Origin of the sequence: Bradyrhizobium monzae, from assembly GCF_021458635.1 — a bacterium.
GTDB lineage: Bacteria > Pseudomonadota > Alphaproteobacteria > Rhizobiales > Xanthobacteraceae > Bradyrhizobium.
Genome location: NZ_JAIRDQ010000001.1, coordinates 1,798,703 through 1,854,636 on the forward strand (window position 1 = coordinate 1,798,703; position 55,934 = coordinate 1,854,636).

The window sequence follows — 55,934 nt, forward strand, 5'->3', positions numbered from 1 at the left end:
GCCGCAGCTTCCGCCGCAGTCGCGCTTCTACCTGCTCGCCGATATCGGTGTGCCCATCGTTCCCGGCGGCATCTTCGACCAGCGCATCCGCGCCGGGCTGAAGGCTCCCCTGCCCGGCGGTCTCCGTGAATTGCACATGCGCGGCGAACCGGACCGCAGCACGCTGCTGGATCGCTACGCGCTTGCGATCGATCGTTCCCGGCCCTGTGTCGCCATCGAGGGCGCCCGCATCGGCACGGTGCTCGAAAGCTGCCCGCTCATCGAGCGGGCTACGCATTAGGACGTGTACTCATAAAGGCATGCCATGTCGGCTGTCGGCGGCAGACCGGACGCGGGGCTGTGCTTCCCCCGATGTTGCTTGTGACCCAAAGTGGACGTTAGTCGGACCGTGCGGCCGACTCGTCAATTTTCATGATTGGCTGGGCTGCCTTGACCTGCTGGCCGATTCGGTCACGCACGATTCAAATTTTGTTTTTTGACCTTGAGGCAGGCAAATCTCCGCCCGCGTGGTCGTTGCCACGGTGCGCGGCGATGAACATGGCGACGGCCGACCGACAATAGGATTCGATTTCGTTGTCGTCCTCTGCTTTCGCCTGATCGAAGCGTGCGATCATCAGGAGATCGGATCCTTTGAAAAGCGCGGCAAACAAGCGAGCGGACCGGAGAGGATCGGGCACGTTCAAAACCGCCTGCGCGTGCAACTGACGCAACAGGGCCTCGATTTCGGCGATGACATGGGCGGGGCCGGCTTCGAAATGGAGCTTGCTCAACGCGTTTTGACTCGTCTTGTCGGCCATGACCATGGTTTCGAGACTGCGGACGTCTGATCTCAACAGCGTGCGAAGCAGTGATGATCCCACCGCCATGAGTTGATCTTCGACCGTAGCGTCGACGCCTTCAAGAAGAGCCTGTGGTGCAAACAACTGCTGGCAGCCGGCCGCCATGGCCGCGCCGAACAGCGCCTCCTTGTTCTCGAAGTGCCTGTAGATGCTGAGCTTGGATATCTTCGCTCGCTGGGCGACCTTGTCCAACGTCGTCGCTTGAAAACCCAATTCCACAAAGAGTTCGCGCGCGGCGTCGACAATCGTTTGGCCAAGCGCCTCGTTGACGGGCCGGCCGCGCCGGCCCTGGCTGTTTTCGGTCACGATAATTCCAGTACTTGACAGTATCCTAATTCTTGAATTACGATACCATGAAGTATCTGAAATGTGCAAGCCGATGGGTAGGGTGACTTCTTCGATGCAACGACGAGCCCTGCTGCAGTTGGCTGCGCTTTCCACCATCGGCCTCGCCCACGCTCAGGCCACCGCCAAGTCCAACCCGTCTCCCTCCATCCACAACACGGAGCCCATCACCATGGATGACGTCATCATCATCGGCGGCAGCTTTGCCGGTCTCGCCGGCGCCCTGCAGCTCGGCCGTGCCCGCCGCAAGGTCACCGTTCTCGATACCGGCCTGCCGCGCAACCGCTTCGCCGGCCACTCGCATGGCCTGCTCGGTCACGATCACAAGCCGCCGCTGGATATCCTGGCCGAGGCGCGACGGCAGCTGGCGCGTTATCCCACGATCAAGCTGGTCAGTGCCCGGGCCGAAAGTGTCTCCGGCGCCATCGACGATTTCAACGTCCTCACTTCCGACGGCGAAAGCTTTGGGGCGCGGCGCCTGATCCTGAGCTATGGCGTCGCCGACCAGATGCCTGATGTTCCGGGCTACGCCGAAAGCTGGGGCACGTCCATCGTGCCCTGCCCCTATTGCGACGGCTTTGAAGTCGCCGGCCAGCATTGGGGCCTCATCTGGTCCAGCCCGCAGTCGCACAATCAGGTCAGGCTGTTCCACGATTGGACCGACAAGTTGACGCTCTTCGCCGATGGTCACGACATTCCGCCCGATATCCAGGCCGATCTGGCGCGCCGCAGCATACCTGTCGTCGATGGCCGGATCGTCGAGATCGCCCATCACAAGGGCCATATCGCCACCGTCAATGTCGATACCGGCCGCAATGTCGCGGTCGACATCCTGTTCGCCAATCCTCGCAACAAGCCGTCCGCAAGCCTGCATGAATCACTGGGCCTTGCCACCGTGGCTACGCCCGCCGGCATCGTCCTCAAGGTCGACGAGCGCCGTCAAACCAGCACGCCTGGCATCTACGCCGCCGGCGACCTCGTCACGCCCTTCTTGCCCTCGGTCACGCAGGCATCATCGCAGGGCGCGATGGCGGGTATCTTCGCCCAGCAGTCGATGGTGGTTTGAGAGGACCAATGAACAGCTTCGCTGGAAAATGGGCTCTGATCACGGGGGCGTCGAGTGGCCTCGGCCTTGACTTCGCAGATCTGCTGGCTGCGCAGAAAGTCAATCTCGTATTGGCGGCCCGAAGGCGGGAGTCGATGGAAAAGCTTGCCGCCGATCTCCGCCGCAAATACGGGGTGGATGTGCTGGTCGAGGCGATCGATCTTGCCGTGCCGGGCGCGGCCAGCCGCTTGAAAAGCAGTCTCGATGCGAGGTCGGTGACCGTCGACATCTTGCTGAACAATGCCGGATACGGCTTGCACGGCGCTTTGTTGGACACGCCGATCGAGCGCACGACAGACATGATCCAGCTCAACATCACGACGCTCACGGAGCTGACCTACCTGTTCGGCCGTGACATGGCCGCGCGGCGCTCCGGACATATCCTTCTCGTCGCCAGTCTCATGGCCTTCCAAGCCGTTCCCAGCTACGCGGCCTATGCGGCGACCAAGGCATATGTACTCGCCCTTGGTGAGGCCCTGCACGACGAACTCCGTCCGCATGGTGTGGTTGTTACCACTCTGTGCCCGGGGCACACCGCGACGGGCTTCGATGCGGCAGCCGGTGCAGCCACAACGGCATTGCTGCGCCTCCTCACCATGAAGCCACGTCCGGTCGCCGCGAGCGGTATCGCGGCCCTCTCAAAAGGAAGGGCGATGGTGATCGCAGGCCTGACGAACAAGATGGCAGCCTTTTCAAATCGTCTGACGCCGCGATCAATGCAAAGGGCCACGTTGAAAAGAATAGTGGACGGTTAAACTCCAGGGGCGCTGGCGCGTGGAGCTCATCGAACAAGCGGGGGCTCTGAAGGCTGACGATGCACACGGAGCTTCGATCCGGATCTGGTCGTTCCTCTCAAGGAGCAGCGGAGCATGGATCGCTTCATCCCGTTCGCCCTCGCTGCTCGCTGGAGACGATGCACGCTTTGGCATCGGACAGTTTAGAGAACAAGGATATGTCATGGCACAGCACAATGCCGATCGGGTCGCCGGCTGGAATGACCAAAGCGGGGAGCGCTGGGTCGCCCACCAGGCCCGGCTCGACGCCATAGCGGCGGTATTCGGTCAGGCCGCGATTGAAGCCGCCGCGCCCGCGGCGGGCGAGCGCGTGCTGGACGTCGGCTGCGGCGCGGGCGCGTCGAGTCTGGCTCTGGCTGCCCGCGTCGGCGCGGGGGGCCAAGTGCTGGGCGTGGACATATCCGAACCGCTGATCGGCCGAGCGCGCGCGCTTGCGCCAAGGGATGCGCCGGTCCTGTTCCGCTTGGCCGACGCCAGCAGTGCCGAACTGCCCGAGGGTGCGTTCGACATCCTGTTCTCGCGCTTCGGGGTGATGTTCTTCGGCGATCCGACGGGGGCGTTCGCCCATATGCGCCGCGCGCTCAAGCCGGGCGGGCGGGTCGCTTTCGTCTGCTGGCGTGGCGCGGCCGAGAACGATTGGATGCGCCTGCCGATGGGCGCGATCAACGGTATCGTCCCGCCAACGGCGCCGCCCGATCCCGAAGCGCCCGGTCCATTCTCGTTCGGCGACCAGGGGCGGGTGGCTCGCATCCTGACGGCGGCCGGCTTCACCGATATCGCTATCGCGCCCTTCGATGCTTCCGTCCCATTTGGCGAGGGCGCGACGCGGGACGCGGCGATCGACGACGCGGTGAAGATGACGTTCGAGGTCGGCCCGCTGTCGCGCGCGCTTGTTGATCAGCCCGACGAGATCCGCGCCCGCGCCTCGGCCGCGGTTCGTGCCGCCTTCGCGGGCCGCGCCGGCGAGCGGTCGGTGATGATCAACGGCGCGACGTGGGTCGTCACGGCGCGCAATCGCGCAAGCTGATAGAACCTGGTCGAGTTTCTTAATTCGATCGCGTGATTGCGAGCTGCATCGATGCCGCCTCGGCAGCCCGCCAGGCTGCGCAGCGGCCGAGGATCAGGGCGAAGACGATGAGGATCGCGGGGAAGCCCACCGGCTGCCCGAGAAACAGGAAGGTCGCAAGCAGCGCGAAGACGAGAGCCAGCGCCATCACCTCATGGCGCGCGAAACCTTCATCGAGTCCGGCGCGGATGAGGAAGGCTACCGCGATGCCCAGCACGACCAGATCATACATGAAGAGATACGGCGTCGTGAGCAGCGTTGCCGCCGCAAGCATCGCCGCTTTCAGCGCGTAGGGCAGCCTGCTCCGCCACATCGCGACCAGCACGACGGCAATTGCTGCCGTCAACACCCACTGGAAGATCCATCCGAGCTGCTCGGTGCCGCCGACATAACGCACGAACGCGAAGATGCTCTGCATCTTGAACCAGGGTGCCCTGCCTTCGGTGAGGAAGGCCTGCGAGAACATCGGAATCCAGTGGAAGAAGGCCTGCCAGCTTTCGGTCCCGAACGCGAGCCAGGATGCCGCCGCGATCGTCAAAGTGACGATGCCAGCGGTGAAGAGCACCGTCCACTCCGCGGCGGCGATCAGCACCAGCGGAAACAGCAGTCCATATTGGGGTTTGTAGCTCAGCAGGCCCAGGCAGATTCCCGCCAGCACGGGCCGCGTCGGCAGCAGATAAAGCATGCCGCCGATCAGGGACGCGGTGAGGAAACCGTTCTGCCCGACCAGGATGTTGAGGAAGGTGGCGGGAAACCCGATCGCAAGCACCAGGCCCGCATTGCGCCCGATGATCGCGCGCATCACGGCGAGATAAGGCACCATGCTGAACGCGGCCCAACCGATGAAAGCCACCGTATAGGGAAACTGCGCGAGGAAAGACGCGACAAACAGGAAGGGCGGCGGATAGTGCCAGGCGAAATGGCCGACGAAATCCTGCTTGAGCAGCGCAAGCTCGACCTGCTTCTGGATGTCCCAATCCCAGGCCAGCGCGGGATGGCCCTCGAGCGCCAGTTTTCCGGCCGCCCAGACGTTGACGAAGTCGGTCGGGATGCCGCGTCCGTCCGCGTCAAAGATCCACACATGCGTGAGATAGGCCGTCGGAAAATACGCCAGCGTGACGATCGCCAGCACGAAGGAGATGTTGAGGAGAGCCGCGGGGAGTGCGCCGTGACGAGCAACAGCAGTCGGGGCGGACGAAGCTTCGGCCATGCGGCTTCCTTTGACGCAATACGGTAACGCAGATGCGTTCAAGCCATACACCGAGGGACTTGAAGGAGGCTTAAGCCGGATTGTCGAATGCCCCGCGCCGATGTGCGGGCAAAGCAAAAGAGCCCCGTCGGTGACGGGGCTCTCCGCTATTCCGTTGATTGTCCAGCTTACTTGAGGCTGGAGGAGATCGAGCCGAACTTGGCGTTCAGCGTGGTGCCGAGGTTGTTGACGACGGTGATGATCGCCAGCGCGATGCCGGCGGCGATCAGGCCGTATTCGATGGCGGTAGCGCCGGATTCGTCCTTCACGAAACGCGAAACGAGGTTCTTCATAGACTGCTCCAAAGGATACACGTGGCTTCAACTGGTCTGGTCTTTTCGGCTTCCCAGCGCCGCCCGACCATGGAACCCAGAGTAAAGGCAAAGACTTGCGCCGCAGTTAATTCGACTGCGTAAATGCGGAACCGTTTGTACGTATGCGACGATGGTAAATCGAAATTGAAAACAATCGGTTAAATTGCACGGACACAGAGCCGCGCTCTCTCCATTCCCTCCCCCCTTGTGGGGGAGGGCAGGGAGAGGGGTGCCACACGGGGATTCTTTCCATCGTCTCCGTCCCCGGCTCATCATCAACAACTGTCACCTTTTCCTGAGCTACCCCCCTCCCTAGCCCTCCCCCACAAGGGGGGAGGGAACGTCCCTACGTCGGAGCACTGGCCGAGTCCCATCACATCACGTTCTAGCTCCGCCGATTTACGGGAAGTTATGACCGCCATGGTCAAATGCCGCCTGCTCGGCCAATCCGACAAGAACAAGACGAGGCGGCATGTCCCTATCCTTCACCAACAGCATCACGGTGCAGAGCCGCGCGCGAGCGCTGGTGCCGCTGTGTGTCGGCGTGGGCGCCTATCTCTTCTTCCTCTATATCGGCGATACGCTGCTTCAGGACTCCGACTCGTTCTGGCAGATCAAGATCGGGCAGTGGATCCTCGATCACCACGCCCTGCCCACCACCGACTTCTATTCCTTCACGCGTCCCGGCGAGCCGTGGATCTCGACGTCCTGGCTGTCGCAAGTTCTGTTTTCGATCTCCTACACACAATGGGACTGGGCCGGGCCGGTGGTCCTCACCGCGCTCGCGATCGCCGCATCCGCCGCGATCTTCGTCTACCTGTTGGAGGCGCATCTCGAAATTCCGCGCTCGGTGCTGTTCGCGATGCTGGCCGTGCTGCTGTCGCTCCACCACATCCTGGCGCGGCCGCACATGCTGGCGCTGCCGGTGATGATCGCATGGGTCGGCATTCTCATGAATGCCGCCGACCGCAAGGTCGCGCCGTCCTGGGTTTGGCTGCCGCTGATGTCGCTGTGGGCCAACCTTCACGGCGGCTTCGTGCTCGGCCTCGCGCTAATCGGCCCGATGGCGCTGGAGGCAATCTGGACGCTCGATTCCGGCAGGCAGGTCCGGCTGCTCACGCGCTGGTTCCTGTTCGGCGTCGCCGCGATGGCGGCCGCCTGCGTCACGCCCTATGGCTGGCGCACGCTGCTGGGCGCGACCAACATCCTCAATCTTGGCGAACTGCTGTCGGTGATCTCGGAATGGATGCCGGCGAATTTCGCCTCGTTCTCCGCGTTCGAAGCCGCGATCCTCGGCCTCATCGCGATCGGCCTGTTTCGCGGCCTGACGCTGTCGCCGCCGCGCATTGCGCTGATCCTGCTCTTCACCTGGATGGGGCTCACCCATGTCAGGAGCATCGAGGCCTTTGCCTTCCTGGTGCCGCTGGTGCTGGCCAAGCCGCTCGGCGAGCCCTCGCCGCTGCCGCAAACAGACGCACCGGCCGGCGAGAGCTGGGCAGCGCGCTACGTCACCATCACCGGCGCGCTGATGATCGCGGCCGCGGCCTGGACCACGACCTCGATCTACATGTCGCATCATCGCTTCACCTTCACGATGGACCAGACGCCGGTTGCCGCCGTCGATCTGCTCCAGCAGCGCAAGACGCAGCGCATCTTCAACGGCTACCAGTTCGGCGGCTATCTGATCTCGCGCGACGTCCCGGTCTTCGTCGATGGCCGTGCCGAGCTCTATGGCGAGAAGTTCGTGATGGACTTCTTCAAGGCCACCGAGGGCAAGAAGCCCGCACTGCTGCCGCAGCTGCTTGACGAGTACAAGATCGACGCGACGTTGCTGGGGGCCGATACGCCGGGTCCGCAAATCCTGGATCACATCAAGGGCTGGAAGCGGCTCTATGCCGACAACATCGCCGTGATCCACGTGCGGGATGGCGAGCCAGCGGCGGCCGTGCCGGCCAAGCCATGACCATCGCGGCCAGCGGTCCGATCGCGCGAGCCCAGCGCAATCTGGCGCCGCTGTGCATCGCGGCGGCGACCTTTCTGCTGCTGCTGGTGAGCGGCGACGGCCTGCTGCACGATCCGGACACGCTCTGGCAGATCAAGGTCGGCGAGTGGATCCTCGATCATCGCACCGTTCCCTGGACCGACCTCTATTCGTTGACGCGCCAGGGTGACGTCTGGCTCTCGACCTCATGGCTGTCGCAAGTCCTGTTCGCGACCGCCTATTCACATTGGGGTTGGGCCGGGCCCGTGGTGCTGACCGCGGCCGCGATCGCGCTGGCGATGGGATTGCTGCTGACCTTCCTGCAACGGCAACTCGACCTGCCCTATGCGCTGGTGTTCTGCCTGCTGGCGATGACGCTGGCCGCGCCGCATCTGCTGGCCCGTCCCCATGTGCTCGCGCTGCCGGTCATGGTCGCCTGGGCCGGCGCCTTGATGGCCACGGCCGATCGCGGTCGCGCGCCGTCCTTGCTGCTGCTGCCGTTGATGGCGCTGTGGGCCAATCTTCACGGCGGTTTCGTGCTGGGCCTCGCCCTGATTGGCGCAATCGGTCTCGAAGCGCTCTGGCGCGCAGCGCCGCCGCGCCGGCTGGCGCTCGCGATGCGCTGGGCCGCGTTCGGGCTCGGAGCGCTGGCGGCAAGCTGCTGCACGCCCTATGGCCTGGATACGCTGCTCGGTGCGGCCCGCATCCTCAGCCTCGGAAAATCCTTCGCCGTCATCGCCGAATGGCGTCCGGCCGATTTCAGCTCGTTCAACCCGTTCGCGGGCGCGCTGCTCGGACTGCTCGGTCTCGCACTCATGCGTGGGCCGTCGCTATCGCCGCCGCGCGTGCTGCTGATCCTTGCCGCTACCTGGATGGCGCTGGCGCATGTCCGCAGCATCGAGACCTTTGGCGTGCTGGTTCCGCTGGTGCTGGCGCAACCGCTGAGCGGATGGTTCAGGGCCGCGCCGGATGCACCGCGCGGCTTGCGGATGGCTCCCGGCGCCCCGGCGGCACTCGCCGCGGCGGCAATCGTGCTCGCGACCGCAAGCGCGACGGCGACCTTTGCCGCCCGTCACGCCTTTGAATTCTCGACGGTGCAGACGCCGGTTGCGGCGGTCGATGTGCTGACCGAGCGCAAGGCCGCGCGCATCTTCAATTCCTACGGCTATGGCGGCTATCTCATCGTCCGCGATATCAGGCCATTCGTCGATGGCAGGTCCGAGCTCTACGGCGAAAAATTCCTGATGGACTATTTTGCCGCCGAAGATGGCCGCGACGTCGCCGGCCTCTTGCGCATGCTCCACGACAACAGGATCGACGCAACGCTGCTAACGCCGGATTCACCGGCGGCCCAGATGCTGGATCATATCAAGGGCTGGACGCGGGTGTATGGCGACGGCATCGCGGTGATCCACGTGCGCGACAATGCCGAAGGTGCGGCCGCCACGACATCGAAGTGAAGACGCAGCTCCGGGAGAGCCGGTCGTTCCTGTTCGATCACGAGAACAGAAAGGTCCCAATCAGCAGGCCCGCGGCGAAAGCGAGAAGCCCCAAAGTGGAGGCCGAAACGATGCGGACGAGGATGCGAACTTGCTCCTCGTACTCCTCTTCTGCGGTCTTGTGGGACTGAGCCGCCACTGCAACTGCCCTGCCATCGCCCAGATTGGGCAAATGTACGCTCGAAATCATGGCCAACACGAGGCAGCCTAGCCCCGTCGCGATGCCCTGTTCGTGATCCGGCGGCATGCCGCGGATTCACCCGCCACCCAGGTCCTGGACCACTTTATGGGCTGCGAGCGGATATAGGACAATAATATTCCCGTGATTCACGGGCGGGACAGGAGTAAACACGGCGCCATCAATTCCCCGTCTGCAACTCGCCAAAACGCTCCCAGCTCTTGCCGGTGAAGCGCATAAACTGCATCTGGTCGACCGGGACGTGATCGCTCGGGCTGGTGTTGATCTTGATGCCGGGCAACAGCATCGGCAGTTCGAGATCGTGGATCGCATAGGCCTGCTTCAGGATGTTCTCGGTCGACAGATCGTCGCCGCAGGCTTTCAGCACCGCCTCAAGCGCCATCGCGCTGTTGTAGGAATTGACGTAATTGGTGTCGTGCTGGTCGGCCTCCGGCACATATTTCGTCATGAACTCGCGCCAGGCGTTGACGCCGGGATCGTCCTTCCAGGCGGGATCGTCGGGATCTTTCACGTAAGCCGTAGAGAGAATGCCAGTGCCGGCTTCGAGGCCTGCGGGCTCCATCACGGTCGAGATCCAGACCGCGACGTTCGAGAGGAACGTCATCGGGCGCCAGCCGATCTCGAAGGATTTTCGGATCGCCTGGGCCGCAAATTTCGGCGTCGCCGCGATCACGAAGACGTCGGCGCCCGAGGCCTTCAGTTTCACGATCTGGGAATCGATGGTCGGATCCTGGATCTCGTAGGTCGCATTGGTGACGACGGCATCGTATTTCTCGCCGAGCACGTCCTTGAGGCCGGCGAGATAGTCGCGGCCGTAATCGTCATTCTGCGAGATCACGGCGAATTTCGCGTTCGGGTTCCTGGCGAGCGCATGGCGCGCATAGAGCCGCGCCTCGTAGCGGAACGGCGCCTGCACGCCCATCGTCGCCTGCGGATATTGCGCGATGTCGGCGAATTTGGAGGCGCCGGAGCCGATGAAGAGCTGCGGCACGTTCTTGCTCTGGAGATATTTGGCGATCGCGGTGTTATGCGCGGTGCCGATCGACGAGAAGATCAGCGCGACCTCGTCGCTCTCCACCAGCCGGCGGGTCTGCTCGACCGATTTCGGCGGCGCGTAGCTGTCGTCGAGCGAGATCAGATTGACCTTGCGGCCGTTGATGCCGCCCTTGTCGTTGAGCATCTTGAAATAGCCGACCTCGCCCTTGCCGAGTGCGCCGAAGGCGGACACTGGCCCGCTATAGGGCATGGTCTGGCCGATTCTGATCTCGGTGGCGGTGACGCCGCGCATTTCGGCGGCGATGCAAGCGCTGGTCAATGTTGCAAATGAAACGGCGCAAAACGCACCCAATGCCGCCGCAGAGCGCATCGGCTTGCCCTCCCCATTTGTTGGTGCGATCGCCGCACCTTTATTTGAAGGGAGCATGCCATGACATCGGCGCCGACTCCAATCATTATCGGCGGCGATCGCAAGGTGATGCCCGATCGCCCCAACAGGAAGGCGCATCATGCTGTTTCGCAATCTTTTCGCAGCACTCCTCGTGGCGGTTTCGATCGACGCAGCGCATGCGGCACCGCGATGGCTGAACCTGCCGCCGACGCCGACCTTGCCCAAGGCAACGCAGAGCGGCTTCGCGCCCGTCAACGGAATCAAGATCTGGTATGCAACGTTCGGCCGCGGCGAGCCGGTCGTGCTGCTGCATGGCGGCCTCGCCAACGCCAATTACTGGGGCCACCAGGTCCGCGCGCTGCAACGGCATTATCAGGTCATCGTCATGGACAGCCGCGGCCACGGGCGCAGCAGCCGTAATCAGGAGCCGTATGGCTACGACATGATGGCCTCCGACGTGGTCGCCTTGCTCGACCATCTCAAGATCAGGAAGGCCGCGATCGTCGGCTGGAGCGACGGCGCGATCATCGGCCTCGACATTGCGATGAAGCACCCGGAGCGGGTGAGCAGGCTGTTCGCCTTCGCCGCGAATTCGGATCCGTCGGGCGTTGCCGATATCGCGTCGAGCGACGTCTTCAACGCCTACATCGCGCGGGCGGGCGAGGAGTACAAGCGCCTCTCGCCGACGCCCACCGAATACAAGAGCTTCGTCGCGGAGATTACCAAGATGTGGGAGAGCCAGCCGAAATGGACGGCCTCCGATCTCGCAGGCGTCAAGGTCCCGACCTGGATCGTCGACGGCGACCACGACGAGGCGATCAAGCGTGAGAACACCGAGTTCATGGCCGCGAACGTTCCCGGCGCCGGCCTGCTGATCCAGCCGCAGGTCAGTCACTTCTCGTTCCTGCAGGATCCGGAGCAGTTTTCAGACGATTTGCGGCATTTTCTCGGTCGCAGCGGTGCAGCGGCGAAGTGAGAATGTCGCAAGGCAGGCAAAGCGACAGCGTGCCCACCACGTCGATCGCGGATGCCGAGAGATGGTGGGCACGGCGCAAGGCGCCTTTGCCCACGATGAGACAGCCGCTGTTGCGAGCGCGGCGAAGCAATCCAGACTGCCTCCACGGAAAGATCCTGGATTGCTTCGCTGCGCTCGCAATGACGGAGTGCGCGGTAACAGCGCGTATCCCTCTCGTGCCCCGGACGCGCTGCAACGCGCGAGCGTTGCTGCGCAGAGCCGAAGAGGCGCTGCGCTGCGTCCGGGGCACGAGAGGTGAGTTCGAGCCAACAAAAAACGCGGCGTTTCCGCCGCGCTTTTCAATTCGATCTGCCGCTTGCAATCACGCCTGCGGCTGCGGCTCCAGGCCGGGATCCGGATCGGGCCGCGGCCGCGACTTGCCGGCCGGCGGCACGGCGGAGGCGCGCGGCGTGGTCGGCTCCAGCACGGACTCGCGGTTCGGCTTCTTGCCCTTGAGCAGGTCGACGATCTCGTCACCGGAGAGCGTTTCGAACTCGAGCAAGCCCTTGGCCAGCGCCTCGAGGTCACCGTGCTTCTCGGTGAGGATGCGGGTCGCTTCCTTGTAGCCTTCCTCGACCAGACGACGGATCTCGGAGTCGATCTTCTGGACGGTCGCCTCGGAGGCATTCTGCGTCCGCGAGACCGACATGCCGAGGAACACCTCGTCCTGGTTCTCGCCGTAGGAGACGGTGCCGAGTTCTTCCGACAGGCCCCAGCGCGTCACCATCATGCGGGCAAGGCGGGTGGCCTGCTCGATGTCGGAGGCGGCACCGGACGTCACCTTCTCACGGCCGAAGATCAGCTCTTCGGCGACGCGGCCGCCCATCATGATGGCGAGCCGCGAGGTCATCTGCTCCAGGGACATCGACAGCTTGTCGCGCTCGGGGAGCTGCATGACCATGCCGAGGGCACGGCCGCGCGGAATGATGGTCGCCTTGTGGATCGGATCGGTCGCGGGCACGTTGAGGCCGACGATGGCGTGGCCGCCCTCGTGATAGGCCGTCAGCAGCTTCTCTTCCTCGGTCATGACGAGCGACTTGCGCTCGGCGCCCATCATCACCTTGTCCTTGGCTTCCTCGAACTCGGCCTGGGTCACCATGCGCTTGTTACGGCGCGCGGCGGTGAGAGCTGCTTCGTTGACGAGGTTCATCAGGTCGGCTCCGGAGAAGCCCGGTGTGCCGCGCGCGATGGTCTTGAGGTTGATATCCGGTGCCAGGGGCACCTTGCGGACGTGAACCTTGAGGATCTGCTCGCGGCCGACGACGTCCGGATTGGGCACCACGACCTGGCGGTCGAAGCGGCCCGGACGCAGCAGCGCCGGATCGAGCACGTCGGGACGGTTGGTCGCGGCGATCAGGATCACGCCCTCGTTCGCCTCGAAGCCGTCCATCTCGACCAGCAGCTGGTTCAACGTCTGCTCGCGCTCGTCATTGCCGCCGCCGAGACCGGCGCCACGGTGACGACCGACCGCGTCGATTTCGTCGATGAAAATGATGCAGGGCGCGTTCTTCTTGGCCTGCTCGAACATGTCGCGGACGCGGCTGGCGCCGACGCCGACGAACATTTCGACGAAGTCCGAACCGGAGATGGTGAAGAACGGCACGTTGGCTTCACCCGCGACCGCACGCGCGATCAGGGTCTTACCGGTGCCGGGAGGGCCGACCAGCAGCACGCCGCGCGGAATGCGGCCGCCGAGGCGTTGGAATTTGCCGGGGTCGCGCAGGAATTCGACGATCTCCTGCAGGTCCTGCTTGGCTTCGTCGACGCCTGCGACGTCCTCGAAGGTGACGCGGCCATGGGCCTCCGTCAGCATCTTCGCGCGCGACTTGCCAAAGCCCATCGCCTTGCCGGCGCCGCCCTGCATCTGCCGCGACAGGAAGATCCAGACGCCGATCAGCGCGATGAAGGGCAGCCAGGAGACCAGCAGCGAGACGAACCACGGCACGTTGTCGCCGGGCGGCTTCGCGGTGATCTGGACCTTGCTGTCGTACAGGCGCTTCACCAGCGTCGGGTCGTTGGGCGCATAGGTCTGGAAGCTGGAGCCATTGGTGAAGGTGCCGTGGATGTCCGGGCCCTGGATCACGACGTCGCGGACACGGCCCTGGTCAACCTCGCTCAGCAGCTGCGAGAAGGCGATGTCCTGCGAGGAGGCCCGCTGGCCCGGATTCTGGAAGAGCGTGAACAACGCCAACAGCAGCAAAACAATGATGACCCAGAGGGCGAAATTGCGCAGATTGGCGTTCATCGATCTTCCTTCGTGGTCGCGCGGATCGCGGCCTCATCCTTGGGCAGACTAGAGAAAATCCCCAAGGAATCCTCTCGGTTAGACGTATACAATCTAGGTGCCGCCTCGGTCGCTGCCAAGGGAACGAGATGGGACTATTTATCCCATCTTAGAGCGATTCCCGCTGAAATAATGGCATCAAGGCCGGGGTTTCTCATGCCTGGTTAAGGTGTCCTGACCCTCGGTTGAGATGTCCCGACCCTCGATTGAGGTGTCCTGACGGTCTTCGGCGGAAACGGCCGGTGTCATGGTCCGCCCTCATCCGCCTTTCGAGCCCCTTCGACTTCCCTTTTAGCTTCCCTTTTTGACTTCCCTTGGGGACCGCCGGGCCGGCGCAGGCGCGATGTGGATACGCCCCCCGGCAAGGCTGATCAAGGCTCCCGCCAGGGTCTGCTTCAGGATGGCACGGCCCTTTGCGGGCGCACGGGAGCGAGCTGCCACGTCCTGATCACGCATGGACTGATCGAGCGCGGCCAGCAGGGTCTCGACCTTGCCGAGTTCCGCCGGCCCCTCGTGCCCGAGCGCGTCGATGGCCCGCAGCAAGAGCCGCAGCCGGACTTCGTCCGGCAGACTCGCAAAGGCTGCGGCCTCGAAACTGCGAACGCCCGGCTGCGGCGCGTCGCCGCGATCCCGCAAACGCAGGAAGCGCTCGGCGCCGTCGGTCAGCACCTCGACCGCCGCGTTGGCCCGGGCGAGCCGTGCCGACAGCCGCGCCAGCGTGCGGGCATCGCCGCCCTCGGCTGCGAGCTGCGGCAGAAGCGCCCGCAGCCGAGGCCGCGTGAAGGCTGCGTCGCGGTTGGTGGGATCGTCGGTAAAGCCGATTCCAGCCCGCTTCAGGGTCGCGATGAGCTGTGATTTCGGCACGTCGAGCAGCGGGCGCGCCAGCACGAGGCCGTCGCGCGTCGTGAGGCGCGCCATCGCCGAGAGGCCGGCGATGCCGCTGCCGCGGACGAGCCGCATCAACAGGGTCTCGGCCTGGTCGTCGCGGGTATGCGCGGTCAGCACATGGCTCGCGCCGGCGACGCGCGCCGCCTGCGCGAGCAGGCGATAGCGGGCCTCGCGCGCGGCGGCCGGCAATCCCGTTGCCGGCTTTGCACCACGCCACCGCAGGGTCCGATGCGTCAAGCCGAGCTCGGTAGCGAGCCGCTTGACCTCACGCGCCTCGCGCGCCGCCTCCACCCGCAGGCCGTGATCGACGGTGACGACGGTGAGCTCCGGGCCGCGCGCGAGGCCACGCCGCCAGCGCGCCGCGAGCCACATCAATGCGACCGAGTCGGGACCGCCGGACACCGCGAGCACCAGCGCCGGCGCAGCTTTCAGCTCGGCGAAGAGCTGCTTCGCCGCACCTGCGGAGATCGGAGAATTGTCGTCGTCTGACATGACGCAGCAATTTAGCGCAGCGCCATCGGCGTTGTCAGGTTCAAACGCCGCAGATCAGCACTTCACCCGCTTCTGCTCGCGATCCACCGCGGCTTTGACGCCGGCGGAGGCGCGCGGATATTTGCGGCCGACCTCGCCGAAGGCAGCGCAGGCGGCTTCCTTCTCCTTCAGCGCGGCGAGCGACTGGCCGAGCCGCAGCAGCGCATCCGGCGCCTTGGCCGATTTGTCGTACTTGGTGGTGACGGCCAGGAAGGCCTCTGCCGAGTCGCGATATTGCTGGCGCTGGAAATAGCTTTCGCCGAGCCAATATTGCGCGTCGCCGAGCAGCGGATCGCTCGGATATTTCGCCGTAAAATTCTTCATGGTCTGCTCTGCAAGCGCATAGTCCTTGCGCTGCATGTAGCCGATGCCGAGGTCGAACTCGTCGCGCGGCGTCGCCGAGGGCGGCAGGGTCGCGAGAGCCGGACCACCAGCCTGCGCGGGATTACCCTGCTGGGCCGGCGGATAGCCGGGCTGGGCCGGTGCCGCTGCCTGCGGATAGCGGCCGCCATTGTTGGAAAGGTCGAGCGGCTCGCCGGCGCCACGGCCGCCGGGCGCACCGCCTTGAGTCGACATCGGCTGCTGGCCACCACCGAGCGCGCGCGGCGCGCCGGGCGCATTCGGAGTCTGGCTCGGGTCGAACGCATCGCCGCGGCGGCGCGTGCCGGGTGCGCCGGGGCCCGGCTGCTCCTGAACGATCGGCGCGGGCGCAGCGATCTGCGGCTGCTCGTAATTCGGCTGCGCAGCCTGTTGCTGCTGTGGAGGCTGCGGGCGATAGCCAGGGGCAACCTGAGCGGGCGGCACGGCCGCGACGTTGGGCGCTTGGCCGGGAGCCGCGCCTTGCGCGCCGCCCTCGAGCTGCCGGATGCGATCCTCGAGCTGGCGGTTGCGATATTGCAGCTCTTCGTTCTGGCCGGTGAGCTGGCGCAGCTGGTTCTCCAGCCGCTCGATCCGCATCTCAGGGTCGCCGTCGTCCGACTGGGCGAAGACAGGCGAGCACAAAGAGAGCAGCGCGGCGAACGCCACGGTGCCGGTAATTGCCTTGAATTTGGATGACATCTTGCCCTGACGACGGAAACGAAATCTGCGACGGAACATGCGACGCGCCACACTTTGAAAGGCAGTACGCCAAAAATGTGACTGGCACCACGGGGTTTCTGTCACAGATCGCTGAAACGAAACCGGCGCCCGAGAGGGCGCCGGCATAATCGGTTTCCGAAGATGAACGGCGGCTGACTAAATGTCAGGAGCTCGCGTTCAGCACGGTCACAGCGCGACGGTTTTGCGACCAGCAGGAGATGTCGTTACAGACGGCGACCGGGCGCTCCTTGCCGTAGGAGATCGTTCGCATGCGGTTCGCATCGATGCCGCGCGAGGCGAGGAACGATCGGACCGACTGGGCGCGGCGGGCGCCGAGCGCGATGTTGTATTCGCGGGTGCCGCGCTCGTCGGCGTGACCTTCGATGGTGAAGGAGTAGCGCGGATAGGTCTGCAGCCACTGCGCTTGCTTCTCGAGGGTCACGATCGCCTGCGGGGTCAGATCGGTCTGGTCGCTCTCGAAGAACACGCGGTCGCCCACGTTCACCACGAAGTCCTGCTGGCTGCCCGGCGTCGCCGCGCTCGCATTCGCATCCAAGCCAGCGTTCTGCTTTGCGCAGGCGCCCATCGACAATGCGATGGCAACCACCGCGGCCAGCTTCCATCCCTGGAGGATACGCATAGGATATTTCATTCCGGAGCCTCCACGCTCACGTTCGTCCACTGCTGTCCGGTCTACAGGGGGTTGGTTAAGCGAACGTTCCGTCAACCTTGACGGAACCTTGCCTCAGCCGGTCAAATGCCCCCAACCAGCGAAAAGAATCCGGCATGGTTAATGGGTTGTAAATGTGGCGCGAGGGTGAAGGCAAGCGGCGTTAGCCGGCAAAAATGCCGAGCCTGCCGGAATTTTGGGCCTTGTGGGCCGCTCAATGTGGCGACCGGATGGGGAACCAGCGCTAGTCAGGCCAGGGTGGCGGCTGGAGCGCTGAGCGGCGCCCGAACGAGAACCGGCCGCAACACAGCCGGGCGCTGATTATTGCGGTCGAACAGCATTCGTCGTTCAAACGCATTCGAACGCATGATCGGAAAGCGTGTCAGCACCTTCTCCCGAAGGTTCTTGAAATCGGACGCCATCAACGACGTCTTCATCGTATGCCAGCCCGGAAACGCGCGCGGTTCGGCAACAGGCTCATGCAAAAACACGCGGCGGTAAAATGGCTGATGATCGGGGCGCACCATCGCGAGGCCCGTATCGGCATTGAAATATTCGCAAGCCAGATAGGCCAGCCGCAGGGTCAGATAGGGGAGTTCTGGAAGTCGCTTGGCTTTCTCAGGATCGGCGGCAAGTCGAGCTGGATCGACGAAAACCTCACCCCGATCGAGGCGCCTGTGGAGAACATCGCCATACAATTCAGTCGAATAGGACATGCGCCATTCCCGCGTCAGGAGATGGATGCGGACGGAACTGCACAGCTCTCCATCGACGTAAACGCCGAATATCCAGACGTTGGGCGCGTCGTCATAGACATCGCGGACCTGACAAGTTTCTGATGGTAAGATCAGTCCGCCATTCAGATACGCTTTGTAGCGTAGAAGGTAGACGGAATCTCTGTCTTCGGGAGACTCGATCAGCCGGTAGTCGATGCGATCGAACAGCGCTGCCCCGCGTACCGGCGACGGCCTGCGTGGCTCGGCTTCAGACGACATCCGGTACTCCCAAACCTCTAAACAACTTCCGCGAGTACCGAAAGATTAAAGCTTTCTTAACATAATTGCAAAGCTTTAGAGGGGTTAGGGTTAACCTTTTGAGGCCCGCAAAACCACGGGTACAGCCCGGTATCTCTCGTGTGAAGGTCGAGCGTTGGACGAAACTAGGCGAGTGATCGTGAGGAGACGACCATCAAATGGTCCTGCATGCGATTGCCATGCGAAGCATTGAGCAATTGACGGACCCGCACGGCCGGGACCGGACGGCTGAACAGGTAACCCTGTCCTTCGGTGACGGTGCCATCGGCGATGATCAGCTCTAGCTGCTCGCTGGTCTCGATGCCCTCGACCACGACCGCCATGCCGAGGTCTGCCGACAGGCGCGCCACACCGCGCAACAGCGTCAGCGGACGGTCGGTGTCGATGCCCTCGAGGAAGGAACGGTCGATCTTGACCTTCTGCATCGGGAAATTGTGCAGGTAGCTGAGGCTCGAATAACCGGTGCCGAAATCGTCCAGCGAGATGCGCACCCCGAGCGCATGCAGCTGCGACAGGATATCGTGGGTGAGCTGGGTGTTGCGCAGCAGCGAGGATTCGGTGATCTCGATCTCGAGGCGATGCGCCGGCAGGCCCGAGACTTCGAGCGCATAGCGGATCTCGCTCAGCACGTCGCGTTGGTGGAATTGCTGCGGGGAGAAGTTGACGGCGACGCTGACACCCTCCGGCCACTTGATGCATTCCATGCAGGCTCGGCGCAGGATCCAGCGGCCGAGATCGACGATCAGGCCCATGTCCTCGGCGACAGGGATGATGTCGACCGGGGAGACCGTGCCGCGGACCGGATGATTCCAGCGCAGCAAAGCCTCGCAGGTGGTGATCCTGCCGGACTTCAGATTGACGAGCGGCTGGTAGAACAGCTCGAACTCCTCGTTGGCAAGCGCCTTGCGCAGGTCGAGCTCGAGGATGCGGCGGGCTTCGACAATCGCCGCCATCTCGTCGCGAAAGAAGCAGAAGGTGCCGCGGCCGTCGGCCTTGGCGCGGTAAAGCGCCATGTCGGCGTTCTTGAGCAGCGTGTCGGCGCTGACGCCCTCCGGCGGGGTCAGTGCAATGCCGACGCTGGCGCCGATCTCGACCAGATGATTGTCGATGCGGTAGCGCTCGCTCAGGCGCTCGACGATACGGCGAGCGAGGCTCGCGGCATCCTCGGCCGCACTGATGTTCTGCTGGAACACGACGAACTCGTCACCGCCGAAGCGGGCTACGAAATCCTCCGGTCGCAGCATCTCCCGCAGGCGGTTGGCGACCGCACAGAGGAGTTGGTCGCCGGAGGGATGGCCAAGCGTGTCGTTGACCTGCTTGAACTGATCGAGGTCGATGAACAACAGCGCGGAGAGGCGCTCGGCATGATGCGATGCCGCCAGCAGAGATTCGATCTCGTTGCGGAAATGGACGCGGTTGGGAAGCGCGGTCAATTCGTCGTAACGGGCAAGATGGGTGATCTTGGCCTCGGCGTTGCGCCGCTCGGTCACATCCTCGAGCAGCAGCACCGCGCCTCCGTCGGCCATCGGCTGGACGGTCCAGGACAATGATCGGTTTCGTGCTGCGTCAGGATCGATGGTAACGATCTCCTGCGCTTGCGAATTCTCGATCCCGGCGATGATCATCTCGCCGCTCGCAGCGGAGATGGAGCCGGAGCTGACGCACGCGGCCAGGATGTCACGCGCGGTGGTGCCACCCCGAACGAGATCGTCGGGGAGCTCCAACATCTCGCCGAACCGGTGATTCATCACCGCAAGTTGTCTGTCGACGCGGAACATGCACAGACCGTGCGGCATGTTGTTCAAGGCGGTATCGAATTGGCCGGCGAGCGCCGCTTCGCGTTCGCGTGCCACGACCGCGCGCATGAATATTCTGTGCAGGTTGGCCGAGAGCTGCATGATCGCCAGCAGAAACGCGCCGCTGACGAACGCCATCGCGATGTAGTAAGGCGTGCCGCGTACCGCCAAGGCAATCACCGCGGGACCGAACTGAAGCAGGGCCTGCTGATGAAATATTGATGGCCGACCGTAAGCTCTTCCCGCTCCTCCGGCCACGATCCCGGTGGTGACGGACAGAGCAATGAGGTGGACTACGGCGTCATCGTTGCTCAATAAAGCGGTCGAGCACCATGTGCCGATCGCGACGGCTTGAATCAACGCACCGATTCGATAGCGCTTCTGCCACTTGCCGGCTTCTTCGGCCGTGAGGGCCGACTTGCGCGGGTCGAAGCGCCGCAGATCGAACACACGGATCGCGCCTGCAACGACAAGAAACAGGACGCACGCCCAAAGCAGGGTTTGTCCCGTCTTCAGCGCGGTTAGGCCCGCCGCAAAAGCGACGAAGACGATACCCGCGAACAACGGGCCGGACGCTTCGAACAGCGAATCGATCAGCGCCGCCGAAAGATTCGAGGGCTTTTGATCGATCCCGCCTGTCTGGCTTGCGAGCTGCATTTGAGTTTGTACGCGCGTCCTGTTTGCCGCGTAGTTTTACCCAGACCAGATGAAGCCTTTCTGAGGGAACATCGTTAAAGTCGGGTTGTTTTTCGGCAATAGCGAAACTGTTTCCGCTGAAATATCAAGCAACTAGGCAAGGCTTGCCGGGCACAAGGTGAAGGAAAGCTTGCCGCGCGCGCAGAAACCCGAGAAATCGGCGCTTTTTTTTTCGAAAAACATCGCGCGTCACAGGACGCGCGAGGTCTATTGACCTGCGGTCGCCGACAGCAGCGGCGACCACGCCGGATCGGAGGCGAAGCCGGGCGTCGGCACCTTCAGCTCGTTGCGGCCCGAGATGTCGACGGAGAACAGCGACGGTCCGCCATTGCCGCCGGGATCGCGGAAGAACATCAGCACGCGACCGTTCGGCGAGAAGGTCGGGCCCTCATTGTGATAGCCGGAGGTGAGGAGCCGCTCGCCGGAGCCGTCCGGCTTCATGACGCCGATAGAGAACTGCCCACCGCCCTGCCGGGTGAAGGCGATGTAATCGCCGCGCGGCGACCACACCGGTGTCGAATAGGTGGCGTTGTTGTCGTCCTTGGAGAAAGAGATGCGCTGCGCCTGTCCGCCGCCCGCCGCCATCACATAGATCTGCGACCTGCCGCCGCGATCGGACTCGAAGCAGATACGCGTGCCGTCCGGCGAGTAGGACGGAGACGTGTCGATCGCCGGCGTGTCGGTCAGGCGCGTGGTCGAGCGCGAGCGCAAATCCATCACGAACAGGTTGGAATTGCCGCCCTGCTGCAGGCTCATGATGACGCGCTGGCCGTCCGGCGAGAACCTTGGAGCAAAGGTCATGCCGGGGAAGTTGCCGACGATCTCGCGCTGGCCGGTCTCGATGTTGAAGAGATAGACCTTCGGATCGCCCTGCCCGAACTCCATATAGGTGATCTCTTGCGAGTTCGGCGAGAAGCGCGGCGTCAGCACGAGATCGGCGCCGCGGGTCAGATAGCGCACATTGGCGCCATCCTGATCCATCATCGCCAGCCGCTTGACGCGGCGCTCCTTCGGCCCGGACTCGTCGACGAACACGACGCGGCTGTCGAAGTAGCCCTTTTCGCCGGTCATCTGCTCGTAGATCTGGTCGGAGATGATGTGGGCGATGCGGCGCCAATATTCCGGCGAAGTGAAATATTGCTGGCCTGCGAGCTGCTGGCCGGTGACGACGTCCCACAGCCGGAATTCGGCCTTGAGGCGGCCGTCCGGCTGCCGCGTCATGCGGCCGGTGACGAGGGCCTGCGCGTTGAGGGTCTTCCAGTTCTGGAATTGCGGCGCGACGTCGATGTTGCTGATGCGCTCGATGAAAGCGGCCTGGTCGATCGGGGCGAACAGGCCCGAGCGCTTCAGGTTGTTGGTGATGACCTGGGTGACGCCGTTGCTGACATCGCCGTCGGCAGGTGAGCCCGGCACGAAACCGGTGATCGCGATCGGGATCGGACGAAACTCGGTGGGATCGATGCGGAGCCGCCCCTGCTGCTGCGGCTGTTGGGCGAAGGCCTGGCCGCCCCCGAGCAATGCGAGCGTCGACCCGGTCAGGGTCATGAAGCGGCGGCGGTTCATCGATCGAACGTCATTCATCGGAAAATTCTTTTGTTCGGATGTCACAACATGTCTTTCAGGCCGAAAGTCATCGGAATGAGCTTCCAGCTATCGTATTGCTGCTTCGGCAGGAACGAATAGACCTGGCACTGCACGATGGCGCGCTTGGCACTCTCCGCCACCGCCTGGGCGATCGACCGCGACGGTCCTCGCACCGCGACGATGACCGGCTCCGACGCCAGCGATCCGTCGACCCTCATGGGAATGTCGATGTCGGCTTCGTACAGATTGGCGTCCTGTCCGTTATAGGTGGGCGTGAAGCAGCGCTTGACCGCGCCCTGGAACGCACCTTGCCAGGTCGCGACATTGTTGGCGGCTGTCCCGGACGTCGAGCCCAGCGAAGCGGACGCATTCAGTGCTGATCCCGCGAGCTCGTGCCGGGTCGCAGCACGCTTGTCGAGGTCGCGCTGAATCTGCGCGGGGTCGAAGCTACGCTCCTTGGGCTTCGGCTGCTGCTGCGGCTGGACGGCCGCGACCTTCTGCTCCACCGGCTTGGGGGGCGGCTTCTTGGTGTCGAGCTTCTTCTGGAGCTCCGCGATCGGATCTTCCTTGGCCGGGTCAGGCTTCTTCTCCTGCGGCTTCGGCTCGTCCTTGGGCTTGGTCTCCGCGACCGGCTTCGGCGGATCGGGCTTCTTCTCGACCGGCTTTTCGACAGGCTTCGGCGGCGTATCGGGGGTCGAGTTGGTCTTGATCAGCTCCTTCTTCTCGGTGACCTTGCCGACGGCATCTTCCTCGGGCTTGGCCTCGGCGATCTTCTCGACCTTGGGTTTCGGCTCTTCCTTCTTGCCGGTCTTCTGCCCGTTGGTGATCTGCGCGAGCTGGTCGGTGGAGATGATGTCGATCGGCAGCGACTCTTCCGGTGCGATGAAGGCCTTGCTGCTAAAGGTGAGCAGCCCCCATCCAATCACGAGGACGTGGAGGGCAATCGACGCAACCAGTGTCTTGTCGACGTTCACCTTCACCGGCTTAGGACCCCTGATCCGCCTCGGTGACGAGCGCCAGCTTCTTGAAGCCCGCGCCCGACAATTGGCCCATTACCTTGGCCACGGTGCCGTAATCCGCCTTCTTGTCGGCGCGCAGATAGATGCGCTCCTCGAGCCCGCCACGTGCATCCGTGATCGCCTTCAGCTTCGGGATCAGTTCGTTGATCGCGATCTCGGCGTCGTTGATGAACACCTTGCCGTTGATGTCGACCGACATCTGGATCGGCTTCTGGTCATTGGTTTCGAGGCTCTTGGCCTGGGTCTGCGGCAGGTCGAGCGGCACGCCCACGGTCAAGAGCGGCGCCGACACCATGAAGATGATGAGCAGCACCAGCATCACGTCGACCATCGGCGTGACGTTGATTTCGGCCATGACCGGCTTGCGCCGGCCGCGACGGCCGCCGCCTCCGGACGAACTGGCTACGTTCATGCCCATGGCTTGGTGCCCAATCCCGCCTTCACACTATACATGCCGTCCGTCAGCCCCGCTCGTCGATCTGGCGGGACAGAATGGCTGAAAATTCATCAGCAAAGCCCTCGAGCCGCTGCGCCTGCCGGTTCACCTCGGAAGTGAACTTATTGTAGAAAATAGTGGCAGGAATGGCGGCGATAAGGCCGACCGCGGTCGCAAACAGCGCTTCCGCGATGCCGGGCGCGACCACCGCCAGAGAGGTATTTTTCGACGCCGCGATCGACTGGAAGCTCGACATGATGCCCCAGACCGTGCCGAACAGGCCGACGAAGGGGCCGGCGGAGCCGACGGTCGCGAGCACCAGGAGCCGGCGTTCCAGCCGCTCGACCTCGCGGGCGATCGAGACGTTCATGACCTTGTCGATGCGCATCTGCAGGCCCGCGACCGAGCGGGCGTGGCTCTCGAAAGAGCGCTTCCATTCACGCATCGCCGCGACGAAACAGGCCGCCATGGAATGGGTCGGCTTGGCCGAGAGCGTGCGATAAAGTTCCTCGATCGACTCGCCGGACCAGAACGCCTGCTCGAACCGGTCCATGGAACGCCGGGTGCGCGCGTAAAGAAAGATCTTGTCGATCGCGATGGCCCAGACCCAGACCGAGCAGGACAGCAGGCCCAGCATGACGCATTTCACGATCCAGTGAGCCTGCCAGAACAGCGCGATCAGCGACACGTCGGCGGAGGCGGCAACCGGAAGGGCGGACTGAGCCACGTCGGCCGGATTCATCAGAAGTATCCTCTCAAGACGATCGTTTTTTGGCGATCGTTACCTATGTCCCGGCCCGCAAATGGCGTCCGGTTCCCCAACAGCCGCGCTAGCACCGGCACGGCCGGCAAGCCCGCTCAAAGCCTTGTCTTTCTGGGGTGCAGGGGCTTGTCCAAAGCCGCCGCCTGCATTCCCTGCCAAGATGTCAAAACTAAGGGCCTCGACGACAGCTCCGGGCGCGATTGTCCATCATTACCAGAGCCCGGCGATGGTTAATGCTGGGTTACCAGCGACGAATTTGGTCGCGGGAAAGGTAAGCGCAGCAGGCGGTTGGCGGGGATGTTGGATACATGGAGGCTATCGGCCCCGCGCGAGCTGCGTGCCCTCCCTCTTTGGGGCCCTTGCGGGAGCGAGGGCGAGTCAGGGGCTCCCACACGGCACACTTTTTCGGTTGGCGTTCTCGCGGCGCGTTTCGTCCGCGCGGGGCGCACGCCGCATCCGAAATTCGACACAGCTCTATTGTTTTTGTCTGCAACGCGCCCGAGAGTGTCGATGGGCTGCCCGACAACCGATGGTGGTGATCAATGAGCTGCCCGTCATATGGGAGGTCTTCATGGAACAGATTCTGATCAACCTCGTCTCAGGTGCGCTTGGTGGAGTTGGCGCGGGCAAGTCTTCGCCGACATTTGATCTCGGAATGGCTGGAAACGTCATTTCCGGTCTGGTCGGTGGTGGCGTGCTCGGCCAGATCGTGACGATGTTGCTTCCGTCCGTCATGGCCGCAGCGCAATCGGGAAATCTCAGCGTTGGCGGCGTCGTGTCACAGGTTGTCGCCGGTGGCGCCGGCGGGGCGATACTCACCGCGATCATTGGCGCCATCAAGAACAAGGCCTCCGCCTGATCCGTCGGACCGCGAACTACCACTTCTCCTTCGAGGTCCGAACGTCGAGCTCGAACGACCAGGCTCGCTCGGGCTGGCGGTAGAGGAATGCGAAGGCATCGACGATGCCCTCGATGCTGATCAGGCTGTCCTCGCGGCCGGCGGCGTCGGGAAAGCGCGAGAAGATCTTGTCGCCGGCGATCGCGCCGTCGACCACGACATGGCCGACATGGATGCCGTCGGGCGCGTATTCCTTGGCCATGGCCTGCGCCAGCGTGCGCACGCCTGATTTGGCCGAGTTGAACGCGCCGTAGCCGGAGCGTCCGCGGAGCGAGGCGCTGGCGCCGGTGAAGAGCAGCGTGCCGGTCTTCTTCGGCACCATGCGGCGCACCGCTTCGCGGCCGAACAGGAAGCCGCCGAAGCAGACCACGCGCCAGGCATTCTCGAAATAATCGGCGTCCATCTCGATGATCTTTCCCGGCGTGTTGTTGCCGGCGTTGTAGATCGCGAGGTCGAGGTCTTCGCCGCCGGCATCGAACAGGGCGGTGATGTCGCTCTCCCTTGTCGCGTCCGCCACGACAGGCGTGGCCACGCCGCCGGCCTTCGCGATATCATCCACGACCGCCTGCAACGCCGACCGCGTCCGACCCGCGACGATCACCTTGAGCCCCTCGGCTGCAAAACGCTTGCAGAGCTGGGCGCCAAGGCCGCGCTCCGGTCCGACGCCGATCACGATTGCCGTCTTCATTGCACGCTCCGACAAATGAAAGCTGATGATGGATCACGCCGCCGAGGCGGGCTCGGGGCAGTTGGTCAGCCGCGCGGGATTGCCGACCGCGGTGCAGCCGCCGGGCACATCCGATGTCACGACCGTGCCGGCGCCGATTTTCGCAAGATCGCCGATGCTGATATCGCCGAGAATGCTTGCGCCGGCGCCGATATAGACACCGCGCCCGATGCGCGGCGAGCGCGTCGGCAATTCACCGCCGCGGCCGATGCTGACGTTCTGCAGGATCGTCACCTCGTCGCCGATCACGACATTGGCGCCGATCACGATGCCGGTGGCGTGATCGAGATAGACGGACGCGCCGATCTGCGCGGCCGGGTGGATGCTGACCTGCAGGACGTTCGACGCCTCGTTCTGAAACAGCAGCGCCGCATCGCGATGGTCATGACGCCAGAGCCAGTGCGAGACGCGCCAGGCTTGCAGCGCGACATAGCCTTTGAAATGCAGCAACGGCGCCAACAGGTTGGCGATGGCTGGATCGCTGCGCGTGATGGCCTGCAAATCGCGGCCGGCCGCTTCGATCAATTCGGGTGAGCCGCGAAAGGCGTCGCGGGCAAAGGCGGTGAAACGCGCGCGCTCCGCTGCCGAGCCACCAAGCCTGCGCCCGATCAGATCGGCCAGGGCGGCGCCAAAATCGTCATGAACGAGGACGGCATCGGCAAGGGATTTGCCAAAGACAGGATCGGCCGCCGTCGCGCGCCGCGCCTCGCCTCGCCGCGTATCGTCTGCCAAAGACCATCGGTAGTTGCGGTCGCAGCTGCCATCGTCGCCGCCTCCGGTATTTTAGCACTTACATGCCGAATATAGGCCGTGGCCAGGCCGCGCGCCACGCCGCACCCCGAGCAGCATGCCGCAGGTCCCCGTGAGGCTACGAGCTTGCATGCCAAGCATTCGCGACCATATAATCGTTCGAATATTTCAAAAACCCGCGGTGGTCCGCCATCCGCGGGTTTTTCGTACCCGGCGCCCTTCGGCGCCGCCGACACGAAGCCCCTCACCCAAGGTCACGCCAAGACATGTCGCCCAACGCGCCCGCCGACGACCACCACGACGACGTCATGTACCCCTCGGCCATACCGTTCGTGCTGGTCCATCTCGGCTGCTTCGCGGCAATCTGGACAGGCGTCACCTGGCAGGCCCTCGCGATCTGCGGTTCGCTGTATGTCGTGCGCATGTTTGCGATCGGAGCAGGCTACCACCGCTATTTCTCGCACAAGGCTTTTGCGACCGGCCGGGTGTTTCAGTTCATCCTGGCTTGGCTTGCACAAAGCACCGCGCAGAAGAGCGTGTTGTGGTGGGCGGCCAAGCATCGGCATCATCATCTGCATTCCGATACCGAATTGGACGTGCATTCGCCCCGTCAGCGCGGCTTCCTGTACAGCCATCTCGGCTGGATTTTTTACCGGGAGCACGATGCGACCGACCTGGTGAAGGTCGGCGATCTCACGGCCTATCCGGAGCTGATGTGGCTGCATCGGCTGGAGCTCCTGCCGGCCGTGACGCTTGCGGTGCTCTGCTTCCTGGCGGCCGGCTGGTCGGGTCTGGTCGTCGGCTTCCTGTGGAGCACGGTGCTGGTCTATCACGCGACCTTCTGCATCAATTCCCTGGCCCACGTGCATGGACGCAAGCGTTACGTGACGGGCGACGATTCCCGCAACAACTGGCTGCTGGCGCTGTTCACCATGGGTGAAGGCTGGCACAACAATCACCACGCCTACCAGAGCAGCGTGCGACAAGGCTTTTACTGGTGGGAGATCGACCCGACTTATTACCTCCTGAAAGTCCTGTCCTGGTTCGGCGTAGTCTGGAACATGAAGGCGCCGCCCGAGCAGGTGCTGCGCAACGAGCAGCCGCTCGGCGCACGTGTCATCAATCGCGCGGCCCGCGAGCTTGCCGGGCGGTTCGATGCGCACGCTCTGGCGCACGCGATCTCGTCGGCGCTGCACCGGGCCGATCTGGCCCCGTTGCAACTCCCGATGCTGCACGACATCCTCAATCGCGCCCATGACGGCGTCGATGCGCTGACACACCTGCATCTGCCGAAGATTCCGACCCGCGACGAGTTTCTCGCTGAAGCCAGGGCAATGTTCGCGCGAACGCGATCACTTAACGAGATCGTGGATCACGCCTACGAACATTTCCTGACTTCGGTTCGTGCGCAGCTTGCCACAGCGCGCTGAAGCTCGCAGTCATCGCGCGCGTGGCCTGATCGGCCAGGCGGTCTTCCCCAAGACCAAACCGCCCGCCTGCGGGGTGCGCAGGCGGGCGGCTCGGGGCCATCAGGACTTTGGGGGCATACGCCTGAAGGCTTTGAGAGGTATCAGTGGTTTGAGGTCAGCCCTGCTGCTGATCGGTCGGCGGCGGGGTCGGACGCGTCTTGTGCTGGGCCATGAACTGGTCGAATTCTTCCTTGTCCTTGGCGTGGCGCAGACGATCGAGGAAATTCTTGAACTCGACCTGCTCCTCCTCGAGGCGCTGCAGCGTCTCGGTGCGATACTCGTCGAAGGCACGATTGCCGGAGGACGGCGGGCCGAAACCGAAGCCGAAGCCGCGGCGCTCCATGCGGCCGCGCATGCGGTCCATCTTGTACTGCATCCGCTCCATCTTGCTCTGCCAGCGATCCTGGTTGCTCCAGCACGACATTCTTCTGCTCCCGAGTGTGAAAAAGAGAAGGGCAAGTCCGATCGGCCACCAGATGATGAAGCCGAGAATGGTCACGGCAATCCAGCCAGGATGCCAGGGCGTATCGAGCATGTGGGGCCGCTCGTACTGTTGCTGTTGGTCCGAGGGGCCGCGCCAGCGATTGACATCAGCGGTGTAGGCCATTTCCCTTCTCCATCACGGCATCAGCGCCGTTGTGAATGTAAATAACATTTACATAGCTAGACCATCCCGCGATTTTGTCAAGCCGGCGGCCTGACAGGGTCGCGGAATTATTTGCGCAACTTTATTTCGGCTTGCCCCAAGGACCACCCGGGGGGACACCAGAACCGGAGGACGCCTCCGGTGGGACCGGCGGCGGCTCGGCGCTCTTTGCCTGCGGCCGGCGGTCGGTCGGGAAGCCGAGGCCGCGCAGATAGATCAGCACCTCGGCCTCGAGCAGCTCATCCGGCGACATCGGCAGCTTTCGTCGCGCGGCGTCCCCGCGCGAGAACAGCGAGGCGACGCCGTGCGCCATCGACCAGATATGCAGCGCCATCATCATCGCCGGCGGACGCGGCGTACCGGGCGGGGCGAGCGCAGCCAGACGCTCCGCGGCGGCGCGAATGACGTTGAAAGCGCGCTCGCTTGCGGCCTGCAGCGCTGCATTGGTATCGACCGGCAGGCCGGATTCGAACATCGCGTTATAGAAAGCCGGCTCCTCGCGGGCGAAGGCGAGATAGGCCCGGCCGACGCGTTCGAACGCGGTGACGGTGTCGGGACGGCCGTCATCCCAGGCCGCCGTGAGACGCGCTTCGAACTGCTCGAAACCGCGCTGGGCGATCGAGGACAGCAGCTCGTCACGGTCGCGAAAATGCCGGTAAGGCGCCGCCGCGCTGACGCCGGCCATGCGCGCGGCATCGGCAAAGGTGAAACCGGCCGCCCCCTTCTCGGCGATCAGGCCGAGGGCAGCCTGCAGAAGGGCTTCCTTCAAATTGCCGTGGTGATAGCCGCGCTCGGCGCGGCCCTGCTCCTTGCGCCAGCTCATGTGAACGACCTTTACATGAGCCGGGCGTGAAGGTCACTAGCGGCGATGGGGCGTGATTAACCCGTACTTCCACGGATCGCACCGGGCCGATGCAGCCTGCATCGCGCCCGGACACGACGTCCCCGGACCTACATCTGCGGGATCGCCAGCACCGGCATGACCTCGACGGCCTCGCCGGGAAAGATCGCGAAGTGCGGATGGTTCTCGAACAGCTTGGCAGCGGCCTCCTGCGAGGCCGCGCGCACCACCGTGAAGCCGGTCAGCGCATTGCTGACCTCGGTGATGCCGCTGGCGTCGATCTTGCGGGTCTTGCCGAGCGGGCCGCCGATCTCGACAATGACGTCCTTGTGCTTCTCGACCCAGCCATGCCACGCGGCCATGCCCTCCCGCTCCTTCGCTTTCCGTTCGGCCTCGGGAAGCGCATTCCAGGCCGCCATTTTCGACCCGCTCATGCTGCCGAGATAGACGGCGAGGAATTTGTGTTCGGCGCTCATCGGTTCTCTCCCTTGTTGTAGCTACGTCTTCAGATCGTCGAAACCAGCGGCGGCCGCCTGCACCTCCGGCGGGAAGTCGGACATTTCCTGCACCTGGCGGATCTCGATGATCTCATTGGCCGAGGCCGGGCACTTCTTCGCCCAGGCGATCGCCTCCTCGCGCGAGCCGACCTCGATCATCCAGTAGCCACCCAGCACTTCCTTGGCTTCAGCGAAGGGGCCGTCGGTCACGATAGGCACGCCGGTCGCAAACGAGACGCGGGCGCCCGTCGACGGCGGATGCAGGCCGTCCAGCGTGATCAGCACGCCGGCGTCTTTCAGCGCCTCGTTGTAGCGCATCATCGCAGCGACGCGTTCGGGATCGAGTTGCACGTCCGCCGGCGCGGTCTCGTAGCCGAGCGGAATCATCAGCATCATGAATCGCATGCGGTTCCTCACTTGCCTCGTCATTAAGACGAACGACGTTTTACCAAGCAGACAGGGCTGCGAAAATTATTTCAGAGGTCATTCAACTCCCTTCCCAAGGCCGGCATCACGCAATGCCGGGCCTTGATTGCATTTGAAGTCTTTCTTGCCGAAGCGAAAGCGCAGTAAAAGGCGCTGGCCGCGATGCGACCGCCCGCTCCCCAGCAGAAGGACAGCCCCCAAAATGCCGTCACCTCAGTCCAAAGTCGCCCTCGTCACCGGCGCCGCACGCGGCATCGGGCTTGCGACGGCCAAGAAGTTCCTTGCCGAGGGCTGGCGGGTGGCGCTGCTCGATATCGAGGGCGAGCTGCTCGGCCGTGCAGTCGCCGGGATCGACCAAAGCGAGGCGACGCTGGCGCTGACCTGCGACGTGTCGGACGCAGCAGCCGTCGGAGCTGCAATGGCCGCGGTCATGAGCCGCTTCGGCCGGCTCGATGCGCTCGTCAACAATGCCGGCGTCGCGGTGTTTGCCCCGGTGCTGGCAACCAGCGATGCCGACTGGAACAGGATCATGGCGGTCAACCTCACCGGCCCGTTCCTCTGCACCAAGGCGGCCGCGCCGCTGATGCGCGAGCAAGGCGGCGGTGCTATCGTCAACATCACCTCGATCTCGGCCGTGCGCGCCTCGACGCTGCGCTCGGCCTACGGCACCAGCAAGGCCGGGCTTGCGCACCTCACCAAGCAGCTCGCGGTCGAGCTCGCCTCGCTCAGCATCCGGGTCAATGCGGTCGCACCAGGACCGGTCGACACCGCGATGGCAAAGCAGGTGCACACCAAGGAGATCCGCGCCGACTATCACGACGCCATCCCGCTCAACCGCTACGGCCTGGAGGAGGAACTCGCAGAAGCGATCTTCTTCCTGTGCTCGGAGCGCGCGAGCTACATCACCGGCCAAATTTTGGCCGTCGATGGCGGCTTCGATGCGGCCGGCATCGGCCTGCCGACGCTGCGCGGCGAACGGCGGAACGGATAAGCACAAATCTCGTAGGGTAGGCAAAGCGCAGCGTGCCCACCATCTGAACGATCGAGGTGACAATGCTGGGCAGGCGCTTACGCACCTTTGCCCACCCTTATCGAGTTTGTGGAGACGCCATGCGACGCCTCGCCCTGTTCGTTCTATCGATGGCTTTGCTCGCCTCCGCACCGGCGCAAGCCGAGATCCGCATCATCCAGAGCCCCGGCGGACAGGTCGGATCGTTTCTCGATCTGTTCGAGAAGGTGCGCGAGAGCGGCGACCGCGTCGTGATCGACGGTCCATGCCTGTCGGCCTGCACGCTGGTGCTCAGCATCGTGCCGGGCGATCGCATCTGCGTCACCAAACGTGCCGTGCTCGGTTTCCACGCCGCGCGTTCGGTCGATCGGCGCGGGCGCTTCTATGCCGAGCCGGAAGCATCCGAAGCCGTGCTGGCAGCCTATCCGGGGCCCGTTCGCGACTGGATCAGCCGACGCGGCGGCCTCACCTCGCGGTTGCTTTTGCTGAAGGGGCGCGACCTCGCCGCGATCTATCCGCGCTGTCGATGACCATTCCACAGCAGGCGACCATGTGACCGCGAGAAATCCTCCGCTGTCCGACGATTAGGCAACTCCCGGCGAATTCGCCACTGACGGAGTGAAATCCGCTCAAGTGCTTCGCAACGCGTGCACAATTTACGCGGTTTCCAGCTTTTCCCCGGCGCCTATGATGGCGCAGGCCAGACCGAGGCCGACCCCGCTCGCGATGGCTGCGGGACCGTCATATCTCGGCATCGGCGGCGGAATATGATGGTTCCACTTTTTCGAGATCAGTCATTTTCAAATGGACGCATATGGAGTCGATCGATTTTCGCTACAGCCTGTCGGATCAGGGACGGATCGTCCTCGGTCCGCTGAGCTCCGAAGAAACCCTCGAATTCGAAGAGCTGTCGCGGCGCGATCGCGAGGGCCTGATCGATTTGACGTCGGAACTGCGGCTGCTCGATCTGTACGTGAAGTACATCGGCTCGGACGCCAAGATCTCGCTCGCACCGTCGGAGTCCACATCTCTGGTGAGCGATCCGCAGGTGAGTGAGACGCCGCGACGACGAAGACCATTGCCGCGACGGCCCTCGCGTCAGCGCGACTTTATTGTTCCCATGATCGTCGTGGTAGGCATGAGCTTCATGCTGATTGCACTGTTCATCAGCTGATGCATGGCGTCATGCGCCGACAACCATACGGAGTGTGAACCGCGTCACACTATGGCCAAGTTGATTTGGCATACAATCGATCGAGCGACACCGATGTCCGCAGGGGATTCATGACCAGCGTCAGCACCGACGGACATGCCGGTTCGCAAGCTCAGTCGTCACTTTTGCGGAAAGCAAGCGATCAGGTCTTCGCCCGGACATTCCTGATCACGAGCGCAGTGGCAACGCTTGCCTGGTTCTACGGGCTCGCACAGGGAGCCGTGACCATCGCGAACTGGCTGTTTCCCTAGTGGAAGACGATCTGCACGACCGGCGCGAGCTTCACACTGGCGCAGATCAGCATTCCCCACAGAGCAAAATTGATTTGTAGCGCCGCTGCCATCGGTCGCTCCCTTCCAAGTCACGTCCACCCTAGTTTGTAGGTATTGTGAAGAAGGTTAGCGATTCCAATGCGAAGTTCACAGCCTAATCTTGCGCCAGTTGTTGTGCGATGCAATTCGCTTCATGTCACAACGTCGCTCGCGCTGTTCTCGCAAAGTGAATCGCGTGCACGAATCTCCTTTCAGCCATGTGGGCGACGTCGTTTTCCCTTAAGTCTCCACTAAGTGTCGCGATGCAAAGTTTTCCACGCGATTCGCGTGGCGTACCGCACGGCAGGTTCGGCATGGCTCGACACATTCTCGTCTTGCTCAGTTTTTGCGCAGCGCTCGCGGGATGCGCAAGCGCGCCGGCGGCGGAGCGTCGTCCGATCGCGTGGGACGGACTCGGTCAGGATCCCAATCGTCCTGCTGTCACAAAACGCCGCCTTCCCAATCACACAGCACCAGAGAGCGATCCCAATGGTGAGCGGCAACGGGTGCTCGCCACGCTGCGTCCCTATTCCGACGCATGGTGGGCTGTCCAGGACGAGATCGAGGCCGAGAACGACAAGCAGCTCGGCTCGAAGCTCGTGATCTGCCGCAGCTGCGTGACGCAGCCACCGCGCGAGGACGTAACCGGATCAATCCGCTGACCATGCGCGTTCCTCTCTCGAGACAATCGAGAGAGGAAGCCGCAGCTCGGGGAATCCGGGCGTTGCGCTCACATTCCTTCGGCGGGGCAATTCACCATCCAGGGAATGCCGAACTTGTCCACGCACATGCCAAAGCCCTTGGCCCAGAACGTCTTGGTGAAAGGCATGGTGACGGTGCCGCCGTCGGCAAGCGCGTTGAACTTGCGCTCGCCCTCCGCGGGATCCGCGACCGTCACCGAGATCGAAAAGCCCTGCGGCTTGTGGAAATGCTCGGGCGGCGTATCGGAAGCCATCAGCACGGCGCCGCCGGGCAGCGACAGCCGCGCATGCATGATCGTCTTCTCGCGGCCGGGCGGCCCGGGAGGCATATCCGACGGCGGAGCGTCCGAGAGACGCATCATGGCGTCGATCTTTCCGCCGAGCACCTTGGCGTAGTAGTTGAACGCCGCTTCACATGTGTCCTGATAGAACAGATAAGCACTGACCATCGTTTCTCTCCTCTTTGCGTCTTGGGGCGGTGGCTGGCGTTACTTCTCCGTGAGCTTCTTAAGGCTGGCGAGGCCGGCCTCGAAGTCCTTGCCGATCATGGTGTCCATGTTGACGAAGACCTGCATCACCTTGGACATCAAGGGCGCCGGACCATACATCGCCCATGTGACCAGTGTGGCATCGCCTTGCGGCACAAAGGTGAACTCGGCGGTGTTGTGGCCTTCGAAGGGCCGCTCGAAATCGAGCTTGATGCGGAGTTTCGACGGCGTGCTGGCCTCGAGGATCTCCATGTGGCCGGCACCGACATTGTTGTTGCCGTCCCAGGCATAGGTCGCCCCCATCCCTTTCGCAGTTCCACCGTAGGTGCGCTTCATGGCGGGGTCGCGCCCCTCATAGGGCGACCAGCTGGTCCAAAAGTGGAAATCGGAGACGAGCGGATAGATCGCCGCGGCCGGCGCCTTCAGCGCGAGCGAACGCTCGACACGGAACGTGTCGGGTTTTGTGAGGGCGAACACGAGGATGCCCGCGATCCCGACCGCGAGTACAATGGCAACAATGGCAATGGCTTTCCGCATGAAGGACTCCCTGGATACGGGATTAAGACGAAGGGAGACGGTGGGACCCGACATGTGACGGAACGATTTTTTTGCCGTCAGTCCACCTTCGCGCCCTGCCGGGCGCCACCACCCTTGGGCTGGCTGTCCCTGATCAGCCTATCAATGTGCATGCGGATGTGGGCGGCCTCGGCCGAGGTGTTGGCCAGCGCGATGGCGCGGTCGAAGGCGATGCGGGCTTCATCGTTGCGGCCAAGCTGCATCAGGAAGGCGCCGCGCACGCCGTAGAAATGGAAGTAGTTGGCGAGTTTCGGCGCCAGCGGCTCGATCAGATCGAGCGCGGCTTGCGGCCCGCGCACCTTGGAGACGGCGACCGCGCGGTTGAGCGTCACCACCGGCGAGGGCTGCACCACTTCGAGTGCACCGTAGAGCAGGTCGATCTGGGTCCAGTCGGTCTCCTCGGGCGTCGACGCCCGCGCATGCAGCGCGGCGATCGCGGCCTGGATCTGGTAGGGACCGCTGCGGCGGTGGCGCATCGCCTTGTCGATCAGCGCCAGCCCCTCCGCGATCATGGTGCGGTTCCACAGCGAGCGATCCTGGTCGTCCAGGAGAATGAGCGAGCCATCTTTGGCGAAGCGCGCGTCGCTGCGCGCGTGCTGCAACAGGATCAGAGCAGTCAGGCCCATGATCTCGGGCTCGCTCTGGAACAGCCGTAGCAACAGCCGCGCCAGCCGGATCGCTTCCTCGCACAGCGGCTTGCGGATCTCGGCGGTGTCGCCGCTCGCCGAATAGCCCTCGTTGAAGATCAGATAGATCATCGCGGCAACGCCGGCGAGCCGACCGGAGCGCTCGATCGCGCCGGGCGTCTCGAACGGCGTTCCGGCCTCGGCGACCTTGGCCTTGGCGCGCGTGATGCGTTGTTCCATCGCCGCGTCCGAGACCAGGAAGGCGCGCGCGATCTGCTTGACGGTCAGGCCTGAGACGATGCGCAGCGCGAGCGCGATCTGCTGTGTCGCCGGCAATTGCGGGTGGCAGCAGATGAACATCAGCCGCAAAATGTCGTCGCGGTAGTGCGAGCCGTCGAGCCGCTCGGCGAGCGCGCCTTCGGCATCATCGAGATCCGAGATCGCCTGATCGTCCTCGGGCAGCGGCTGCTGCTTGCGGGTGCGGCGCACCTCGTCGATCGCGACGTTGCGGCCGACCATGATCAGCCAGGCGGCGGGATCGCGCGGAGGCCCGTTCTGCGGCCAGGTTTTCAGCGCGCGCAGGCAGGCGTTCTGAAACGCCTCCTCGGCCGTATCGAGATCGCGGAAATAGCGCAGCAGCGCGCCGACCGCCTGCGGACGCGCCGAGGTCAGCGCGGTCTCGATCCAGGCGGTATCGGCCTCCCTCACGCCGAAATTCCTCCGGGCCGAAACACGCCGACGGGACGCACCTCATAGGCGCCGCCGGGATTGGCCGAGCCGAGGTCGCGCGCAACGTCCAGCGCCTCGTCGAGATTCTTGCAGTCGACGATGTAGAAGCCGAGCAGTTGCTCCTTGGTCTCGGCATAGGGGCCGTCGAGCACCAGCGGCGGGTCTTCCTTGCGCAAGGTCGCCGCCGCCGTGGTCGGCAGCAGCCGAGCCACCGGCCCGAGCCGCCCCTGCTGTGTGAGCTTATCCTGCACCACGGCGAGCTTCTTCATCACGGCTTCGTCCTGGTCCTTGCTCCAGGAGCCGACGAAGTCCTCGTCGTGATAGCAAAGGATCGCATAAAGCATCGGCAGCACCTTCCCTGAACGCTTGTTTTGAAGACGATCCATTATGCCCCGCCCCGACAGGGCTGCGGAAAGAATTTGCGAGAAAAATCCGGCAGATCATGCCAAGGAGGGCTTTCAAGCGGAACCCGACGAGGCACTTAGAATGACCAAAGGCACACTGGCCGTCCTGATCAACAGCACGCAGCAGAACTGGCTGCCGGAGCGCTGGAAGGCCCGGTTCGACGCGGTCTGCGGCGGCCGCCGCGTGGTGCTGCTGCCGGATGCCGGGCTCGATCCAGCCGAGGTGCACTATGCCGCGGTGTGGAAGCCGGTACCGGGCGACCTCGGCTCCTTTCCGAATCTGCGGGCGATCTTCAATCTCGGCGCCGGCGTCGATGCGCTGATGGCGGACAAGAGCCTGCCCAACGTGCCGCTGGTGCGCGTCGCCGTGCCTGATCTCACCAACCGCATGACCGAATATGTCGTGCTGCACGTGCTGATGCACCACCGCCAGGAGCTCTACCTGCGGGACTCGCAACGCGCAAACCGCTGGGAGCCGCAATATCAGTGGCCGGCGAGCGCGGTCACGGTCGGCGTCATGGGATTGGGCACGCTGGGCGCTGACGCTGCCGACGTGCTGCGCCGGCTCGGCTTCCGCGTCGCCGGCTGGAGCCGCAACCCGCGCGCGATCGCGGGCGTCGAGTGCTTTCACGGTACGGCCGGAATGGATGCGTTCCTGCGCGAGACCGACATCCTGGTGTCGCTGCTGCCGCTGACACCGGATACAAACGGCATTCTCAACCGCGACGTCTTCACACGGCTCAACCGCACGAGCCCGCTCGGCGCGCCGGTGCTGATCAATGCCGGACGCGGCGGCTTGCAGAACGAAGCCGACATCCTGGCTTGCCTTGACGACGGCACGCTCGGTGCAGCCTCGCTCGACGTCTTCGTCCAGGAGCCGCAGCCGAAGGACAGCCGGTTCTGGACCCACCCGAAGGTGGTGCTGACCCCGCACAACGCCGCCGACACGGACGCGGATGCGATCTCGGCCTATGTCGCCGAGCAGATCGCAAGGTTCGAGGCGGGGGGCGCGCTGGAGAATGTAGTGGACCGCGGCAGGGGGTATTAGGCGCGCGATCTGCCCGGAAGAGGCACCTTCGCGCCTCACACTCACCGTCGTCCCCGCGAACGCACAATCCCCACTCCACCCCTCCTCGTTCACCCTCTCTTAGCGAGAAGTTGATAGGCATTGTTAATCAATGCTCAACGAACGGGTCGGTCATGCGCTCTCCCCTCGGCCTCAGGATGCGGATCACGGTTGCGCTGGCGCTGACGGCGGCGGCCACGGCGCTGATTGCCGTGCTCGGGGCCATGTGGATCATCGCGGGCATCATCGACCGCGCCGACCAGCGCGAGCTGCGCAGTCATTATGATGCGCTGCTGTCGCGGATCGCGGAAGAGTCCCATCGCGCTGCCGCCATGAGCGCGGTGGTGGCCGCGATGCCGGCGACGCAAGAGGCGATGGCCAAGCAGGATCGCGAGGCGCTGGTGCGCCTGTTCGGGCCGGTGTTCGCCGCCACCAAATCGGCGTACGGCGTCGAGCAATTCCAATTCCATACGCCGCCTGCGACCTCCTTCCTGCGCGTGCACCAGCCGGCGAAGTTCGGCGACGACCTCTCGAGTTTCCGCAAGACCGTCGTCGACGCCAATCAGGAGCACAAAGTCGTCGTCGGCCTCGAAGGCGGCGTCGCAGGGCTCGGCATCCGCGGCGTGGTGCCGATTGCACAAGCCGGCAAACATCTCGGCTCGGTGGAATTCGGCCTGACCTTCGGGCAGTCCTTCCTCGACGATTTCAGGAACAACCGCCATGTCGACATCGCCTTCCATCTCGCCGATGGCGCGGGCTTCAAGCTGTTCGGCGGCACGCTGAAGGGCAAGAGCTTCTTCGACACCGCGGACTACGGTCGCGCCGCCGGCGGCGGCTTCACCGTGAAGCAGGCCAAGCTCGACGCGACGCCGATCGCCGCGCTGCTCGGGCCGATCAAGGATTTTTCCGGAAAACCGCTCGGCGCCGTCGAACTGGTCATGGACAACGCCGATTACGTGGCCTCCGCCGACCGCGCCTGGATGCTCGCAATTGCCATCGCCGCACTCGGGCTCGTGCTGGCCGCGATCGTCGGCTATCTCATTGCCCGCGGCATCTCGCGGCCGATCCTCTCCATCACCAACGTGATGCGCGAGCTCGCCGACGGCCGGCTCGACGTCGCGGTCCCCCAAAGCAAGGCGAACGACGAAGTCGGCGCGATGGTGAAGGCGGTCGCGGTGTTCCGCGACAACGCCGTCAATTTCAGCAAGCTCCAAGCCGATCAGCACGAGGCCAAGGCACAATCCGAGGCCGAGAAGCGGCGCGCCTTTGCGGCGCTTGCCGACAATTTCGAGGCCAGCATCCGCGACGTCGTCACCACGGTGTCCTCGGCCGCGGTCGAGATGGAACACACCGCGCGCTCGATGTCCGATATCGTCGCGCAGTCGCGCAATCGAACCCGCGCGGTGTCGTCGGCCTCGGCACTGGCTTCGGAGAACGTGCAGACGGTGGCGGCCGCGGCGGAGGAATTATCCTCGTCGATGACCGAGATCAGCCGGCGGTTGGCGCATGCGACCGAGGTGGTGGGGAAGGCCGCCAGCGACGGCCGGCAGTCGAATGAGCGGGTGCAGAGCCTCGCCGATGCCGCGCAAAAAATCGGCGACGTCGTCTCCTTCATCAACGGCATTGCAGGCCAGACCAATCTGCTGGCGCTGAATGCGACAATCGAGGCCGCGCGCGCGGGCGAAGCCGGCCGCGGCTTTGCGGTGGTCGCCTCCGAAGTCAAGGCGCTCGCGACCCAGACCGCGAAGGCGACGGAAGAAATCGGCGCGCAGGTGACGGCCGTCCAGGGCGAAACCACCGGCGCCGTCGAAGGTATCCAGTCGATCTGCGCGACGATCCAGCAGGTCGACGAGATCTCCGCCGCGATCGCGGCCGCCGTCGGCCAGCAGGGCACGGCGACGCAGGAGATCGCGCAAAACGTCCAGCAGGCCGCCGCGCGCACCGGCGAGGTCTCGCAGAACATCGCAGGCGTCACTGACGGCATCGCCGCCACGGGCACCGCCGCGGAAGAGGTGCTGGTCTCGGCGATCGAGCTGTCAAAGCAGTCGCAGCGCTTGCGCGACGAGGTGGATCGTTTCCTCGCGCAGATTCGTGCGGCGTAGGTGGGCGGCGGCTAAGGCTTAGCCCCCACCATCACGTCAATCGCCCCCTTCACGATTGCCTCCAGCTCCTTGCGCGAGACGCGCGCGCGAGAGCGGATGGCGATGGTGTGGATCGTGGCGGAGGCGAGTTGCGCCAGCGCGGCCGGATCGGCGCTCGCGGGTAGCTCGCCGTTCTCCTTGGCGCGGCGGAAGCAATTCGCGAAGGCCTTGTCGAGCTCGGTCAGCCCCTCCAGCGCCATGGCGCGAATCTCGGGATCGCCGACCGCTTCGGACGCCGCCGTCACCACCGTGAAGCAGCCGCGCGGGCCGGTCTCGCCGGAGAGATAGATGTTCAGCGCCGCAGCATAGATCCGCGCGAGCCGCTGGCGCACCGGCATCTCCTGGCGAAAGATCTCGACCATCGATGCGCGCGCGTCCTCGCGGTAGCGCTGATAGCTCTTGATGTAGAGCTCGCGCTTGTCGCCGAAGGCGCTGTAAAGGCTCGGCCGGTTCATGCCGGTGGCCTCGCTGAGATCGTCGAGCGACGTCGCTGCAAAACCCTGCTTGCGAAACAGATCGAGTGCCTTGCCGAGCGCGATTTCGGGCTCATACGCGCGCGGCCGTCCGCGGCGCTTCGGTTCGCTGCGGCGCTCGGGTTCCGTGGCAGCAGATGGCGGTTTTGATTTTTGTACCATATCGCAAATTAATCCTTGACCCACCCCATATTATGCAAGTCAGTACAAAAATCAACCTGGCCAGGTTGAGCGACACTCACAAAGAGAATTGCCCAAGGAGGCCCACGATGGATCTTTATTTCTCCCCGCTCGCCTGCTCCATGGCGACGCGCGTCGCGCTCTATGAGGCCGGCGCCGAGGCGAACTATCTCGAAGTCGATCCGCCGACCAAGAAAGTGCTCAACGACGGCTCCGACTTCCGCACCGTCAATCCGATCGGCCTGGTACCGACGCTGCGCACCGACGAGGGCGTGGTGCTGACCGAGAACGCCGCGATCCTGCAATACGTCGCCGACCGTTTTCCGCAATCCGGCCTCGGCGCCACGCCGGGCATCGATCGCACACGGCTGCATCAATGGCTCTGCTTCATCGGCACCGAGTTGCACAAGGGCCTGTTCGTGCCCGTGCTCGACCGCAAGGCGCCGCAGGAGGTCAAGGCCTACGTACTGGAGAAGAACCTGTCGCGACTCGACTATCTCGACAACTACCTGAAGGGGCGCGAGTTCCTGCTCGACCATTTCAGCGTGACCGACGCCTATCTCGTCACGGTCATCAACTGGACCATGGCGACGCCGCCGATCGAGCTCGCGAAATGGCCGAACGTGAAGGCCTATTACGAGCGCCTGCGGCAGCGGCCTTCGATTGCGAAGGCGGTCGCGGAGGAGTTCGAACTGTACAAGGCCGAGCAGGCGCGGAAGAAGGCGGCGGCGTAGCGACATCGAAATAACCCGCCGTCCCGACCGGGACGGCGGTAGCTACCTCGGCGCTTGCAGCACGATCCCATAGCGGCCGTATATCCGATCGATCGTACCGTCGTTGCGAAGCCGTTCCAGCGCCCGGTCGATGGCTTCGCGAAACGCATCATCCGGGCGGAGCATGCCGACAGCGACGTTCCAATTGAGATCGGCCTCGCCTTCGTCGCGGTCCAGGATCCGGAGCGCCTTGTCCGGATGCGTCAGATTGAAATAGCTCGCCGCGGTCGGTGTGACCGCGGCGGCGTCGATCTCATGGCTTGACACGGCATCGAGGCTGTCGGTCTCGAAACCGAATGTCGATGTCGGGACACGCCGTTGACCGATGATCATGGCCGCGACGGATCCGACCTGCACTCCCACTTTGGTCGACCCGTTGAGGCTCTTGAACGAGGTCAGCGCGCTGGATGAGGGCACCGCGAGCGCAACGCCCGTGCGATAATACGGCTTCGATATCTTCAGGCGAGTTTCGCCCTGCGCTTCGCGGTCGGCGATGACGTCGAGCACGATGTCGCAGCCCGCACTGCGCATCTGGTACTGAGTGATGATCCAATCGGGCCTGAGCGAAACGCCCAGCTCGCGCGCGAACGCGTTGCCCAACTCGATCTGAAATCCCGGAGGGTCACCAGCCTTGCTGGCGAAGGGCAACGAGTTGGGGTGGGCGCATAGTCCGAGCACACCGGAGTCGCGAATCGCATCGAGGGAGCGGGCCTGCGCCACACCGTCCAGTCCCAGCAGTGCGACGACCACGAAGGGGAGACAGGTCTTCATGAGATATCCAGTGTGGATCGGTGCTTTTTTGCCGACTTAGCCTTCACTTGGCTTCAGAGCGCGAATGTATTTGATGATCTCGTCGATCTGCGCATCGTTGAACACGGCGCCGAAGGCAGGCATGGCGCCTTCCTTGCCGTTCTTGATGCGAATGCGAAGGAAGTCGTCGTCTCGCTTGGTGTCCATGAGCTGCGGCCCCTTGCCGGCCGCACGACCGCCGGCGGAGTGACACCAGCCACAGGTCGTCGCGAACAACTGTCCGACATCGAGCTGCTCACTATCCGGCGCGGGCGGAGAAGGCTGCTGCGCGCGAGACGGCCAGACTGAAATCGTGAGAAACGCGGCAAGTATCGACGTCGACAACGTCGTGATGTTCCGAGCCAATCGCATACGGGCTAAACCTACCTCTCGGGAATCCAATGCGCCAAGGCTCATCAGTTGCGCCTTGATGGGAGGAAGCGGCGTCACGCCGCCCCCTCCCGGCGTCACGAGGGCCTATTTCAGACTGTAGACGACGAGCGCGCCGTCGTCGCGCGGCATGCTCTTGTAGACACCGCCGAAAGTCGGCGCGTAGTCGTCCGAAGCCATGCCGCCGAAGCCGGCAACGACCGCGATGTACTGCTTGCCATTGACGGCATAGCTGATGATGCCGCCTTGATGGCCGGTGCCGTCGCCGTGGCTCCAGAGCTCGGCACCGGAATCGGCATCGTAGGCGTGAACCGTGCCTCGCGAATCCGGCACGAACACCAGATTGCCTCCGGTCGACATTACGCTTCCGAGCGGTGGCTCAGGGAAACGCACTTCCCACTTCTTGGCGCCGGTGATGGGGTCGCGCGCGTCGAGATGCCCATAGATCTCACCGCCGGGCGGTGGCGCGATCTTGAAGTCGGCGCCAATGTTGAGTTGAGCCTGAGGAGCAACGATCGGAGTCGTCTTCTGAACTTCGAGCGTCATGCACCATTCCTGGCCGAGCTTGTAATAGAGCCCGGTCTTCGGGTTGTACGAACCCGAGTTCCAGCTCACCCCACCGGAAATGTGCGGGCACAACGGCTCGGAAACCTTGCCGGCGGGGAAGTCGCGACGGCCGATCAGCTCACCAGTCTTGGGATCGATGTCTTTGACGAAATTGCTGTTCTGCGTGATCCGCCAGACGTTCTTGATGCCGAGGTTGCGGTCGTAGACGAAGATGTATCCGCTCTTGTTCGGATGGACGACGTACTTCTGGCCGTCGCGATCGAGCATCACGAATTCGCCGACCGCGCTGTCGAAGTCCCAGGCGTCGTGAGGCAGTTCCTGGTGATAGGATTTCAGCTTTCCGGTATCGACATCGAGCGCGATCACCGAGGTGGTATAGAGATTATCTCCCGGACGCGCGCCCTGCGTCTTGTAATCGGCTCCCGACCAGTCGTAGAGCGGCGCCGGGTTGGCGGTGCCCCACAGGATGGTGTTGTTCTCGGCATCGAAGGTACCCGGCATCCAGCCGCCGCCGCCGCCAGTGCGCCAGGAGTCATTACCCCAGGTCTTCATGGCGTCGTCGGTGCTGGCAACCGTCAGGAATTCCCATTTCTTCTTGCCCGTGGCGGCATCAACACCGAAGATCGGGCCTCGGCCCGGCCATTCGCCGCCCTGTGAGCCGATCACCACCGTACCCTTGGCGTAAAGCGGTGCTCCTGTGAAACCAACGGTCAGTTTCTGGGAATCAATCAGCTTGGTGTCCCACATGACCTTTCCGCTCTTCATGTCGAGCGCGATGAGACGGCCATCCATTGTCCCCACATAGACCTTTCCCTCGCCGAGGGCGACGCCGCGATTGTAGGGCGAATGAGTCTGCCGCGCGACCAGGGCTTCATCCAGCTCGGGAAAGTAGGACCAGATCACCTCGCCGGTAGCACCGTTCAGCGCAAAAGTGCGGCTATAGGAGCCGGTGTAGTAGAGCACGCCATCGGCCGCGAGCGGCATCGATTGCAGCCCGCGGGTCGAACGTCCGGGGATGTGGATCCAGGCCACACCCAGATTGCTCACATTGCCGGTGTTGATCTGTGAGAGAGGGCTGTAGTGATACGACTTGTACGAACCGTGATAGGTGAGCCAATCGTTCTGACCGGCGGACTCGATCCGGGCAGTATCCACGGCTTGAGCCCACGCCGCCGACGCCGCAAGTGTCGCGGCAACGAGAACAGGTAAGCCCGGGTTAAGCCACTGCTTCCTCATGTGCACTTCCTCCCGCTTTGTGTTTGATCATTGCGTCTTGTAAGCGCCGCTGCGAGGGGTGTTTGCAGTACACGTCGACTGTTCTCCGTCCGACATAAGTTGCCAACGGATGTCCCCCCTCTTTCGGCGCATATCGCCAAAGGAGCTACGTTCACTGGAATGGTTGCTATTGCACTTCTGCTAGCGTGCATAGCGTACGCCGGATCACACGGAGTGCAACGACGGAATGCGCGCACGGCGCGGATTTGACGCGCCGGCGCGGAATTAAAACGGCAGCGGCGCTGACCGTTTCGTCTCAATGGCGGTAGTGCAATTCCGCCACGATCGTAGCGATGCAGGACCAGATCGTCAGCGCTTCACTCGGCGCCCATAGATCGTCAAGGCATTGTCCGAAGACACCAATCCGCTCTCGATGTCGTCGCGCACGCTCTCCAGCACACGTTCGCGGGGATCACCGATCCCTGCGCCGCCCGGCGTCATCACCACGAGCCGGTCGTCCGGCGGAATGGTCTGAAAGCCCTTGCCACGCATCTTCTGGCCGGACTTCAGGCCGACATAGCCGGCCTCGCCGTTCTGGCCGCCATCGCGTCCGCGCGGCGGATGGTCGATGCGATCGAATGCCGCGAGGATGTCGAAAGGCGCATCGATGCCGGTGCCGACCTCGATGATCTGGCCGAGGCCACCGCGGGTACGCCCTGCTCCGCCGGAATCCGGACGCAGCTCCTTGCGCCAGAAGATCAACGGCGTCTGCGTCTCGGCGATCTCGACCGGCGTGCCGCGCACGCCGCTGGGATAGGCGGTCGCGGACAGGCCATCCTTGCCGAAGCGCGCGCCGGTGCCGCCGTTGCTGGTCACCGCCATCGAGAACCCGTAATTGCCGCCGACGCCCGAGCGGGTCTGGCCGCGGACGTTGAGATTCCACAGGCACGAGGTGCCTTCCGCGGGCACGCGCTCGGGAATGATCTGGCGCAGGCAACCGAACACGACGTCGGGCAGCATCTGGCCGACGATGTGGCGCGACGCCACGGGCGCCGGCTTCGGTGCGTTGAGGATGACGCCCGACGGCGCCGACACCGTCAGCGGCGAAAGCGAGCCGGCATTGTTCGGGATCTGCGAGGCGACGACGCAGCCGAGACCGAACACGGTATAGGCCGTGGTGTAGGACAACGGCACGTTGATGCCGAACTTCGAAGCCGCAGAGGTGCCGTCGAAATCGACATGGATGCCCTCATCCGAGATCGTCAGCGTCGCCGCCAACGTCACCGGGGCGTCATAGCCGTCGACCACCATGCTATTGCGCCAAATCCCCTTCGGCAACTTGGCGATCTCGGCGAGCACGGCCTCGCGCGAGCGGTCGCAAATGTAGTCGCCGAGCGCATCAAGCGTGTCGATCTCGAACTCGGTCATCATCTCGACCAGGCGCTCGCAGCCGACGTCGTTGCAGCCGGCGAGCGAATAGGTGTCGCCCTCGGTGTCGATCGGGAGCCGCGTGTTGGTGCGGATCATCGCCATCAGCGTCTCGTTGACGACGCCCTGGTCGATCAGCTTCAGCATGGGAATGTAGAGCCCCTCCATGAACACGTCGGTCGCGTCGGGACCGAAGCCGATGCCGCCGATGTCCATGAGATGGCTGGTGCACGAGAACAGCGCGACGATCTTGCCGTCCTTGAAGCAGGGCGTCGTGACGACGAAGTCGTTGAGATGGCCGGTGCCCATCCAGGGATCGTTGGTGATGTAGGCGTCGCCCTGCTTCATCGTTTGCAGCGGGAAGTGGTTGATGAAGTGCTTGACCGATTCCGCCATCGAGTTGACGTGGCCGGGCGTGCCCGTCACCGCCTGCGCCAGCATCCGCCCCTTGAGGTCGAACACGCCGGCGGAGAGGTCGCCGCATTCGCGCACGATCGGGCTGAACGCCGTGCGGAGCAGCACCTGCGCTTGCTCTTCGACCACGGCGATCAGCCGGTGCCACATGATCTGGAGGTCGATCAGGCTCGCGCCCTTTGCCTTGCTCATGATCAGGCCGCCTTTCGTTCCATGACGATGCTGCCGGCACCGTCGATATGGGCGTCAAAACTGTTCGAGACGAAGGTGGACGTTTCGTCCTCGGCGATCACGGCAGGACCCGCAATCGTCGCGCCCGGCGCCATGTCCTCGCGGCGATAGAGCGGGATCTCGATCACCTCGCCTGCGCGGCCATCGAAGAATTTACGGCTGCCCGACGCTTTGCCCGCGGGCTTGCGCGTGACGGCCGCGACCGTGGGCGGATTCCGCGCCTCGGTGGTCGCAAGCACCGACCAGCTCAGCACCTCGATCGCGGCGCCCGGGATCGGACGCTCGAACATCGCCGAGTAGTCCGCCTCGAATTTCTGGCGCAGACCGGCGAGATCGGCTGATGTCAGCGGCCGGTTCGGCAGCTCGACAGTGATCTCGTGGCCCTGGCCGACATAGCGCATGAACGCCGCGCGGCGTTCGCGCACCGGCGCACCGGCCGCACCGGGCTCGACCAGCGCGCGTGCTTCGGTCACCATCTCCTGAAGCAGGTCGGAGACAGCGCCTGTATCGAAATCGTCGAGCCGGACGTGGCGGCTGCGCACGAGCTCATAGGCGATCGGCGCTGCGAGGAAGCCAACGGCCGAGCCGACACCGGCATTCGACGGCACGATCACCCTGGAAACGCCGATCTTCTCGGCGACACGCGCGGCGTGGAGCGGCGCTGCGCCGCCGAAGGCGATCAGCGTATGCTGGCCGACGATCTCGCCGCGCTCGACGGCATGCACGCGCGCGGCGCTCGCCATGTTCTCGCAGACGACCTCGTGCACGGCATAAGCCGCGGTTTCCGCCGAAAGGCCGAGTGCTTCGCCGACATCGCGCAGCAGCGCTTGTTTGGAAAGCTCTGGATCGAGCTTGATCGTGCCTGCCGCAAACGTATCAGGGTCGATCATGCCGAGCGCGACGTCCGCATCGGTCACGGCCGGGCGCTGGCCGCCGCGGCCGTAGCAGGCGGGTCCGGGCTCAGACGAGGCGCTCTCGGGGCCGACAGTCACACGCTTCATCGCATCGACATGGGCGATCGAGCCGCCGCCGGCGCCAATCTCGACCATCTCGATCACGGGGATGCGGACCGGCAGGCCGGAGCCTTTCAGGAAGCGCGCTGCGCGGTCGACCTCGAACACGCGCGAGGTCTCGGGCTGGTATCTCTCGATCAGACAGATCTTTGCGGTGGTGCCGCCCATGTCGAAGGAGAGCACCTTGCTCTCGCCAAGACGCGCCGCGATCTGCGCCGCGAAGATGGCACCGCCGGCGGGGCCGGATTCGACCAGACGCACGGGAAAGCGCCGCGCCGTCTCGATCGAAGTGACGCCGCCGCCGGAGGTGACGAGATAGATGGCGCCGCGATACTGCTCGACCTGCAAGGCATCGGACATGCGGGCGAGATAGCCATCGATCAGCGGCTGCACATAGGCGTTGGCGACCGCCGTCGAGGTGCGCTCGTATTCGCGGATCTCGGGGCACACCGCGGAGGACACCGTCACGGAGATGCCGGGCATCTCCTCACCGAGGATCGCGGCGGCGCGGCGCTCATGCTCGGGATTGGCGTAGGAATGCAGGAACGCGATCGCGACGCTCTCGACCTTCAGCTCACGCAATCTCGGCGCGAGCGCGCGCACGGCGGCTTCGTCCAGCGGGAGGCGAACGGCGCCGTGGGCGTCGATGCGCTCGGGCACGGTGAAGCGCAAGCTGCGCGGCGCCAGCGGCTTCGGCTTGTCGATGGAAAGGTCATACTGGTCATAACGGCTCTCGGTGCCGATATCGAGCACGTCGCGAAAGCCGTCGGTCGCGATCAGTGCCGTCTTGGCGCCGCGCCGCTCGATGATGGCGTTGGTCGCGAGAGTCGTGCCGTGGATGAACACGTCGATGTCGCTGATATGCGCGCGCGCATCGGTGAGGATGAGCCGCATGCCGTCCAGCACCGCCTGCTCGGGCCGCTGCGGCGTCGTCAGCACCTTGCGCGTCTTGCGCACCTCGCCCACGTCCAGCACGATATCCGTGAACGTGCCACCGATATCGACGGCAAGCCGCACTTCGGCTCCCTCAAGCATTCCTGAACACTCCGTGATGATCGTGAAACTGGGGGTCAAACCCGCAGCAATTTTCATACCAGCGACAGTGCAAATGGTGAAGCCATCCGCCCCCTCCGCGTGGCACCTATGCGATAGGAGAGTGCCGCGAAGTCCGTCCGATCAGAGCAAAAATGCCAGCGCCGCCTCGCAGCGCTCCTCGACCTTGAGCGTCAGGAGATCGTCGGCACGGGTGCGTCCGAGATTGATCGCGGCGATCGGAATCTGCCGATCTGCGGCAGTCTTCACGAAGCGGAAGCCGGAATAGACCATCAGTGACGACCCGACGATCAGCATCGCATCGGCCTGCGCCAGATGGTCCTGCGCGGTCGCGACCACGTCGCGCGGGACGTTCTCGCCGAAGAACACGACGTCGGGCTTGAGGATGCCGCCGCAGGCTTCGCAAGCAGGCACCTTGAACGACGAGAAATCCGCATGCTCCAAATCGGCGTCGCCATCAGGCGCGTCCGCCGCATCGAGCGTCAGCCATTCCGCGTTGGCGCGGCCAAGCGCGTCCTGGAATTCATTGCGCGGCGTCTTGGCGCCGCAACCCATGCAGCGGACCAGGTCGAGCCGTCCGTGCAAATCGATCACCTGCCGGTGGCCGGCGGATTGATGCAGCCGGTCGACATTCTGGGTCAGCAGCATCTCGCAGCGCCCATTGGCCTCGAGCCGCGCGAGCGCATGATGCGCATTGTTCGGGCGAGCCTGGCCGAACCGCCGCCAGCCGATCAGGCTGCGCGCCCAGTAGCGCCGGCGCGTGTGCTCTTCGGACATGAAGGCCTGGAAGTTGACCGGCTGGGTCCGCTTCCAGTTGCCTTGACCGTCGCGGTAGTCGGGAATGCCCGAATTGGTGCTGCAGCCGGCGCCGGTCAGCACGAACAGGCGTTCGTTCCGGCCGATAAAGTCTTCAAGCGGATGATCTGCCATGGCGCAGATGTAGTCCGCGCCACCAGGTTTTGCCAGATCACCCGCGCTCCGGGCAGCGATCCGTCCATCATTGCGTTGCGGACCCTGCCGGCTGTTTTCGAAGGCCCACCCGGCTTCGGCGGCGCAGCCTGCTTCTGCGACATGGTGGTCTTGCTCGCGGGCGCAGCAGGCGCCACCGGCGCGGATTGGCCGAGCGACAACGACACACCGAACACGCGCCATAGTCCTTCGACCGGTGCAAACGCGACGCGTCGCGGCTTCGATCGGAGCTAGCTCGCCCAGTTATCGCGAAACTCCGGGAATAGCGTCAGGCCGCCGCAGGCGTAGATGGTCTGTCCGGTGATGTAGCTGGCATCATCCGAGGCGAGGAAGGCGAACACGGCGGCGATCTCTTCCGGCGTACCGACACGCCCAAGCGGGATATGGCTCGCGACGTTGGCGCGCTTCTCGGCATCGCCGGTCCAGGCCGCATTGATCGGCGTGTCGATCGCGCCGGGACCGACCGCATTGACGCGGATGCCGCGGTCGGCAAATTCCAGTGCCAGCGTGCGGGTCAGATTGGCCATGCCGCCCTTGCTGATCGAATAGGCGAGATAGCCCGGCTTCGGAACGATCTGGTGGACGCTGGAGCAGTTGATGATGCTGCCGCCTCCGCCGCGCGCGACGAAATGCGCCAGCGCCTTCTGCGCGCAGAGCACGGCGCCGTTGAGATTGACGTCGATGATACGGCGATAGGTTTCGATGTCGAGCGCCTCGCTCGGCGATTCCCGCTGGAAGCCGGCATTGTTGACGAGACAGTCGAGGCGCTTCCAGCGCGCCAGCACCATCTCGAACATCGCAGCCACCTCTTGCTCGTTGCTGACGTCGGCCTTGACGATGACATGGTCGAGCTTGCCGTGGCCGCGATCGCCCGATCCCGTCCTTGCGAGCGCAAGCGTCTCCTCCGCCTTCTCGGGATGATCGACATAATTGATGGCGACGGTCGCTCCTTCCTGGGCGAGCCTGACAGCAACGGCGCGGCCGATGCCCTGGGAGGCACCGGTCACCAGCGCATATCGGCCGGCGAGGCGTGAGGGAAAGGTGGTTGAGAGATCGGTCTGTGGCATAAGCTTTCTCCGGGATGCATCATCATGGACGGAACCAGCGTTTTGTTCCATCCATCAGCGCATCCCTGGGATTCATTCCGCGCGGCGCGCGATCGGAGAGGTCAGGATCTGGTAGAGAATAATGGCGCCGAAGGTGGCGGTGCCGATTCCGCCGATCGTGAACGCACCGAATCTGAGCGTGAGATCGCCGGCGCCCGCGGTCAGCGCCACGGCGACGGTGATCAGGTTCGCCGGGTTCGCGAAATCGACCTTGTTCTCGACCCAGATCCGGCCCGCCATCGCCGCGATCAATCCGAACAGCACGATCGAGAGGCCGCCGATGACGGGGCCGGGGATCGACAGGATCAGCGCGCCGAATTTCGGCGAGAAGCCGAGCAGCAGCGACACCGTCGCAGCGAAGGCGAACAGCAGGGTCGAATAGACCTTCGTCGCCGCCATGACGCCGATGTTCTCGGCATAGGTGGTGACACCTGTGCCGCCGCCGCAGGCGGCCACGATCGTCGCGAGGCTGTCGGCGAACAGCGCGCGGCCGAGATAGCCATCGAGGCTCCGGCCCGTCATGGCGCCGACCGCCTTGATGTGACCGAGGTTCTCGGCGACGAGAATGACCGCAACCGGTGCGATCAGGACAATCGCGTCCGCATGGAAGGTCGGCGTCGTAAAGTTCGGCAGGCCGAACCACGGCGCGGCCGAGAGCTGCGTGAAGTCGATCGGCTTGCCGAAGTCGAGGCCGTTCGCAAACAGCAGGTACAACAGATATCCACCAATCGCGCCGAGGATGATGGGCAGGCGGCGCCACAGGCCCGGGGCAGCCACGGCAACCACGCCGATGATCAGGACCGTCGCGAGCCCGATCCAGGTTTCAAACGCATTGGCGCTCACCGCCTTGACCGCCACGGGTGCGAGGTTGAGGCCGATCGCGGCGACCACGGCGCCGGTGACGGCCGGCGGCATCAGCCGCTCGACCCAACCGATCCCCGACCACATCACGATCAGGGCGATCACACCGTACAGCACCCCGGCTCCGACGATGCCGCCGAGTGCAACGGAGATGTTTGGGTTTGGCCCCTGCCCGGCATAGCCTGTCGCGGCGATGACGACGGCGATGAACGCGAAGCTCGAGCCGAGATAGCTCGGCACCCGCCCGGCGACGATGACGAAGAAGATCAGCGTGCCGATGCCGGAGAACAGGACCGCAACGTTGGGATCGAACCCCATCAGCAGCGGTGCGATGATCGTCGACCCCGACATTGCAACGCAATGCTGGAGACCGGAGACGATGGTCTGGCCCCACGGCAGCCGCTCCTCAGGCATGATCACGCCCGAGGTCTTCAGCTTCCAACGCGGAAAATAACTATGCGCCTGCTCGTCCGAGCCCGTTGCGTTCGACATATTTCCCCCATTGCGGTGCAGCGATTGATCTTCGTGCGATCCGACAAAAATGTGATTGTTGCTTATGCGGCGAACATCACATGATGTAAATCATGCAAGATCAATGCGTTCCGGGGCAAGTCATATGACACAAGTCGCGATCCAGCCAGCCGTCCACCGCCGGCATCAGCCCTGGTACAAGATCCTCTACGTCCAGGTGCTGATCGCGATCGCGCTCGGGGTGCTGATCGGCTATTTCTATCCAGACCTCGGCAAGGCGCTGAAGCCGCTCGGCGACGGCTTCATCGCGCTGATCAAGATGATGATCGCACCGGTGATCTTCTGCACCGTGGTGCACGGCATCTCCTCGATGGGCGACCTCAAGCGCGTCGGCCGGGTCGGGCTGAAGTCGCTGATCTATTTCGAGACGGTCTCGACCGTCGCGCTCGCCGTCGGCCTGCTGGTCGGCGAAGTGCTCCAGCCCGGGCACGGCTTCAACATCGATCCCGCCACCATCGATCCGAAGTCGGTCGCGACCTACGTCACCAAGGCCAAGGAAGAGGGTATCGTCGCCCATCTGATGGCGATCATCCCCGACAGTTATGTCGGCGCGATCGCGCGGGGTGACCTCTTGCAGGTGCTGCTGATCTCGATCCTCTCCGGCTTCGCCATCGCCCTTCTCGGCAAGGCCGGCGAGCCGATTGCGGGGGCGGTCGACAAGGCCGCAAAGATGTTCTTCGGCATCATTCGCCTCATCGTTCGCGTCGCGCCGATCGGCGCCTTCGGCGCGATGGCGTTCACCGTCGGCGCCTACGGCCTCGGTTCGCTGCTTAACCTCATAGCGTTGATCGGAACCTTCTATCTCACCAGCATCCTGTTCGTGCTGATCGTGCTCGGCTCGATCGCCCGGCTCGCGGGCTTCTCGATCCTGCGCTTCATCGCCTACATCAAGGACGAACTCTTGATCGTGCTCGGCACCTCGTCGTCGGAGACGGTGCTGCCGCAGATGATCCAGAAGATGGAGCATCTCGGCGCCTCGCGCTCGGTGGTCGGCCTCGTCATCCCGACCGGCTACAGCTTCAACCTCGACGGCACCAACATCTATATGACGCTGGCGACGCTGTTCCTCGCGCAGGCGACCAACACGCATCTGACCATCTGGCAGGAGCTCGGCATTCTGGGCATCGCCATGATCACCTCGAAGGGCGCCTCCGGCGTGACCGGCGCCGGCTTCATCACGCTCGCCGCGACGCTCTCGATCGTGCCCGACATTCCGATCCAGTCGATCGCAATCCTGGTCGGCATCGACAAGTTCATGAGCGAATGCCGCGCGCTGACCAATTTGATCGGCAACGGCGTCGCCTGCGTCGTGATCAGCATCTCGGAAGGAGAGCTCGATCGCGAGGCGCTGCACGAGACCATGGCGCATCCGCTGGAGATGGGCGAAGCGCTGGAACCTGGCGGCAGCGCGTAACGCGCCGCTCGACGGCACGAGTGTCCGGTTCCGTTGCGGTAGTTTCCCGGAGTGGTCAATTGGTGCAGCACGCGTCACAACAACGGCGTTGGGATCACCGATTGATACTCATTCATTCCACCCGACGCGCTGGGGGCAGAGCGTCGGGTTTTTGAAAGATTGCAGCAGTATCTGCGGGGCGGGATCAGATGATCCCGCCATTGGCGCGCAGCACCTGCCCATTGATCCAGCCGCCATCGGGGCCCACGAGGAACGAGACCGCGGCAGCGACATCCGTGGGCTGGCCGAGCCGTTCCAACGGCGCGAGCTTCGCGAGGTGGTCGATCACCTCCGGCGTCTTGCCATCCAGAAACAGCTTCGTTGCAGTCGGCCCGGGCGCCACCGCATTCACAGTGATGTTGCGGCCACGCAACTCCTTGGCCAGCACATGGGTCAGAGCCTCGACCGCCGCCTTCGTCGCAGCATAGACGCCGTAGGTCGGAGACAAGAGGCCGGCCTGGCTCGACGACAGATTGACGATGCGACCGCCGTTGCGCAGCCGGCGCGCCGCCTCGCGCAGCGTGTTGAAGGTACCCTTCAGGTTGATCGCGATCTGGCTGTCGAAGACGGCATCATCGGTGTCGGCAAGAGCCGCGAGCCGCATGACACCGGCATTGTTGACCAGCACGTCGACGCCGCCGAACGCGCTCTCCGCCGCGTCGAACATCCGCGCCACGGCGGCGGGGTCGCTGACGTCGGCCTGCGCGGTGATGGCCCGGCCGCCGGCCTGCGCGATCTTGCCGGCCAGCGCCTCCGCTTCAGCTGCGCTGCCGGCATAATTAATGACAACGGCAAAGCCGTCGCCGGCGATCCGTTCGGCGATCGCAGTCCCAATGCCGCGCGACCCCCCGGTGACAATCGCGACCTTTTTGTTTGCGTTGGACATTTGCCTTCTCCGTGGTTCCCGACCGCTGCCTGCGGCTGACGTGGAGGATTTGCGCCTTTTCCGGCGAAAGATAATCGGCCAGCGGCCGGTATCATTGTTCTGCCCGACCGAACAATCACCCCGAGGCGGCGAGATCGACGCGGCGCGTGACCCCGATAGCCCTTAGGAACGCCTCGTCATGGCTGACGACGAGCAGCGCGCCGTCATAGGCGTGCAAGCCGGCTTCCACGGCTTCGATCGAGTCGATGTCCAGATGATTGGTCGGCTCGTCCAGGATCAGCAGTGACGGTGGGGTCGATCCGCCAAGTACGCAGGCGAGCCCCGCACGAAACAGCTGCCCACCGCTCAGGCTGCCGACGATCTGCAGGGCCGCATCGGCGCGAAACATGAAGCGCGCCAGCGCGGCATGGCATTCGTTGGCGCCCGCCCTCGGATTGAGGCGCCCGAAATTGTCCAGGATCGAGATCGCGGGATCGAGCAGGCTGACCTTCTGGTCGAACTGCGCGAAGTCCGGCCTGACCCGCACGGTGCCCAAGAGAGGGCGCAATTCGCCCGCGATGAGCTTCAGCAGCGTCGTCTTGCCGGAGCCGTTGGGTCCGACAATCGCGATCCGCTCCGGGCCGACGATCGAGAGCGACAGATCACGCAGGATCGGCCGCTCCGGCTGATAACCCGCACTGACGCGATCGAGCCAAACCACCTCCCTCCCCGCCGGCAGCTGCGTCGAGGACAGCTTGACGGACAGCGGCTGGAGGATCTCGATGCGCCGGCGCGCGGTTTCGAGCGCATCAAGCGCCTCCGCGCGCCGCCGCTCGGTGATCTGCGCAGTCTTGCCGCCGCTGTCCTCGCTGCGATCCCGTCGCGCACCAGCAAGAATACGCGGCATGTCGCCCTTGGCGCGCGTCTTCTTGCCGCCGCTGTCCTTGCGCGCCTTGCGTTCGGCCGCCTCCTGCGCCTTGCCGTCGATCTCGGACAGATGTTTCTCGGCATGCGCGAGGTCGTGCCTGACCGCCGCGAGCTCGACGGACTTCTGCGCGCGGTAGCTGCTCCAATTGCCGCCATAGCGCGTCGCGCCGAGCGAGGTCAGCTCGACGATGGCGTCCATCGTCTCGAGCAGGGCCCGGTCATGGCTGACGACGATCGCGCCGCCGCGCCATGCGGCCAGGAGATCGATCACGGCACGGCGCCCGTCCCGATCGAGATTGTTGGTGGGCTCATCCAGCAGGAAGTCCGGCTCGGCGAAGAGCAGCGCGGCGAGACGGGCGCGCGTGACCTGCCCGCCCGACAAGCGATCCAATTCCGTGTCGGGCGCGACATCAAACCCAACGCGGGCCAGGGCGGATGCGATCCGCGTCTCGAGAGTCCAGTCGGCATCGGCGACATCCTCGGCCGAGGCATCGCCGCGCTCGGCACGGCGCAGCAGGTCCAGGGCATCGCGCGCGCCGAAGAGGTCAACGACCGTCGCGCCCGCGCGGATCTGAGCGTCCTGGCGCAGGAGCCCGACGCTGCC

General features: G+C 64.1%; 54 protein-coding genes and 1 pseudogene (2 of these 55 running past the window's edge). 19 read left to right on the forward strand and 36 right to left on the reverse strand.

The window, feature by feature from the left end:
* Positions 1–280, forward strand: partial view of a glycosyltransferase 87 family protein gene (locus K3F49_RS08755; protein WP_234680466.1) — the final stretch only. 1,361 nt of this gene lie to the left of the window's left edge; 280 of the gene's 1,641 nt are visible here — the last part of the coding sequence; its start codon lies beyond the left edge, outside the window; it ends in the stop codon at positions 278–280.
* 181 nt (positions 281–461) lie between these two features.
* Here K3F49_RS08755 and K3F49_RS08760 read toward each other — a convergent pair whose 3' ends face one another.
* Positions 462–1,145, reverse strand: a complete 684-nt coding sequence (locus tag K3F49_RS08760; protein ID WP_234680467.1) for a TetR/AcrR family transcriptional regulator — start codon at positions 1,143–1,145, stop codon at positions 462–464.
* Positions 1,146–1,356: 211 nt separating this feature from the next.
* Between K3F49_RS08760 and K3F49_RS08765 the strand changes: the two genes are divergently transcribed.
* The 3 genes from K3F49_RS08765 to K3F49_RS08775 all read left to right on the forward strand — a co-directional run bounded on the left by K3F49_RS08765 (position 1,357) and on the right by K3F49_RS08775 (position 4,110).
* A complete protein-coding gene (locus K3F49_RS08765; protein WP_234680599.1) occupies positions 1,357–2,250 on the forward strand; it encodes an NAD(P)/FAD-dependent oxidoreductase in 894 nt (297 codons plus the stop codon).
* 8 nt (positions 2,251–2,258) lie between these two features.
* Positions 2,259–3,044 carry an SDR family NAD(P)-dependent oxidoreductase gene (locus K3F49_RS08770; RefSeq protein WP_234680468.1) on the forward strand — a complete coding sequence of 262 codons (786 nt, stop codon included), beginning with the start codon at positions 2,259–2,261 and terminating at the stop codon, positions 3,042–3,044.
* 202 nt (positions 3,045–3,246) lie between these two features.
* A complete protein-coding gene (locus K3F49_RS08775; protein WP_234680469.1) occupies positions 3,247–4,110 on the forward strand; it encodes a class I SAM-dependent methyltransferase in 864 nt (287 codons plus the stop codon).
* Between the two features lie 19 nt (positions 4,111–4,129).
* On the opposite strand, the gene K3F49_RS08780 is transcribed toward K3F49_RS08775, so the two are convergent.
* Together K3F49_RS08780 and K3F49_RS08785 are read right to left on the reverse strand one after the other, a co-directional pair.
* Complete coding sequence (locus K3F49_RS08780; RefSeq protein ID WP_234680470.1) at positions 4,130–5,359, reverse strand: glycosyltransferase family 87 protein; 1,230 nt, start codon at positions 5,357–5,359, stop codon at positions 4,130–4,132.
* A 167-nt stretch (positions 5,360–5,526) separates the two neighbouring features.
* Positions 5,527–5,691 carry a Flp family type IVb pilin gene (locus K3F49_RS08785; RefSeq protein WP_045002731.1) on the reverse strand — a complete coding sequence of 55 codons (165 nt, stop codon included), beginning with the start codon at positions 5,689–5,691 and terminating at the stop codon, positions 5,527–5,529.
* Between the two features lie 493 nt (positions 5,692–6,184).
* On the opposite strand from K3F49_RS08785, the gene K3F49_RS08790 reads away from it, so the two are divergent.
* Together K3F49_RS08790 and K3F49_RS08795 are read left to right on the forward strand one after the other, a co-directional pair.
* Entirely contained in the window at positions 6,185–7,675 is a 1,491-nt protein-coding gene (locus K3F49_RS08790; protein WP_234680471.1) for a hypothetical protein, read from the forward strand.
* Complete coding sequence (locus K3F49_RS08795; RefSeq protein WP_234680472.1) at positions 7,672–9,153, forward strand: hypothetical protein; 1,482 nt, start codon at positions 7,672–7,674, stop codon at positions 9,151–9,153. The genes K3F49_RS08790 and K3F49_RS08795 overlap by 4 nt, the downstream gene beginning before the upstream one ends.
* A gap of 37 nt (positions 9,154–9,190) precedes the next feature.
* On the opposite strand, the gene K3F49_RS08800 is transcribed toward K3F49_RS08795, so the two are convergent.
* Together K3F49_RS08800 and K3F49_RS08805 are read right to left on the reverse strand one after the other, a co-directional pair.
* A complete protein-coding gene (locus K3F49_RS08800; RefSeq protein ID WP_234680473.1) occupies positions 9,191–9,439 on the reverse strand; it encodes a hypothetical protein in 249 nt (82 codons plus the stop codon).
* A gap of 112 nt (positions 9,440–9,551) precedes the next feature.
* Positions 9,552–10,637 carry an ABC transporter substrate-binding protein gene (locus K3F49_RS08805; protein ID WP_452100685.1) on the reverse strand — a complete coding sequence of 362 codons (1,086 nt, stop codon included), beginning with the start codon at positions 10,635–10,637 and terminating at the stop codon, positions 9,552–9,554.
* On the opposite strand from K3F49_RS08805, the gene K3F49_RS08810 reads away from it, so the two are divergent.
* Positions 10,636–10,821 carry a hypothetical protein gene (locus K3F49_RS08810; protein ID WP_234680611.1) on the forward strand — a complete coding sequence of 62 codons (186 nt, stop codon included), beginning with the start codon at positions 10,636–10,638 and terminating at the stop codon, positions 10,819–10,821. The genes K3F49_RS08805 and K3F49_RS08810 overlap by 2 nt on opposite strands.
* Positions 10,822–10,896: 75 nt before the next feature.
* Positions 10,897–11,754, forward strand: a complete 858-nt coding sequence (locus K3F49_RS08815) for an alpha/beta fold hydrolase (RefSeq protein ID WP_234680474.1) — start codon at positions 10,897–10,899, stop codon at positions 11,752–11,754.
* A 361-nt stretch (positions 11,755–12,115) separates the two neighbouring features.
* On the opposite strand, the gene ftsH is transcribed toward K3F49_RS08815, so the two are convergent.
* The 10 genes from ftsH to tolQ all read right to left on the reverse strand — a co-directional run bounded on the left by ftsH (position 12,116) and on the right by tolQ (position 24,553).
* Positions 12,116–14,038, reverse strand: a complete 1,923-nt coding sequence (gene ftsH / locus K3F49_RS08820) for an ATP-dependent zinc metalloprotease FtsH (protein WP_234680475.1) — start codon at positions 14,036–14,038, stop codon at positions 12,116–12,118.
* Positions 14,039–14,368: 330 nt separating this feature from the next.
* Entirely contained in the window at positions 14,369–15,457 is a 1,089-nt protein-coding gene (gene tilS / locus K3F49_RS08825; protein ID WP_234680476.1) for a tRNA lysidine(34) synthetase TilS, read from the reverse strand.
* A 54-nt stretch (positions 15,458–15,511) separates the two neighbouring features.
* Positions 15,512–16,555, reverse strand: a complete 1,044-nt coding sequence (gene ybgF / locus K3F49_RS08830) for a tol-pal system protein YbgF (protein WP_234680477.1) — start codon at positions 16,553–16,555, stop codon at positions 15,512–15,514.
* Positions 16,556–16,739: 184 nt separating this feature from the next.
* Positions 16,740–17,228, reverse strand: a complete 489-nt coding sequence (gene pal, locus K3F49_RS08835; protein WP_234680478.1) for a peptidoglycan-associated lipoprotein Pal — start codon at positions 17,226–17,228, stop codon at positions 16,740–16,742.
* 266 nt (positions 17,229–17,494) lie between these two features.
* The gene (locus K3F49_RS08840) at positions 17,495–18,241 is read right to left on the reverse strand and encodes an N-acyl amino acid synthase FeeM domain-containing protein (RefSeq protein WP_234680479.1); all 747 of its coding nucleotides are present in this window, start codon (positions 18,239–18,241) and stop codon (positions 17,495–17,497) included.
* 164 nt (positions 18,242–18,405) lie between these two features.
* Positions 18,406–20,733, reverse strand: coding sequence for a putative bifunctional diguanylate cyclase/phosphodiesterase (locus K3F49_RS08845; RefSeq protein WP_234680480.1), 2,328 nt, complete (start codon positions 20,731–20,733; stop codon positions 18,406–18,408).
* Positions 20,734–20,979: 246 nt separating this feature from the next.
* Positions 20,980–22,335, reverse strand: a complete 1,356-nt coding sequence (tolB, locus tag K3F49_RS08850) for a Tol-Pal system beta propeller repeat protein TolB (protein ID WP_234680601.1) — start codon at positions 22,333–22,335, stop codon at positions 20,980–20,982.
* 41 nt (positions 22,336–22,376) lie between these two features.
* Positions 22,377–23,336 carry a cell envelope integrity protein TolA gene (locus K3F49_RS08855; protein WP_234680481.1) on the reverse strand — a complete coding sequence of 320 codons (960 nt, stop codon included), beginning with the start codon at positions 23,334–23,336 and terminating at the stop codon, positions 22,377–22,379.
* Positions 23,337–23,340: 4 nt separating this feature from the next.
* Positions 23,341–23,793 carry a protein TolR gene (gene tolR / locus K3F49_RS08860; RefSeq protein ID WP_234680482.1) on the reverse strand — a complete coding sequence of 151 codons (453 nt, stop codon included), beginning with the start codon at positions 23,791–23,793 and terminating at the stop codon, positions 23,341–23,343.
* A gap of 43 nt (positions 23,794–23,836) precedes the next feature.
* Positions 23,837–24,553 carry a protein TolQ gene (gene tolQ / locus K3F49_RS08865; RefSeq protein WP_027532430.1) on the reverse strand — a complete coding sequence of 239 codons (717 nt, stop codon included), beginning with the start codon at positions 24,551–24,553 and terminating at the stop codon, positions 23,837–23,839.
* Between the two features lie 592 nt (positions 24,554–25,145).
* On the opposite strand from tolQ, the gene K3F49_RS08870 reads away from it, so the two are divergent.
* Positions 25,146–25,433, forward strand: coding sequence for a hypothetical protein (locus K3F49_RS08870; RefSeq protein WP_234680483.1), 288 nt, complete (start codon positions 25,146–25,148; stop codon positions 25,431–25,433).
* A 16-nt stretch (positions 25,434–25,449) separates the two neighbouring features.
* On the opposite strand, the gene K3F49_RS08875 is transcribed toward K3F49_RS08870, so the two are convergent.
* On the reverse strand, positions 25,450–26,160 hold the full coding sequence (locus K3F49_RS08875) for an SDR family NAD(P)-dependent oxidoreductase (protein ID WP_234680484.1): 711 nt from the start codon (positions 26,158–26,160) through the stop codon (positions 25,450–25,452).
* 33 nt (positions 26,161–26,193) lie between these two features.
* Positions 26,194–26,963 (reverse strand): annotated as a pseudogene (locus tag K3F49_RS08880) (serine O-acetyltransferase).
* Between the two features lie 252 nt (positions 26,964–27,215).
* Between K3F49_RS08880 and K3F49_RS08885 the strand changes: the two are divergent.
* The gene (locus tag K3F49_RS08885; protein ID WP_234680485.1) at positions 27,216–28,379 is read left to right on the forward strand and encodes an acyl-CoA desaturase; all 1,164 of its coding nucleotides are present in this window, start codon (positions 27,216–27,218) and stop codon (positions 28,377–28,379) included.
* A 154-nt stretch (positions 28,380–28,533) separates the two neighbouring features.
* Here the strand turns inward: K3F49_RS08885 and K3F49_RS08890 are convergent, their stop codons facing one another.
* The 4 genes from K3F49_RS08890 to K3F49_RS08905 form a co-directional block, all read right to left on the reverse strand.
* Positions 28,534–29,025: a DUF2852 domain-containing protein gene (locus K3F49_RS08890; protein WP_234680486.1), complete on the reverse strand. Its 492-nt coding sequence runs from the start codon at positions 29,023–29,025 to the stop codon at positions 28,534–28,536.
* A gap of 121 nt (positions 29,026–29,146) precedes the next feature.
* Entirely contained in the window at positions 29,147–29,887 is a 741-nt protein-coding gene (locus tag K3F49_RS08895) for a TetR/AcrR family transcriptional regulator (RefSeq protein WP_234680487.1), read from the reverse strand.
* Positions 29,888–30,015: 128 nt separating this feature from the next.
* Complete coding sequence (locus K3F49_RS08900) at positions 30,016–30,381, reverse strand: hypothetical protein (protein ID WP_234680488.1); 366 nt, start codon at positions 30,379–30,381, stop codon at positions 30,016–30,018.
* 21 nt (positions 30,382–30,402) lie between these two features.
* Positions 30,403–30,807: a YciI family protein gene (locus tag K3F49_RS08905; RefSeq protein ID WP_234680489.1), complete on the reverse strand. Its 405-nt coding sequence runs from the start codon at positions 30,805–30,807 to the stop codon at positions 30,403–30,405.
* 223 nt (positions 30,808–31,030) lie between these two features.
* Here K3F49_RS08905 and K3F49_RS08910 point away from each other — a divergent pair, with 223 nt between their 5' ends.
* From K3F49_RS08910 to K3F49_RS08930, 5 genes are all read left to right on the forward strand, one after another.
* Positions 31,031–31,819: an SDR family NAD(P)-dependent oxidoreductase gene (locus K3F49_RS08910; RefSeq protein ID WP_234680490.1), complete on the forward strand. Its 789-nt coding sequence runs from the start codon at positions 31,031–31,033 to the stop codon at positions 31,817–31,819.
* Between the two features lie 119 nt (positions 31,820–31,938).
* Positions 31,939–32,367 carry a S49 family peptidase domain-containing protein gene (locus K3F49_RS08915; protein ID WP_234680491.1) on the forward strand — a complete coding sequence of 143 codons (429 nt, stop codon included), beginning with the start codon at positions 31,939–31,941 and terminating at the stop codon, positions 32,365–32,367.
* A gap of 284 nt (positions 32,368–32,651) precedes the next feature.
* Complete coding sequence (locus K3F49_RS08920; protein ID WP_234680492.1) at positions 32,652–33,011, forward strand: hypothetical protein; 360 nt, start codon at positions 32,652–32,654, stop codon at positions 33,009–33,011.
* A gap of 110 nt (positions 33,012–33,121) precedes the next feature.
* On the forward strand, positions 33,122–33,301 hold the full coding sequence (locus K3F49_RS08925; protein WP_234680493.1) for a hypothetical protein: 180 nt from the start codon (positions 33,122–33,124) through the stop codon (positions 33,299–33,301).
* A gap of 374 nt (positions 33,302–33,675) precedes the next feature.
* Positions 33,676–34,023: a hypothetical protein gene (locus K3F49_RS08930; RefSeq protein ID WP_234680494.1), complete on the forward strand. Its 348-nt coding sequence runs from the start codon at positions 33,676–33,678 to the stop codon at positions 34,021–34,023.
* 68 nt (positions 34,024–34,091) lie between these two features.
* On the opposite strand, the gene K3F49_RS08935 is transcribed toward K3F49_RS08930, so the two are convergent.
* From K3F49_RS08935 to K3F49_RS08950, 4 genes are all read right to left on the reverse strand, one after another.
* On the reverse strand, positions 34,092–34,511 hold the full coding sequence (locus K3F49_RS08935) for a VOC family protein (RefSeq protein WP_234680495.1): 420 nt from the start codon (positions 34,509–34,511) through the stop codon (positions 34,092–34,094).
* Positions 34,512–34,550: 39 nt separating this feature from the next.
* Positions 34,551–35,087: an SRPBCC family protein gene (locus K3F49_RS08940; RefSeq protein WP_234680496.1), complete on the reverse strand. Its 537-nt coding sequence runs from the start codon at positions 35,085–35,087 to the stop codon at positions 34,551–34,553.
* Between the two features lie 77 nt (positions 35,088–35,164).
* Positions 35,165–36,460, reverse strand: coding sequence for an RNA polymerase sigma factor (locus K3F49_RS08945; protein ID WP_234680497.1), 1,296 nt, complete (start codon positions 36,458–36,460; stop codon positions 35,165–35,167).
* Complete coding sequence (locus tag K3F49_RS08950) at positions 36,457–36,825, reverse strand: YciI family protein (RefSeq protein ID WP_234680602.1); 369 nt, start codon at positions 36,823–36,825, stop codon at positions 36,457–36,459. Before K3F49_RS08950 ends, K3F49_RS08945 begins: the two co-directional genes overlap by 4 nt.
* Positions 36,826–36,967: 142 nt before the next feature.
* Here K3F49_RS08950 and K3F49_RS08955 point away from each other — a divergent pair, with 142 nt between their 5' ends.
* Entirely contained in the window at positions 36,968–37,933 is a 966-nt protein-coding gene (locus tag K3F49_RS08955; protein WP_234680498.1) for a 2-hydroxyacid dehydrogenase, read from the forward strand.
* 152 nt (positions 37,934–38,085) lie between these two features.
* Positions 38,086–40,053 carry a methyl-accepting chemotaxis protein gene (locus K3F49_RS08960; protein WP_234680499.1) on the forward strand — a complete coding sequence of 656 codons (1,968 nt, stop codon included), beginning with the start codon at positions 38,086–38,088 and terminating at the stop codon, positions 40,051–40,053.
* 11 nt (positions 40,054–40,064) lie between these two features.
* Here K3F49_RS08960 and K3F49_RS08965 read toward each other — a convergent pair whose 3' ends face one another.
* Positions 40,065–40,727, reverse strand: a complete 663-nt coding sequence (locus K3F49_RS08965) for a TetR/AcrR family transcriptional regulator (RefSeq protein WP_234680500.1) — start codon at positions 40,725–40,727, stop codon at positions 40,065–40,067.
* A 107-nt stretch (positions 40,728–40,834) separates the two neighbouring features.
* Between K3F49_RS08965 and K3F49_RS08970 the strand changes: the two genes are divergently transcribed.
* Positions 40,835–41,479 carry a glutathione binding-like protein gene (locus K3F49_RS08970; RefSeq protein WP_234680501.1) on the forward strand — a complete coding sequence of 215 codons (645 nt, stop codon included), beginning with the start codon at positions 40,835–40,837 and terminating at the stop codon, positions 41,477–41,479.
* Positions 41,480–41,521: 42 nt separating this feature from the next.
* On the opposite strand, the gene K3F49_RS08975 is transcribed toward K3F49_RS08970, so the two are convergent.
* From K3F49_RS08975 to K3F49_RS09010, 8 genes are all read right to left on the reverse strand, one after another.
* Entirely contained in the window at positions 41,522–42,289 is a 768-nt protein-coding gene (locus K3F49_RS08975) for a substrate-binding periplasmic protein (protein ID WP_234680502.1), read from the reverse strand.
* Between the two features lie 36 nt (positions 42,290–42,325).
* Positions 42,326–42,757 (reverse strand): c-type cytochrome, encoded by a 432-nt coding sequence (locus K3F49_RS08980; RefSeq protein WP_234680503.1) that lies wholly within the window; start codon positions 42,755–42,757, stop codon positions 42,326–42,328.
* Positions 42,758–42,784: 27 nt separating this feature from the next.
* On the reverse strand, positions 42,785–44,500 hold the full coding sequence (locus K3F49_RS08985; RefSeq protein WP_234680504.1) for a pyrroloquinoline quinone-dependent dehydrogenase: 1,716 nt from the start codon (positions 44,498–44,500) through the stop codon (positions 42,785–42,787).
* Between the two features lie 348 nt (positions 44,501–44,848).
* On the reverse strand, positions 44,849–46,513 hold the full coding sequence (locus K3F49_RS08990; protein WP_234680505.1) for a hydantoinase B/oxoprolinase family protein: 1,665 nt from the start codon (positions 46,511–46,513) through the stop codon (positions 44,849–44,851).
* Between the two features lie 2 nt (positions 46,514–46,515).
* Entirely contained in the window at positions 46,516–48,600 is a 2,085-nt protein-coding gene (locus K3F49_RS08995; protein ID WP_234680506.1) for a hydantoinase/oxoprolinase family protein, read from the reverse strand.
* A 141-nt stretch (positions 48,601–48,741) separates the two neighbouring features.
* Positions 48,742–49,548: an NAD-dependent protein deacetylase gene (locus K3F49_RS09000; protein ID WP_234680507.1), complete on the reverse strand. Its 807-nt coding sequence runs from the start codon at positions 49,546–49,548 to the stop codon at positions 48,742–48,744.
* A 269-nt stretch (positions 49,549–49,817) separates the two neighbouring features.
* Entirely contained in the window at positions 49,818–50,654 is an 837-nt protein-coding gene (locus K3F49_RS09005) for an SDR family oxidoreductase (protein ID WP_234680508.1), read from the reverse strand.
* A 72-nt stretch (positions 50,655–50,726) separates the two neighbouring features.
* Positions 50,727–52,046, reverse strand: a complete 1,320-nt coding sequence (locus tag K3F49_RS09010; RefSeq protein WP_234680509.1) for a solute carrier family 23 protein — start codon at positions 52,044–52,046, stop codon at positions 50,727–50,729.
* Positions 52,047–52,170: 124 nt separating this feature from the next.
* Here K3F49_RS09010 and K3F49_RS09015 point away from each other — a divergent pair, with 124 nt between their 5' ends.
* Positions 52,171–53,499 carry a dicarboxylate/amino acid:cation symporter gene (locus K3F49_RS09015; protein WP_234680510.1) on the forward strand — a complete coding sequence of 443 codons (1,329 nt, stop codon included), beginning with the start codon at positions 52,171–52,173 and terminating at the stop codon, positions 53,497–53,499.
* Positions 53,500–53,683: 184 nt separating this feature from the next.
* On the opposite strand, the gene K3F49_RS09020 is transcribed toward K3F49_RS09015, so the two are convergent.
* Both K3F49_RS09020 and K3F49_RS09025 read right to left on the reverse strand, forming a co-directional pair.
* On the reverse strand, positions 53,684–54,424 hold the full coding sequence (locus tag K3F49_RS09020) for an SDR family oxidoreductase (protein WP_234680511.1): 741 nt from the start codon (positions 54,422–54,424) through the stop codon (positions 53,684–53,686).
* 115 nt (positions 54,425–54,539) lie between these two features.
* A protein-coding gene (locus K3F49_RS09025; protein ID WP_234680512.1) for an ABC-F family ATP-binding cassette domain-containing protein crosses the window boundary here: on the reverse strand, positions 54,540–55,934 show its 3' portion. 192 nt of this gene lie beyond the right edge of the window; the window shows 1,395 of its 1,587 coding nt (coding positions 193–1,587); its start codon lies off the right edge, out of view — the gene reads right to left on this strand; the stop codon is at positions 54,540–54,542.

Excerpts from the sequence above, each read along its gene's own strand:
- K3F49_RS08765 (WP_234680599.1), top strand. The coding sequence starts at position 1,357 with ATGGATGACGTCATCATCATCGGCGGCAGCTTTGCCGGTCTCGCCGGC.
- K3F49_RS08770 (WP_234680468.1), top strand. The coding sequence starts at position 2,259 with ATGAACAGCTTCGCTGGAAAATGGGCTCTGATCACGGGGGCGTCGAGT.
- K3F49_RS08775 (WP_234680469.1), top strand. The coding sequence starts at position 3,247 with ATGGCACAGCACAATGCCGATCGGGTCGCCGGCTGGAATGACCAAAGC.
- K3F49_RS08780 (WP_234680470.1), bottom strand. The coding sequence starts at position 5,359 with ATGGCCGAAGCTTCGTCCGCCCCGACTGCTGTTGCTCGTCACGGCGCA.
- K3F49_RS08785 (WP_045002731.1), bottom strand. The coding sequence starts at position 5,691 with ATGAAGAACCTCGTTTCGCGTTTCGTGAAGGACGAATCCGGCGCTACC.
- K3F49_RS08790 (WP_234680471.1), top strand. The coding sequence starts at position 6,185 with ATGTCCCTATCCTTCACCAACAGCATCACGGTGCAGAGCCGCGCGCGA.
- K3F49_RS08795 (WP_234680472.1), top strand. The coding sequence starts at position 7,672 with ATGACCATCGCGGCCAGCGGTCCGATCGCGCGAGCCCAGCGCAATCTG.
- K3F49_RS08800 (WP_234680473.1), bottom strand. The coding sequence starts at position 9,439 with ATGCCGCCGGATCACGAACAGGGCATCGCGACGGGGCTAGGCTGCCTC.
- K3F49_RS08810 (WP_234680611.1), top strand. The coding sequence starts at position 10,636 with ATGGTCTGGCCGATTCTGATCTCGGTGGCGGTGACGCCGCGCATTTCG.
- K3F49_RS08805 (WP_452100685.1), bottom strand. The coding sequence starts at position 10,637 with ATGCCCTATAGCGGGCCAGTGTCCGCCTTCGGCGCACTCGGCAAGGGC.
- K3F49_RS08815 (WP_234680474.1), top strand. The coding sequence starts at position 10,897 with ATGCTGTTTCGCAATCTTTTCGCAGCACTCCTCGTGGCGGTTTCGATC.
- ftsH (WP_234680475.1), bottom strand. The coding sequence starts at position 14,038 with ATGAACGCCAATCTGCGCAATTTCGCCCTCTGGGTCATCATTGTTTTG.
- tilS (WP_234680476.1), bottom strand. The coding sequence starts at position 15,457 with ATGTCAGACGACGACAATTCTCCGATCTCCGCAGGTGCGGCGAAGCAG.
- ybgF (WP_234680477.1), bottom strand. The coding sequence starts at position 16,555 with ATGTCATCCAAATTCAAGGCAATTACCGGCACCGTGGCGTTCGCCGCG.
- pal (WP_234680478.1), bottom strand. The coding sequence starts at position 17,228 with ATGAAATATCCTATGCGTATCCTCCAGGGATGGAAGCTGGCCGCGGTG.
- K3F49_RS08840 (WP_234680479.1), bottom strand. The coding sequence starts at position 18,241 with ATGTCGTCTGAAGCCGAGCCACGCAGGCCGTCGCCGGTACGCGGGGCA.
- K3F49_RS08845 (WP_234680480.1), bottom strand. The coding sequence starts at position 20,733 with ATGCAGCTCGCAAGCCAGACAGGCGGGATCGATCAAAAGCCCTCGAAT.
- tolB (WP_234680601.1), bottom strand. The coding sequence starts at position 22,335 with ATGAACCGCCGCCGCTTCATGACCCTGACCGGGTCGACGCTCGCATTG.
- tolR (WP_234680482.1), bottom strand. The coding sequence starts at position 23,793 with ATGGGCATGAACGTAGCCAGTTCGTCCGGAGGCGGCGGCCGTCGCGGC.
- tolQ (WP_027532430.1), bottom strand. The coding sequence starts at position 24,553 with ATGAATCCGGCCGACGTGGCTCAGTCCGCCCTTCCGGTTGCCGCCTCC.
- K3F49_RS08870 (WP_234680483.1), top strand. The coding sequence starts at position 25,146 with ATGGAACAGATTCTGATCAACCTCGTCTCAGGTGCGCTTGGTGGAGTT.
- K3F49_RS08875 (WP_234680484.1), bottom strand. The coding sequence starts at position 26,160 with ATGAAGACGGCAATCGTGATCGGCGTCGGACCGGAGCGCGGCCTTGGC.
- K3F49_RS08885 (WP_234680485.1), top strand. The coding sequence starts at position 27,216 with ATGTCGCCCAACGCGCCCGCCGACGACCACCACGACGACGTCATGTAC.
- K3F49_RS08890 (WP_234680486.1), bottom strand. The coding sequence starts at position 29,025 with ATGGCCTACACCGCTGATGTCAATCGCTGGCGCGGCCCCTCGGACCAA.
- K3F49_RS08895 (WP_234680487.1), bottom strand. The coding sequence starts at position 29,887 with ATGAGCTGGCGCAAGGAGCAGGGCCGCGCCGAGCGCGGCTATCACCAC.
- K3F49_RS08900 (WP_234680488.1), bottom strand. The coding sequence starts at position 30,381 with ATGAGCGCCGAACACAAATTCCTCGCCGTCTATCTCGGCAGCATGAGC.
- K3F49_RS08905 (WP_234680489.1), bottom strand. The coding sequence starts at position 30,807 with ATGCGATTCATGATGCTGATGATTCCGCTCGGCTACGAGACCGCGCCG.
- K3F49_RS08910 (WP_234680490.1), top strand. The coding sequence starts at position 31,031 with ATGCCGTCACCTCAGTCCAAAGTCGCCCTCGTCACCGGCGCCGCACGC.
- K3F49_RS08915 (WP_234680491.1), top strand. The coding sequence starts at position 31,939 with ATGCGACGCCTCGCCCTGTTCGTTCTATCGATGGCTTTGCTCGCCTCC.
- K3F49_RS08920 (WP_234680492.1), top strand. The coding sequence starts at position 32,652 with ATGGAGTCGATCGATTTTCGCTACAGCCTGTCGGATCAGGGACGGATC.
- K3F49_RS08925 (WP_234680493.1), top strand. The coding sequence starts at position 33,122 with ATGACCAGCGTCAGCACCGACGGACATGCCGGTTCGCAAGCTCAGTCG.
- K3F49_RS08930 (WP_234680494.1), top strand. The coding sequence starts at position 33,676 with ATGGCTCGACACATTCTCGTCTTGCTCAGTTTTTGCGCAGCGCTCGCG.
- K3F49_RS08935 (WP_234680495.1), bottom strand. The coding sequence starts at position 34,511 with ATGGTCAGTGCTTATCTGTTCTATCAGGACACATGTGAAGCGGCGTTC.
- K3F49_RS08940 (WP_234680496.1), bottom strand. The coding sequence starts at position 35,087 with ATGCGGAAAGCCATTGCCATTGTTGCCATTGTACTCGCGGTCGGGATC.
- K3F49_RS08950 (WP_234680602.1), bottom strand. The coding sequence starts at position 36,825 with ATGCTTTATGCGATCCTTTGCTATCACGACGAGGACTTCGTCGGCTCC.
- K3F49_RS08955 (WP_234680498.1), top strand. The coding sequence starts at position 36,968 with ATGACCAAAGGCACACTGGCCGTCCTGATCAACAGCACGCAGCAGAAC.
- K3F49_RS08960 (WP_234680499.1), top strand. The coding sequence starts at position 38,086 with ATGCGCTCTCCCCTCGGCCTCAGGATGCGGATCACGGTTGCGCTGGCG.
- K3F49_RS08965 (WP_234680500.1), bottom strand. The coding sequence starts at position 40,727 with ATGGTACAAAAATCAAAACCGCCATCTGCTGCCACGGAACCCGAGCGC.
- K3F49_RS08970 (WP_234680501.1), top strand. The coding sequence starts at position 40,835 with ATGGATCTTTATTTCTCCCCGCTCGCCTGCTCCATGGCGACGCGCGTC.
- K3F49_RS08975 (WP_234680502.1), bottom strand. The coding sequence starts at position 42,289 with ATGAAGACCTGTCTCCCCTTCGTGGTCGTCGCACTGCTGGGACTGGAC.
- K3F49_RS08985 (WP_234680504.1), bottom strand. The coding sequence starts at position 44,500 with ATGAGGAAGCAGTGGCTTAACCCGGGCTTACCTGTTCTCGTTGCCGCG.
- K3F49_RS08990 (WP_234680505.1), bottom strand. The coding sequence starts at position 46,513 with ATGAGCAAGGCAAAGGGCGCGAGCCTGATCGACCTCCAGATCATGTGG.
- K3F49_RS08995 (WP_234680506.1), bottom strand. The coding sequence starts at position 48,600 with ATGCTTGAGGGAGCCGAAGTGCGGCTTGCCGTCGATATCGGTGGCACG.
- K3F49_RS09000 (WP_234680507.1), bottom strand. The coding sequence starts at position 49,548 with ATGGCAGATCATCCGCTTGAAGACTTTATCGGCCGGAACGAACGCCTG.
- K3F49_RS09005 (WP_234680508.1), bottom strand. The coding sequence starts at position 50,654 with ATGCCACAGACCGATCTCTCAACCACCTTTCCCTCACGCCTCGCCGGC.
- K3F49_RS09010 (WP_234680509.1), bottom strand. The coding sequence starts at position 52,046 with ATGTCGAACGCAACGGGCTCGGACGAGCAGGCGCATAGTTATTTTCCG.
- K3F49_RS09015 (WP_234680510.1), top strand. The coding sequence starts at position 52,171 with ATGACACAAGTCGCGATCCAGCCAGCCGTCCACCGCCGGCATCAGCCC.
- K3F49_RS09020 (WP_234680511.1), bottom strand. The coding sequence starts at position 54,424 with ATGTCCAACGCAAACAAAAAGGTCGCGATTGTCACCGGGGGGTCGCGC.